Below are 57,671 nucleotides of genomic sequence, written 5' to 3' on the forward strand. Positions count from 1 at the left end.
TTTTCCTTGCTGCCAAGTAATGCCTATCTCAAATCGCACTGGCTGGCTCTGTATCAATCTATTTCAAGGGCTAATCAGGTACTTACAGGTATCGAAAACGTAACCTTTGCAGATAACAACGTAAAGGAGGGGTATAAGGCAGAGGCGAAATTTATCCGTGCGCTTATCTACTTTCACCTGGTTCGTAAATGGGGTGATGTACCTCTGGTTACCAAACAGCTGATTACTCCGGCCGAGATAACCGCGGCGACATTCCGGGAAAAACAGGATGTTGTTTACCAGCAGATCATAGCTGATCTGAAAGATGTGGTTGCCAGTCCGCTTCCTAATTTACAGAATGCCGCTAACAAGGGACGTGTATCCAAGGCGGCGGGAAATGCGCTGTTGGGCCAGGTATACCTTACCATGGCTACCACCCTGGATGCGACAAACCGTACGGCTAATCTGAACGAGGCAAAAACATACCTCACCGCAGCCTATAACATGCGGACCTTCGGGCTGTTAAAGGAAATACCTTATGCTGATGTATTTGATGTCGCCAAAAAAACAACCTGTCCTGAGCTGATTTTCCAGATTGTGAACAAACAGGGAGATATTAACTATTCTTCGGCCATTGCCAGGAACAACCAGGCAAAGGGTGAAACCATCAATTCATTATTTGCTTCTGCCGGTGCTGGCGGAAATGTAAAGCAGGATCTGGTGAAAGATTATGAGACCGGTGACAGCAGAATGACCTTTTCTGTCAAGTATGCCAATGATCCTATTGTTAAGGATTATTTCATTACCAAATACCGCGACAACAGCGCTGCTGCTACTACCAATGGCTACGGAGGAAACGACTGGATATTAATTCGTTATGCGGATGTGATCCTGATGCTGGCCGAAGTAAATATGTATTTGGGGGACGATGCTGCGGCCATTGGTTTTCTGAATCAGGTACGTGAAAGGGCAGGTTTGCCAACTTATGAGGTATCTCGGGCTAATGCTGATTATGCAGCAAAGTATCCCACGCTGAAACTGGCTATTCTGCATGAACGACGTGTGGAGCTGGCTTTTGAAAATCAAAGATGGTTTGACCTGATCCGGTCTTTCACCGTTGACGAACTGATCGCGTACTTCAAAGCGAAACCACAGGCCGATTACGGTATTGCCAAAATATCAAACTTTGGACGTAAAGACCGGTTTTACCCGATTCCTTTTGATGAGTACAAACTAAATCCTGAAAAAATGTACCAGAATGAGGGTTACTAGTGTGTCGGGTTCACCGTGGGCAGTTAACGGTAGGCGGTAAGCAGTAGGCAGTTTGACCGGCTTTTAGGGATTTAAATAAATGTGATCCCATACTGTATCTACCTACATAAATTAAAACGATCGTGGCTTCTATCCAATCTGATAGAAGCCACGATCGTTTATAAAGGATACGAAGGTTACGCCAGTTGGTTTCCGTCATGATATATTGTGACGATGGTCATATTAGCCCGTGCTGATAATGTCCAATTTTACGTTTAACAGAATGGATTACTTTTTTTAACATAAACGATAGGTATGAAAATGCTTGAAGGAAAAACGGCAATCGTCACAGGAGGTGGATCGGGTATTGGACGCAGTGTGGCTTTAATATATGCATCGGAAGGAGCGAATGTTGTGGTTGCAGATATTCATGAAACCGAAGGGCAGGAAACAGTATCGCTCATCGAAAAAGAAGGAGGCAAAGCTTTTTTTGTCAAAGCAGACTCCTCTTCTGCTGCTGACAACGAAAGACTGGTAACTGAGACGGTTGCGAAGTATGGCGGATTGCATATTGCCTGTAACAATGCAGGGATCGGCGGCCCGGCCGCACCCACGGGAGAATACCCGGTGGAGGGTTGGGATAAAGTTATAGCGGTGAATTTGTCAGGGGTGTTTTATGGTGCAAGGTATCAGATTCCTGCCATGCTCAAATCCGGCGGAGGAGCAATCGTGAACATGGCATCCATTCTGGGGCAGGTTGGTTTTGCCAATAGCCCGGCTTATGTGGCAGCCAAACATGGTGTGGTGGGATTAACCAAAAACATAGCACTGGAGTACGCTTCACAGGGTATTCGTGCTAATGTGGTAGGTCCGGCATTCATTAAAACTCCGCTCTTAAAAGATTTTGACGAAGCAACTTTCAAGTGGCTGGAATCCAAACATCCTATTGGCCGCCTGGGAGAGCCGGACGAAGTTGCCGAGTTGGTACTTTGGCTAAGCAGCGACAAAGCTTCTTTCGTAAACGGCGCCTACTACGCAGTGGACGGGGGATATCTGGCCCAGTAGTATCTGGTGCGAAGTTTTGTATTAGCGGGCATGCCGGTTTAACAGCCGGCATGTTTTGTTTATCAGGTGGACTGGGATTGAAGTATAACAAAACCTGCATCAGAATCCCGGTTTAAATCTATTACTTCTACCTTTGTGTGGAAAACAAGTACCTGCTGTAAATGAAATTGCCAACCGGAAAAAAGCCCCGTTATCTGTTACTGATTCTTTTTTTATTTATAGAAAAAAGCTGCCTTCTCGCTCAAAACCAGAGGTATACCTATGAAAAAGGGATGATGGGGTCACCGTTTGTACTTACTTTTTATGCTCCGGACGATGCCCGGGCGAAAAAAGCCGCAGACAGTACCTTTAGCAGAATACAGCAATTAAACGATTCGCTGAGTGATTATCGGGACGGGAGTGAGATCAACAAACTTTCTGCTACTTCCGGAAGCGGAAGATGGGTTCCGGTGGGGAAGGATCTTTATAACATACTTGCGGTATCACAGGATTTCAGCAAAAAAACCAAGGGCAGTTTTGATGCTACGCTAGGGCCGGTGGTACAGGTATGGCGCCGGGCGGTCAGAAAAGGGTATCTGCCTGATGAAAAGGAAATTAAAGAAGCCATGGCCCGGACGGGGTATCAAAAACTAAGGCTTGATCCAAAAACACAGCGCGTGCTGCTTACACAAAAAGGCATGAGGCTGGATATAGGCGGGCTCGGGAAAGGTTTTGCTGCAGACGAGGCCCTCAAGGTGATGCGTAGCTTCGGGATTACGGCTGTACTTATTGATGCAGGCGGAAAATTGGCGATTGCTGATCCGCCACCCGGAGAAAAGGGCTGGAAAATCAAAGTCTCATCGGGAAGAGATTCTGTAGGAACAATAGAACTCGCACATGTGGGGGTGGCCACTTCCGGCCCCACCTACAGGTATCTGGAATTTGAAGGGAAAAAATACTCTCATATTGTGGATCCTAAAACCGGAACCGGCCTGCTGTTCCATGTAAGAACTACGGTGATATCTCCGAATGCTACAGATGCTGATGTACTGGCAACAGCCTTTAGTGTTACCGGAATTAAAAGGGGGAAAAGGTATCTCAGAAAATACTTTTCGTCATCAAAAGTATGGCTTGTAGAGACAAAGGGAGGAAAGGAAAGGGTATGGAAAACGATTCGATAGAAATTGTAAAAGCAAGTGCCCCTTTTGCGGAAAGAGACGCTTGCTTCGCTCCTTCTCAATGCTGGCCCAACCATTCCAAGATATAATCAGCATCTTCTTTCCAGGTTGGCAGGCCGAGAACAAAGTGGTTTCGCCCTGCAAATTCCTTGTAGTCTGTTACCGACCCGTTCTTTTTATAAGCTTTAAAATTCCTTAGATTCAGAGAAGCTGGTATGATATGGTCTTTGTCGCCGGATGTGAGCAGCAATGGGGCATGTTCTTTACTGAAATCAACTTTTGCAGCCGAAGTAAGTCCGTCGCGAACCACCGTTTTAGATTCAGGAATCGTGTTTTCTTCGTAAGATTTCTTTTGCTCTTCCAGCGACATACCATTTGTAAAAGCATATTGCCAGTCGGCCAGCGACATCAGATATGTTTTTTTGACCGATGTGAAAAAGCCCAGTGCTTTATATCCTGCTTTCAGGAATGAAAATTCATAAGGTATAATACCCTGAGGAGGAACGGAGTGGATGGCTACTCCACCCGCTGCCAGGCCGCGGTTCACCAAAATCTGCGTAATAAGTCCCCCCAGGGAATGGCCGATGAGGATTGGTTTTTCGGGAAGGCTCGTCACGATGTTTGCATAATGATCAACCAGTTCACTTAGATGCAGGCCGGCAAGTTGGATGTCATTAGGCTGACGGTTTCTGAGCACCGCCGCAGGAGCGTCCTTAAAGGGCCACGCAGGGGCAATTGTTTTATAACCTTTGCTTTCAAAATAGGATTGCCATTCTCTCCATCCACTGTTGCTTACGAAAGCTCCGGTAATAAACACCACGGTTTTTGTTTCACTCGTTTTCATGATTTTGTATCTTTAGAAAGTGTTAAGAAACTGTTTGTCAACTGTTTTTTTTAATTTGAACATGACAAAATTCGGCATGGAAAACGGCAATAATTTTAACCCAGGTTAAAATCGTTATTTCATAATCATTCTTTTTCTGATACGGCTGAGTGATGGTCCCTGAATACCAAGATAGGATGCAATGTGGTAAAGCGGCACGTTGTTGAAAATGTCGGGATGCTGTTCAAGCAGATCCAGATAACGCTGTTCGGGTGACAGAAAAAGGAAATCCTCCGCCCGTGTCATGGCAATATTGAAAGCCTTTTCTGCAACCAGCCGCCCGAACTTCTCCCATTGGTGAGATTCCGCGTACAGTTTCGTAAGATTGTTGATGTGGATGTAAAGAATGGATGAGTCGGTCATCGACTCTGTGTAATAGTTACAGGGCGTCTGATTTACAAAACTTTTGTAGGAAACAACGATCTGATTTTTAGAGAAAAAGAAAACATTTTTTTCTTCTGTTGTCTCATCGTTAATGTAGTAGGTGCGAAAAACACCATCCAGAATGAAACCAAGATGTTTACAAACATTCTTGTATTCATTGTAAAATTCACCTTTCCCGTATTGTTTCGTTTGCCAGTAGGAAAGGGATAAGTCGAAGTTTGGCCTGTCCATACCGCAAAAGGAATGTAGTGCATGGCCTAAAAGGTCGATTTCGGTCATAAAATGGTGTTTTTTCAGCGGTACGATGACTTCGTGTTAAGTTCAAAACGGGTTAACAGATTTTGCTAGTTTAAACGAATGCTTCTGCGCGAAAGCTGATTCGGCCTGATCAATCAGATAGCCAATTAACCAGGAAAAGGATACCTCTGGAACAAGCCAGTGTTTTATATTTTTACGATGCTTACCTGCAGTTAGCGTCCGTTCAGGGGCATTCGCCCAGAACGGTATATTCAAAAGAACCAAGGAGATAAATACCCTTTCGGGAATCCAATCGTTAAAATACAGTATTGTCAAGCACTGTGATTTTTACCTGTAATATCGTATTTCGCTGTTTTTTGAGTATGGTAAATTCGTAATTTTTGGTTTTGAGGCTCTCGCCCACGGCTGGAATTTTCCCGAATTTCCAGATCAGGTAACCTGCAATGGTTTCGTACTCGCCCTTTTTGATATCATGAGGTAATTTGTCGTTCACATCCGTAATGGATGCTGAGCCGATAACCAGATAGGTATTGTCACTTTCATTTTTAACAATTGGCGCCTCGTTATCGTATTCGTCCTGAATCTCGCCAACCAGTTCTTCAAGGATATCCTCCATCGTCACAATTCCCTCCGTACTGCCATATTCATTCACAATCACCGCCATTTGCTGGTGGTTCACCTGGAAATCCCGCAGGATGTCACCAATAGGTTTGGATTCGTGGACTGTGAGGACAGGTCTGGTCAATTGCGAGATATTGATTGGTTCTCCTTTCCTCATTTTTATCAGCAGATCCTTCAGATGCAGAACGCCTACGACCTGATCCAGGCTATCCTCGTAAACCGGAATTCTTGAATACCCTTCTTCCAGGATTTTTTCCAGTTTTGTCTCATCGTAGTCATGCACATTTAACCCAAAAACCTGTGGGCGGGGGATCATAACCTGTCGCGCCAGTCGTTTCGAAAAATTAAAGGCGTTTTTAATCAGGTCGTAATCAGCTGCTTCAATGATACCGCTCTCTTTCTGTTGCTGCACCAGGTAACGCAATTCGTCGCTGCTGTGGACTTCGCTGCCGTGGCTCGGGGTGATACCGATGCCTTTCAGAATCACATTCGCGATCCCATTCAAAAGCCATACCACCGGCCTGAAAATCAGGTAAAAGCCATGGAGCGGGTAAGACAAAAACAGCGTAGTGGCTTCTGCCCGTTGTATGGCGATGGACTTGGGTGCAAGTTCACCGAAAACAATATGTAAAATCGTTATAATGGCAAAAGCGGCAGGGAGTGCAATCTGATGAGCCAGTTCGGGATCCAGATGAATGCCTATCAGCTCCATTCCGCCGATTAAAATCTTGGATACTACCGGCTCTCCGATCCACCCCAAACCCAGGCTGGCCAGCGTAATGCCAAATTGAGTTGCTGCCAGATAACCGTCCAGATTGGCCACAATCTTTTTGGATAATATCGCCATGGCATTTCCTTCCTGAGCTTTTTGTTCCAGCTGCGAAGCCCTTATTTTGACAATGGCGAATTCGGCGGCAACAAAAAAACCATTTAGAAAAACCAGGACCAGCGTAATAATAACCTGAAGGAGCATGTAGTTGGGGAAAAGTCTTAAAATAAACCGTTAAAAACAGATTGTAGCACATCCAAAGATATAGATAAAGAAAGGATCGTAAAAACGGCAAAACTCTAATGTACCTCAGGCTGTAAATTTTTAGTAACTTACAGGTATGAAAACGGGTCATGCGGATTTGCCGCTTCATTACGGAAAGGTACCTGCCTGGCTTGCTCAGCGCATGAGTCAGTTGGGTGGTGCCATTGTGGAAGCCGTGGTGGTGGAATATGGCCGTGGTATGTTGTTACAAAAAATGAGCGATCCGTTCTGGTTCCAGTCCCTGGGATGCGTACTGGGTATGGACTGGCATTCTTCCGGGATTACCACTTCGGTAATGGGTGCTCTCAAACATGCGGTTAACAAAAAATCCGGGGAATTGGGTATCTATATATGCGGGGGCCGGGGAAAACATTCACGCCAGACTCCCGCAGAGTTATTAGCCATTGCTGACAAAACCGGATTGGACGGCGCTTTGCTGGTTCATAACAGCAGACTTTCGGCAAAAGTTGACAATACGGCCATTCAGGATGGTTTTCAGTTATACCTGCATTCGTTTGTTCTTTCCAAAGAAGGGCAATGGGCGGTGATCCAGCAAGGAATGAATCCTGATGAACGTATGGCCCGCAGATATCATTGGCATTCTCCCGGTGTAACATCTTTTCTGGAGGAACCGCATTCTTTCATTTACGGGCAAAATCAGGGAAAAATTCTTAACCTGACCGCCAAAGAGGCTGCCCCAGCCAAAGCGGCAATACTATCCCTTACTGCCGAAAACCCTGACAGGGTCATGCGGGAGGTAAGCAGGCTGTTTATGCCGGGGCATCATGACGTGCGTGCAGGGGATGTAAACCTGAAACGCCTGGGCGCGGTGCTTGCCCTTGCTCACGACTATGCTGTTCCTGATATGGAATCCCTGTTATTACTGGAAGGCGTGGGACCCAGGACCATTCAGTCGCTCACTTTAGTAAGTGAAATTATTCATGGCACCCCCTCCAGATTTTCCGATCCTGCTCGGTTCTCATTTGCTCATGGAGGAAAGGACGGGCATCCTTTCCCGGTCCCGTTGAAGATATATGATGAATCCATCCGCGTTTTAGATAAAGCGGTGCATAGTGCCCGGCTGGGCGAGAAAGATAAGTCAGATGCGCTGAAAAATCTGTCCAAAGCCGCCCGGCAGCTTGAAGAGGGATTTGAACCTAATAACCGATTTGACGATATCATCCGTGAAGAACGTGAGAACGCCTGGAAGTACGAAGGACGCACGGTAAAAGGGAAAGCAAAAAAACCGGACAGTTGGAACGGCCAGCTGGAATTGTTTTAAGATACCCGGATTGGTTCGTCTTGCGGGGAATTGCAAAAGTTGGCCCCACTTTGGCACATAGTAAAATACCTTCCATTGCCGCTCTTAACATTTTCCTGTTTACTTTTAATCCCGTTTGAAAAGAGATTTGCTAAAAAGTAATTATTCAATGACCCGTAAAACAAATTTCCGTAAGCCGCTTGCGGGTGCAACTCTGGTTGCGCTGGCTGTGGTATCCTGTATGAAAATGGCTCCTTCCGATTCCTCAAAGATACCGAAAGACGCCTTGGTGGTGAGAGAAGATGCCGCAACGGCTAAAACCAGAGCCAGGGAAATACGTGACAAAGTTTCAATAAAACTTGCTGACGGCCTAAAGCTTGACTTGTGGGCTTCGGACTCCCTCGCTCCCGATCCTGTGGCAATAGATGTGGACGCCCTGGGAAGGGTATACCTCAACAGGACCAATCGTCAGAAAAACTCGGAATTTGATATCCGCGGACACCGCAACTGGATGACGCCGTCCATTGCCCTGTCTACCGTAGAAGACCGCCGTACTTTCCTGCACAGCACTTTTGACCCTGCTTTAAGTAAAGAAAATTCCTGGCTTAAGGATGTTAACGGAGATGGCAGCCACGACTGGAAGGACCTCGCAGTAGAGAAGGATGAAGTATGGCGGCTCGAAGATACCGATCATGACGGGATCGCGGATGTATCGCTGCGTGTGATCAATGATTTTTTTGATGAGATCACAGACGTTGCCGGAGGTATCCTCATCCGCGCAAAAGATGCATTTGTAACCATTGCTCCGGATGTCTGGCGTATGACCGATACCAACAATGATGGGATATATGATCAGAAAACGTCCATCAGCCACGGATATGGTGTTCATATCGGTTTCAGCGGGCACGGAATGTCAAATCCTGTGGAAGGTCCTGACGGGAAAATTTACTGGAATATAGGGGATATCGGGGCCAACATAACAACCAAGGAAGGCGTGAATCACAACCGTTCCAATGAGGGGATCATTGCGCGGGCCAATCCGGATGGGAGTGATTTCGAAATATTTGCCGGAGGCTTGAGGAATACCCACGAATTTGTTTTTGACGAATACGGGAATCTGATCAGCTCAGATAATGATGGTGACCATCCGGGCGAAAGCGAACGTCTGGTACACGTGGTGGAAGGCTCGGATGCCGGCTGGCGGTCCAACTGGCAATACGGGAAATATACCGACCCTAAAAATAACAGTTATAAGGTGTGGATGGACGAGAAGTTATATGTGCCCCGCTGGGAAGGACAAGCGGCCTATATTATCCCGCCAATCAAAAATTTCCACAATGGGCCAACCGGTATGCAGTACAATCCGGGAACAGCGTTGGGAGCAGCCTGGAAAAATAAGTTTTTCCTTGTGGAATTCGTAGGTAATCCTGCACGCTCACCAATATGGTCGTTTGGACTTAAGCCAAAAGGCGCATCTTTTGAACTGGACGGAGAACAGAATATCCTCAACGGGATTCTTCCGACAGGGATCCGGTTTGGTCCGGACGGAGCTCTTTACATTGCCGACTGGATTAATGGGTGGGATACCAAGAACTATGGCCGGGTATGGAAATTAGATGTCACAGAGGATAAAAATGACCTGAAAGCTCTTCGTGCGGAAACGAAGCGTTTGATGCAACTGAACTACGGAGCCCAAAAAGAGGAAATACTCCTGGAGCTGTTGTCCAATCAGGATATGCGTATCCGTTTGAAAGCGCAATTTGAACTCGCCGGCCGCGGTGCCAAAGGTGCGGAGGAGTTTAAAAAAGCAGTTGCGCAAACCGGAAACCGGCTCGCACGGGTACATGGAATATGGGGGTTGGGACAACTGGCGCGTCAGGACAAGTCCTATGCCAATGCGCTTTTACCATTGTTGAAAGATTCCGATTCGGAAATTACCGCCCAGGCGGCTAAGGTACTGGGTGACGCCAAGATAGCTGAAGCTGGCCCTCTTTTGATTCCATTACTGACCAGCTCCGATCCCCGTGCAAAGTTTTTTGGAGCACAGGCACTGGGGCGTATAGCAGACAAATCGGCAATTCAGCCTTTGCTGGCGATGATCAAAGCTAATAATGACCAGGATGTATACCTCAGGCATGCAGCAGTGCTGGCACTTTCACGTATAGGAGAGGTAGCCCCGATGGTTGCCCTTGCTGACAGTCCCGACAGATCATTAAGGATTGCTGCGGTGCTGGTGCTGCGCAGGCTGGCAAGTGAAAAGGTAAGTTTGTTTTTAAAAGATAAGGACGAATATATCGTCACTGAGGCAGCCAGAGCTATCAACGACGATTACTCTATCCCCGCTGCCCTGCCCGCACTTGCCGACCTATTGAAAGAAACCCGGTTTACTTCGGAGCCTTTGCTGCGCCGCGCTGTTAATGCGGCGCAGAGAGTGGGTGGTGAACAGCAGCTGGATGCTGTCATTACTTTTGCCGGGAGGAAGGAGGCTGACAAGGAGTTGAGAGCTGAGGCACTGGCTGCCATTGGTACTTGGGCTAATCCTTCGGTGCTGGACCGTGTTGATGGACGTTACCGTGGCTCTTTTACGAGAAGTGCCGCAATGGTGAGTAATAAAATCAAACCTTATGTTTCAGCTCTGCTGCGGGATAAAAATCCTGCAGTGCTGGTAGCGTCTTCCCAGATGCTTGCAGACCTTGGTATTGCCGACAACAACGCGGCGCTGGCGCAAATCATGGCCGAAAGTGACGCTCCCGAGGTCCGTGCCGCGGTACTAACCGCGCTTAGCCGGTTGAATTATGCAGATATGGAGACGATCATGAAGAAAGGCATGAACGACGAAAATGCGGATGTGCGCGCAGCAGCGCTGGGTATGGTAAGCAGCTTAACCATGTCCGCGGCAGCGCTTTCGGATATTTCCAAAGTAGTTTTTGACAAAGGCTCGGTGAAAGAACAGCAGCAAATGCTGAGGGTACTTGGAGGCCTCCCGATTACTAAAACGGAATCTATTTTTAATGATCTGATCAACAAAATGTCCGCGAAGCAGTTATCTCCCAGCCTTGCGCTGGATCTGAACGAAGCGGTGGATTCTACCAGATCGGCTGCTTTGATAGCTAAACTGGCTCCACTTCGTTCTCAGGGGAATACCGTGGCCGACTATCAGGATGCGCTCTATGGGGGTAATGCACAGGCAGGGAGGCGATATTTCCTTACCAGTTCGGCGGCAGAATGTGTCAGATGCCACTCCATTGGCGGCCAGGGTGGTGAAGTGGGTCCCAAACTTACCACCATTGGAAGCACATTGAGCAGAGAGCAGATTCTTCAGGCTTTGATTGAACCCAGCGCGAGGCTTTCCCCGGGGTTTGGTATGGTCATTCTGACGTTAAAGGACGGACAAACGGCAAGCGGGATTCTTGCTGAGGAAAATGACCACGAACTCATCCTGAAAACTTCCGAAGCCGAGCCATTAAAAATTCCGATAGCAAGGATTGCTAAACGAGAAAACGTTCCTTCCAGCATGCCGCCAATGGGAAATATTATGTCCAAAAGAGAAATCAGGGATGTAGTTGAATTTTTATCGGGGCTGAAAAAGTAATCTGTTTTTGTGCCGGGAAAGGGGAGTCAGTTTTGGCCTGGCTTCCTTTTTTTATATCTGCTCGTCGAAATTACCTTTGACCGTTTTTGCCGTATTACCTTATGAATTGATGATTATTTTGCCGGTTGTCCTGTTTACACCTATCTTCCATAACTCATCAGAAAAATGAAGCTCGATAAAAAAGAAGAGGCCGTCGTTCACAAAGTGATCCGCTTCTGGCAGGATAGCGGGAGAATTTCTCCGCAATTGGCCGAGGAGTTAAAGGGTAGTTATGAAGTAAGTAATTCCAGTGTAGATGCTATAGCATTATACGCACTTATTTCTGCTGTTTCCTGCGGACTGCTTGCTTTTGGGGCACTTGTGATTGACGAAAAATGGATCGAATTATTGAGACAAAAGTGGGGCTTTTCGGAAACTATCGTCGCGGTTGGTTTTACCTTGCTGTCTGTTGTTTTTATTTATATTGCCGGTAGAAGAAAGATAAAAGCACCGGATGCCCGGACCAGCAACGAAACTTATAACCTCACCATTGTACTCGCCGTAGGAATTGCAATTACCTATTGGACACGCAGTTTCTCTAATTTTGACGGGAATTACGCTATACCGCTCCTGATTGCCGCATTTTTCTATGGGCTCATAGCTGCGTACCTCCGGTCCAAAATGCTGTGGATGGTGATGCTGGTCACCCTCTCGGGGTGGTGGGGAGCTCAGACGCATTTTTGGGCTGGCGGAAAATACCGGTTTGCGGGTATGAACTATCCCTTGCGTATGACAATTTTCGGATTGGCCATCTGGATATCTTCCTGGTTTTTGGGCAGATTTCATTCCACCCGGTTTTTTGAAAAGGTTACCTATAACATGGGTTTGTTTCTCTTTCTGCTTGCCGCCTGGACCTTATCCATTTTTGGTAATTATGAAGAGCTGGAAGGCTGGGCCGCAATCAGGCAGGGGCATTTCTGGTATTGGGCACTCGGATTCACCCTCGTTCTGGCAGGATTAACTGCGTGGGCGATGAAACAGGGGAACGATATATTAAGAGATACGAGCCTCGCATTTTTTCTTTTGAATATCTATACCCGATATTTTGAATATTTTTGGGACCGCACCAACAAAGGTATTTTCTTTGCAATCCTCGCACTTTCATTCTGGTTTGTAGCTAGGAAAGCGGAGCAGTGGCGAAATAAGGAAAGTAAGATATTGGAATAAATTGAACTGGAAATGAAGCAACTCAGGGAGATTCGAGAAAATGAAAAGATCCTGATTCAATATCTGTTACAGCTGCTGGAACTGGATGTTCAAAATTATCCGTTGCCCGAAATGGTAGACGAATACGAGGGAGGGAAAATGGGAAGTATCAGCCTGGGTGGAGATGTTGACGCTTACGCAGGTGATCTGATTCAGGTTGAGTACATTGACAGCGACCAAACGCCGGTTGTGATTACGCTCACCAGAGATAGCCATGGGAAGCTGCTGGATCTTGATTTCTGGAAAACAGATTTTTCCAGGCTGATCACTTACCCGACACCCGACCGCCTGATCCTGAATAAAACTTTATAAAACGGAGATATCCGTCTTCCCGGATACCTCCGCAATTATCACTTATTTCCAGGCAATAAAAGGAGCCTGCCTGACATAAGCATCATCCGTCAGTTGGGCGATCATAAAGCGGGCTATCTCCCCGGCACTGATCTTGTCGCCCGGCGAATCTTCCAGGCTGATACCTGTTTCCTGCACTAAGTCAGCGTATTCGATCATCGGAAGCCTTACCAGCGTCCATTCCACGTCGCTTTCCCTGAGTAATTCATACGTTTTCTGCCGGTCCGCAGTTATTTCAGGATAATTGGTTTTCATCCAGTCGGTAGCCATTTGCGTTTTAGTACCTTTTTTATCAAAAGGCGTATCAACATTTAATCCTGCAACCAGCATATACCGTCGGATTTTCAAAGCCGTCATTGCGGCAAGTACACTAACAGTAGCAACACTATTCACCAGCGGCTCCCCCGGGCGTTGGCCAAGGGTACTCATGACGGCGTCACACCCCCGAAGCAGTGTATAAATGACCTGCGGATTGATGGCATCTCCTTGAATAATCTCAATTTCAGAGTCGGAGGAAAGTAGTTCTTCCGTGAAATCAGCGGGGTGCCGCAGCAGTAGTTTTACCGAAAATCCATGGGTTAATAAACTTTTAACCAGGAACTTGCCGGTTTTTCCACCTCCGCCGATGACGGCTATTTTTTTATATGATCTCATTGTTTCTTATTATAAAATATCAGAAAAAATTATTCCTTCCGCCGATGTTGAAAGAACTCCGGCGAGGCCGAAACAAGCGTTTCGGAATGGTTGATATTTTATAATCAGATTTGAATAAGACAAAGGTAAACCACTATCACTGAAAATGAACGACCGGCATCATAAATTTTCGTCGATCAGCTGGGCAAGTTTGGCGTGGTCAAAAGCACCCGAATAAATTACTTTTTTGTTCTTATCAATTAAAACAACCGTTGGGTAGGCCCAAACGCCATAATCCTTTGTGATTTTTTCACCGGCATAGAGCAGATCATATTCCGGTTTCAGCTTCATTTTATTCTTAAAACTCGCAATGACATCTTTGGGGTCGTGGCTGTTAACGGCCAGTAATCGGAAATCCTTGCCGCGGTAATGGCTGTTGATCTCATTTAATTTGGGTATGGCTGCAATGCAATAGCCACAATTTTTTATCCAGAATTCCACCAGTACGACCTTACCTTCCAGCTGCTGGAGCGAGATACTGTCAGACGTATCAAAAACAGGCAGTTTCCATTCCGGGGCTTCTTTTCCCGCCGCGATTAATGCGCTTCCCGCTTCCGCACCATTTTCAAGGGCATATTTGTTTGAATAACTCGAGTAAAACCAGGAGGACTCCGCAGGTGCCGGAGGATTTTCAAACATCTGACTAAAACTTACCCGGGTAAAGTCGGAGTTTACGTTATTGGATTCCAGTATCTGAAGGGGAAGAAAGGATTTTTTGTCAATAATCAAGCGATAGATTACCTTTCGTACCGAGGTGATTTTACGCAAATTTCCCAGATAGCCGATCGATTGCTGATCGAGGCTGATTTTTAACAGGTTGTATCTGGTATTTCCCAATAATGTATCAGACACCGATTTTTCAATGGCAGGGTCGCCGGTGAGCTTTGGCAGGATAGACCTGAAGGTAATCAGAGAGTTATAGAAAAAGGAAAAACCAGCAAAATCCTGACGTTTTACATCACTGCTGACTTTCATTTTTTTTAATTTCGGATTAAAGTCTACTTTTTCCGAACCATTATAAATTCCCATATAGTCAGGCGAGACAACCTGGTATCTCAGCCCTAAAACTTCATCTTCCTGAGTAAAATCCAGAAAACAGTTTCCGCTCATTTCATGATGTATGTCTTCGGAAGCATAATGGAGCTCACGTTTGTAGTCGTAGCGAACGGATTTTATTTCATTCAGTTTACGGGAAACCTGATTGAACAAGTCCAGGTCAGATGGGGAAAGGCAAAAGGAAGTTTTCGCTCCCGCAGCAAGTGCAGGAAGGAAAACAGCCAGTAAAATGAGCTGTTTCATGGTATCAAATGTTTGTTTAATTTATTGTTTTGCGTTGGAGCCAGGCGCGGCCAGCGCCAGTACTTTCATGTTTTCTATCTTCTGATTATTAAATTTAACGTAGAGGTCCATGCCTACTCCTTGCGTGTTTTTGGTAAAAAGAATAATCTCCGTCAGAGGCGCCTTATTGGATTTTATGGTTTTAAGCTGCATTTTATGAAGCATGGCCAGGGTGCCAGGAATGGTGTCAAGCTGGAAATGCCGTTCATTGGTCTTCCGAGAATTTAAAGATGCCAGATTTCTCTCTCCGTTGGTTGCAGAGAAAGCAGCAGCATAAATTTTGAAAGAAATCAGTGCGGTTAATACTACCGGTATAATCATATACGCAAAAGAAGATATACCCGGAGAGTTTGCTTTATTGATCCTGGCAATCCGTTCTTTAAGCGGCGGTGCACCGAATGCATGGGTAAAGGCCTTTTCATATCCGTTAACCCTTAACAACAGGTATTGGTATGCTTTGCGGTTAATCCCATCGTCTAAAATCCGGCGATCCACTATAAATTCATGATTTTTCTTTACCGCCTCTGATAAAAGCCAGCTGGCCGGATTAAACCAGCAAATCATCCGGAGGAGCTCGGCTAGCAGGACATCGAGTGTATGTAACTGATGGACATGGAACCATTCATGTCTGAGAATGATTGCCAGTTCGGTTTTTCCATAATTTTGGGGGTTCACATATATCGTTCGCCAGAATGAAAATGGGGCGGTGGCACCATCAGTAGCCATAAAATTGATTTCCTGGTCATGAGCTTGTTGTGCGTGCCTGAAAATCTGGCGAAGTGACATCAGTTGCATCCATAAACGGATGGCTCTTAGTGTCACTCCGCCCAGGAAAATCCATGTCAGAGGAAGCCAGTAATCTGGGGCACCGTGATGAGCGGACATTATCTGAACCATTCTGACGTGAGCGGGAGAGCCGAGTTGACGTACGAAATGTCCGGTAACCGGAACCGAAAAATCGATCAGCGGGTAGGCTATGGAAAACAAAATGGCGAACAGCAGAAAAAAGCGGTTGACATGATAAAAGGTAAGATTGCTTAAGAGGAATCTGTAAGCCGGATAAAATACCAGCAGGGCCAGGTTAACCTCCAGAACATACATCATCAATGCCTGCATATCAGCTCGATTTTTTATTTTCGATCATATCAATCACCTCCTTCAGTTCCTGCGCGCTGATTTGTTTTTCATTGACAAAAAAAGCTACCATTTCCTTGTAGGAGTTGCGGAAATAGTCACTCACAAAACCACTCATGAACCTTTTGGCGTAATCCTGCTCTTCGATCACGGCATCATAACGATACGTATTTCCCAGTTTTTCACTCCGCACGTATCCCTTGCGTTCCAGATTTTTCACGATCGAAGCAACGGTGGTATAGGGGCTCGGCTCGGGCAGCAGATCGAGGAAATCTTTTACAAATCCCCCATTGACCTTCCAAATTATCCTCATGGTTTCTTCTTCTTGTGCCGTTAGCTTCTGCATGTTTTACGAACTTTTCGTAAATCTACGAAAAGTTCGTAAATTGATTCACTTTGAGAAGGAAATATTTTTTGAGCGCGTTATACTCCCGCCGGAATAGTGATCAAACCACAGTTTTAGTTTTTCTGCCGGGGCACCAAGCCAAATAGCTGAGTGCTGCTCATACATTCCAGCTGTGGCTACCCAATTTTCCACAGATCACGCTCAGAAGTGTACCAATAGGTCCGATGGGGATACATTTCTGAGAGTATATAAATAGGCTAACTATCAGGTTTTTAAAGAGTAATTTAGCCGGAGCTTGCGCATATTGTGAGGAAAACGGGAAGTGCATGAGAAACGTTGGCACAGTTCTTTAATATCCGGATGACAAATGTGATTCACCAATCTGGTACAACCCAAAACATATACTAAAATGGTAGCATCAATCGGAAACAATGGAATGGAAAACCTTAAACCGGGAGCGGTATTGACAGTTTCAGGCGCCATATCGGAAAGTGAGGCGCAGAATGAAGTAGCAAGTTTTCTTCAGTTAAGCCAGCGGGAGGATCTCGGATATTTTGCTATTTCGAAGGACTACTACCTCCTGTATTTGAAATCGGGCAAGGGAGAAGAAGGCGTAGCATAAATGGATACAACCTTAATTTCGGACAAAATGGTCAAATCGGGTACTTTTAAATTATTTGGGAAAAAGCTGATCAATATTATTATTCATCGCCAGGATGTTGTGAAAATATCCTCCATAAAAAGGGGCAGGGCATGTGTGATATATCTTAGAAATAACGTCCCTTACACCGTCGGTGAAAGTAAAGAAGAGGTTTACAGAAAACTCAGCTGGTCGGCCTAGCTTATCAGTGAGTCATTACCCTTGCCTGACAAGCGTCCCGGGAGATACCGGGACGCTTTTTTGTGGGTCAGCATTTTTATTTCCAGCCGGTAACTACTGGATCTTCACGACGCGTTCTCTGATTATTTCGGAAACTTCGAAAGACTTAGTTTGTTTTTCGTTTTTGATGATCACATCAATCTGATATTTACCGGCTTCCAATGCTTCAATGTTCAGGACACGTCCGAATTTCACATTAGATCTCGGTACGGTTTCCCGGTAAACAACAGTCCCGCGGGCGCTCTTTAAAATCAGCGTAGCAGGGGCGTTTGCGTCATTTTTATCCACTAAAATATGGATCTTACCCTCTTTATTGGAATAGATATTGGTACCAAAACCGGCTGATTTTTTTTCTTCGGCCTGTGCACTAAAGGCGGCTGATACGAAAAGAACAATCGCTGCGAAACTTTTTAAGGAATTTTTCATGGCTATTAAGATTAAATATGAATGATTTGTTTGTCATTTAAGAACAAGACAAATGTAGTTTAAAGCAAGGTACTATGTATTGCATAGTACATGGATGGCATTATGCTTGTGATGAATGGTAACTTTTACCAGAAATTTTTGAAAGAGGAATGAAAAATATATAAATCCCCAATTCCCTATGTGATTTTATAATCCGTGGTCACAGCAATTTTTAAGATAAACCGGGATTTGGCAAAACCGGGAGCTAGAACAGTGAGGGTGTTTTGATGATTTCATTCAGCCAAAAGTGCCACCCCGAACAAATGGTTGTATTGCTGGCAGTGAATCAGTACATACTTGTATTTGACAAAATCGGGCATTGCTGTGATGGGATATACCTGCGTGCCACTCACTGATTTCAGTAATCCCAGGTCGATAAAATCTTTTGGTGTAGGATCCTTAGACAAATAAACATGGAGATCCGGGCCGTTGTTGGTTTTGAAATCATCCAGAACGAGGCTGTAATTTCCGCCGCTGGATAAGATCTTGGCCGTTCCCGATACGGATTCTCCGCTTGTTCCCATAAACTTGCCGGACAAGTTGACTGTCGCCAGGCTGTCTACCTTTTCGATGAGGGGCTCCACAGGGGTATTTTCTTCTCTCTGGCAGGCTGCAAAAACAAGAGATACCAATAAAATAAATGCTGGATTTTTCATGATGATGAAGTTAAAGGTGGAAATTAAAATCGGTAAGCAACCCCGAGGCCAAAATTATTTGCCTTGTTTCTGAACCGGTCGATCACGGTTCTGTCCGGGGCGGTTTGTCTTACGGTTCCGGCGGTATATTCGGTGAACAGAAATTGATAAATTGCCCGGACACCCCATTTCTGGTTTAAGTAATATTTCAGGAAGAACTCCGAATTCAGCGAACCTTTGTCGTGATCGCCCGTCAGCAGCAGATTGAAAACCGTGGGCTTGGAATCCGGGTCGGTACGGGTCTGCCCATTGCTTTGAAAAACAGAAGAAGAGTGCCTCCCAAAAGATGCACCGACCAGATCGATATTGAACCCTGCGCTTAATTTCGAATTGAAATCATACCCCAGGTTAATGGTCACATTCAGCGCATTCACGAATGGCCGTTGCACGGTAAGCGTGTCCCAGTTTTCTGTTTTTTGTCCGGCAAAAAAGATGATAAAAGGAGTTGTAAATGTGCGCGTCAGCCGGGCAGGCCCGGCAGTAGTATGAATTAATTTGGCGCCTCCCGCGCTTGTCAGCCGGGCGCCTACACCAGCTTCGATTTTCCTTTTTCTGCCGACACGCCAGTTATGAACATACGATAATGCTCCCGTTCCCTGGGATTTGCCAATGGTTCCGGCCAGATCAACAAATTGGTTCATCTTCGGATTTTCTGTTTGCTGCGCCTGCGCGATGTGCGCGCAGCCTAAAAAGCAAGCCAGAATAATTACACTTGTTTTCATAGGTTTTGGGTTGGTAAGTCTACCATACGATGTTTCCTGGCTATTTATCAGCTTTCAAACCGCTTGCCTGTCAAACTTTGGAGAAAGAGGAGCAGCCGTTTCTTTTCAAAAACGACGAGCAAAAGGCAACAAACAAAAACGATCAGCGCATAGATAAAAAGCTGGCCATGGTCACCCTGTACCTCAATACCCAGTATGGTGAGATGGGAGATCAGCGCGCCCGATATGACGCCTAGCCCAAGCAATGCTCCGAGCCCGGTGGTGGCAGGAATGAGTATCATGACCGCGGCGATTAGTTCAGTAATGCCCGAACCGATCCTTCCCCAAGGTTCCATACCCAGTTTTGAGAAAATGTAGACGGATTCTTCCGCTGCCGAAAATTTGAAGAACAAGGTCTGTAGCAATATGACCGCAGGTACTATACGCAGCACCCAGAAGACGAGTTTATTTGGTTGGTTTGACATGACGATTGTTGAAGTGTTAAGTGTGAAACTGGCTTTTCCTTACGGTTTAAGTCCAAGGGCCAAACGCTGATTCCTGACGGCTTTCAGGGTTTCTCCCTGATCTCCACCCAGTTTTTATCTGCTTTTTCGATGTATCCCGCCTGGTCCTTATTCCAGATTTGCTGTACTTTTTTATTGTAATTGAAATAAAGCTTGTTGTCTTTGATCGTCCAGGTATCGGTCTCGGTAGGAGCTTTGTGCCCGTCCGCTGTTCCGTACGCGCAATATCCGCCATATTGGGGCGCGAATTTTTCAGGCTCGTTTTTGAACATATCCAGATTTTCCTGGTTGGCAAAAAGCCAGTTGGTGTCTTTCCAGCGGTAAGCAAATTTTTCGCTGCCCTTTGTTGCCCTGGCATCCGTGTGAAATGCAACGACGTCGTATCCCCTGATGGCCAGGCCGTCTTTTTCGAATATTTCTGACTTTTGCGCATGAGCAGCCGCTAAACTGAAAAACATAAAAAGGGTAACAAAAACAGATTTTTTCATGATCATGATTGAAAGAAAAATAAAAGGTTTATCGGGTCATTCTGGCCCAGTTGGCGTCGGCCTTCTTTTTTAATTCAGGCTCGTCTTTGTTCCAGGTTTTCAGTGTATTGTTGAAATATTTGTTGTAAAACAGATAGAGCTTACCGTTCAGCACCTTAAAGGTTTCCGGGTCAACCTCCACTTTTTCGCCACTTGCCCCCATGGCATAGGCACACCATCCGCCATACTGCGGTTTGTATTTGGCGGGATCGGCCTTGAACAGATCTCGGTTTTGTGCCGAGACAAAATAATAGGTAACGCCTGCGTCCGTTGCTGAAAATTCTTTTTTCCCCTCCATGGCTTTTCCCGCCGTAAAATACCCGACAGGATCATATCCTTCCATGGCCAGGCCCGACCTGGAAACGTTACCGTGCTTTTTGGTTACGTCCTGGGCAAAAATACCGTATGCGGTGCTCATGATGAGCAGCAGAAACGTTACTGTCTTTTTCATTAAATGCATTATTTCGAATATTAAAAGGGATTAATTCAGGTCAAAATAGGGCTTTACCGTGTCGGGCTTTCCCAGCGTATTGCCACAAACTTCCAGTCTTCAGGGCATTCCAGCGGTGCCTCTGCCAGCCATGAGTATCGGATCATCGTTCAGGCGGTTTGTCTGTGTTTCACGGTGGAATACGCGATCCCGAAATTTTCGGGCAGTGATATATGCCTAAACTCAATTTTTATGGCAATGGCCATAATAGCCATGTGATGCACGGCATGCTCCACATTATAAAGCAGTTCGCGGTAAAAGGTGGTGGTGATCCGTACATCATTCCGGGCGTCGGGACAGTAGGATGCTTCCAGTTTCAGCACCATATCCTCTTTCATCACACGCAGGAGCATGATGAGTTCTTTCATTTTGGAGACTGCCTTACCTGGGTCATTTTCGAGGGTCAGATTACGTTCGCGTTTATCGTAATTCAATTGGCCGGTATTGCCCGCCCGAACGGCCAGGTCATAAAACTCGAGAATATGCCGCAAGTGCCGCCCCACCGAATTTGCTGAAAGCAAGTCGAGCGATCTGGTATATTCATCCTTTGAAAATTGTTCGGCCACGTCAATGAGCTGACTTAAAATTTCTATGGAAACATCCTGTAATTTCATAGCTTCAAGTAGGTTTTTAGCTGGTGTTCATTTGGTAAGGGTGTCTCAAAGGATGTGCCATGGGCACAAATAAGGTTAAAATGCCTTTTACACGTTTCCAGTGCATGATTTGTCCAATATTTACAAGGTGTGCCAGAAAGCTTTACTCACGATATTTCGTAACCTTTCTGTTTTTTCGTGAAAAGCCGTAGTTGCCTTTCCAGGCAGTCGGTTGTCTTTTTAATATAAAAAGGGAGTTATAAGGCTGCAATCGCCCAAAACTTCATAGGTTGGATTTTCGGAAAAAGAAGGAACAGGAATTGAAGAAATCCTGGATAACTAGCGTAGTATTTCAAATCGAGCGGGTTATGAAAATATTTTTAAAGTGGTTTTTTGCCTGTTTTTTCTATATAACAGGCATCGGTTTGGAAGTTACAGCGCAGGGCGTGGGGACGCCGCTGATCCAGCATTTTAGTCCCAGGGAGTATCAGGCACATCCTGAAAACTGGGGTATTGTGCAAGATCAGCGCGGGATTCTTTACATAGGAAATCAAAATGGGTTACTGGAATACGACGGCAGTACCTGGAAGCTGATCGAAGTGCCCGGAACAGCGGCCAAATCCCTGGCGGTCGGCACGGGAGGAAGGGTATATGTTGGTACGCCCACCGATTTTGGCTACCTGCTTTCACGCCCGGGAGGGCAGCTTCAGTATGTGTCGCTGAAAAGGTTGTTACCGCAATCCGAACAAGTTATTTTGCCTGTAAACCGTATTTTCAGTGATGCTGGGGGTGTTTATTTTTGTACCTCGAAAAAAATCTATCGATATCAGGGAAAAAATAAATTGCAGATATGGACGGCAAATGACTCGTTTCTGTCAGCCAATTTCATTGGCAATACGCTCTATGTGCAGCAGGTATCCGGGCAACTGATGTGGCTAAAGAGCGGCGGATTAAAACCCGCACCCTGTGGGGATCAGTTTGGAGGCATGAGATTAAGGGCGCTGCTTGAATTTTCTGAGAATCGTCTGGTAGCGGTAACAGAAAAAAACGGCTTGTTTGTGTATGCTCCATCCGGGCTTTCGGAGAAATTAAAGCCTTTGAAGACGGCGTCGGACAACTGGTTTCAAACTGCCGGAATAACTGGCGCGATATGCTCGTATAACCCGAAATCTAAGTCTTATCTGTTTTTTATTTCCAGTCAGCTCGGTGGAATCCGTATCTTGAATGAGCAGGGTGTTGAACAAATGCGGCTGGACGCCGGTACCGGTTTTAACCAGAACAGCATCGCATCCTTGTATCTGGACAAGCAGCTTTCGCTGTGGGCGATGACTGGGAGCGGAATATGCCAGATCGGATATAATCTGCCGGTAAGCCGGTTTGGAACCAGCCAGAATATCAATTCGACCGTTTGGAGTATCACCCGCCATGCAGGTCGTCTGTATGTGGGCACCGGGATAGGCCTTTTGGGGTGGAATGCTCAGAAAAATACTTTTGAGCCGGTGAGGGCTATCCGGTCGGCGACCCGGACGCTGCTTTCAGACGGGAAGGACCTCTATGCAGGTACATCCGAGGATATTTTCAGGATCAGGGAAGATAAAATCGTGCAGGTATTACACACCGGCGGCGAGTCCGTTTATGCTTTACTAAGGCCGAAGGCACATCCGGAACTATTATTTGCCGCACTTTCCAACGGTGTGTTTTTGTATGAGTTGAGAAATAATTTATGGACAGCCATCGGAAGGGTCAAAGAACTGAATGCCGATTGTCGTTCCCTGGCAGAGGATATGCGGGGGACGGTTTGGGTGGGAACCGCTAAAAATGGTTTTTACAAACTGGATTTAAACGACGGAGTGAAGCCCGGCCTCCCGCACCAGCAGGTCGGAGCGGGACTTAAAGACTTCTCCTGGAACTATGTTTTCCCTACCGCCCGCGAACCCCGGTTTACTTCCAAAAACCATGTGTACGAATTTAACCGGGAAAAAGGTGCCTTTGTAGAAATAGCAGGACTCAGAAATGTGTTACGGGATTCGGCAAACAGTGCGCCTTATTTCGTGGAAGACAGTGCCAGAAACTGGTGGTTTGCGAACCCTCTGGGGATCCTAAGGCAAATGCCCAATGGAAATACGGAATGGGATAGCCTTAGCCTGATGCCGATTCAGCGGAAGGGTTACAGCATTTATCCTGAAAAAACCGGGATTGTCTGGGTTGGAAATGACGAAGGCCTGTACCGTTACGATGGTATCCAAATGGCCATGCACCCTTCTTATCCGGTACTGATCCGCGAGGTCAGATTGTTGTTAAATGATTCATTATTGAATATTTCGAGTCCGTATGCAAGTCAGTCTGTTGTGTTAAAAACACCTCTGGATTACAATTTACGGGATATCTCCTTTCGTTTTGCGGCAACGAGTTATGTGGGAGAAACCGGCAACGAATTTCGTTACAAACTGATTGGAGATGAGGTTATGGCCACAGACCTGGAATGGTCGCGCTGGTCGAAGGAGAGCTGGAAGGACTATACCAATCTGCCGGCAGGGCACTATGTTTTTCATGTTATGGCGCGGAATCCTTACCGTGAGCTGAGCCAGGAAAGTAGCTGTACCTTTGATATTCTGGCGCCATGGTATCGAACCTGGTGGGCCTATTCTCTCTTCGGACTAGCGGCATTTCTGGTAGTTTGCCTAGTGATTTGGCTTTATACACGCCGTTTAAAAAATGAGAAGGACAAGCTTGAAAATCTGGTGGAAAGCCGGACCGCCGAGGTGGTTGTGCAGAAGGAAGAGCTTGTGGAGCAGGCAGCGCGTTTGCAGCTTGCCAAGGAAACTGCCGAAAAGGCCAACCATGCCAAAAGCGAATTTCTGGCCAATATGAGCCATGAATTGCGGACGCCCCTGAACGGGATTCTGGGCTTTGCTCAGGTCCTCCAGCGTGAACCAGCGCTCACAACCAGCCAGGAAAAAGGACTGACCGTAATTCGCAAAAGCGGCGAACACTTACTGAACCTGATCAACGAGGTACTGGACATATCCAAAATTGAGGCGCAGCGGCTGGAAATTCAGAATACAGCTTTTAACCTGCATGGGCTCCTGGATGATACCACCAGCCTTTTCCAATCCCGGGCCGAAGAGAAAGGACTTGCTTTTTATGTGATAAAGGATGACAATGTACCTGCTGTGGTAGTCGGCGATCATAAACGTATTGTGCAGGTAATCAATAATTTGTTGAGTAACGCCATTAAGTTCACTGAAAACGGAACGGTTACTTTCAGGGTTAACTGCGAGGTAATGCATGGCGGATTTTACAAAGTGTTGTTTGAGGTTACGGATACCGGCATTGGCATTTCGGAAGAATTTCTGAGTGAGATTTTTCTTCCCTTTCACCAGGTAAAGGACCGCCGTTTATTTACGGAGGGTACCGGACTCGGACTGGCCATTGCGAACAATCTGGTACGGCTGATGAACGGGACCCTGGCCGTGAAAAGTGAGGTGGGACAGGGGAGTGTATTTACAATGGAACTGGTACTACGGCAGGTTGACGGGGAGTCGGATGCCGATTTGTCGGAAAGGCGGATAGCAGGATATACAGGCACAAGGAAGACGGTGCTGGTGGCAGACGATCATGCTGAAAATCGTCAGATTGTGAATGAATTGCTGACTTCCCTGGGTTTTCTGGTCATGGAAGCCTCTGACGGAAAAGCAGCCGTTGAACTGGCAGCAACCGCCATTCCCGACCTGGTGATCATGGATCTGGTAATGCCTAACCTGAATGGTTTTGAGGCAGTGGCCAGAATGAGGGAAAACCTGGCGCTTGTGGATACAAAGATGATCGCTTTCTCGGCCAATGTTTTTGAACAAAACCAACAACGGACCCTGAACGAGGGTTTTGATGAATTTATATCCAAACCCGTTGATGTGTCAGCCTTGTTATGTTCAATCGGGAACTTGCTGAACCTGGAATGGATCTATACCAGCCCGTTTGATGCGAGCGATGCCCTTGAAAAATCTTCGGATACCTCCAACGTATTACCGCCGGTTGCCGAGTTGGAAATCTTACGGGAATATGTTTTGAAAGGAGACATTCAGGGAATTCTGGATGCACTGGATCAGATAGAACTTCAATATCCGGAGTCGACGGGCTTTGTAAAACAAATGAGGAAATGGGCCGGGGAATTTGATATGGGGCGGATGAGGGGGTGGCTGGATGGGGAGCATCATGTTATAACTTTTATTTCTATCTTTGTTTTTAACGTCTTGGTTATAATATGATTAAAGCGAACATCATTAGTATAGGTAATAGCCAGGGAATAATCATTCCTGCAAGCCTTTTACGGAAATTGAATTTATCATTCAAATCTACCGTGCAGGTGGAAATAGATAATGGCGCCATCGTAATCAAACCAGAACCCAGGCCGGGATGGGCGGAGGCGGCTCAACAAATGCACGAAGGGAAAGACGACGAACTGTTAATGGACGACACTCCTTCCGAATTTGAAAAGGAAGAGTGGACATGGTGAAAGATGTTTTGCAATATGATGTCTACTGGATATCCCTGGATCCCACTTTGGGAAGTGAAATTGCAAAAACCCGTCCATGCGTGGTTGTAAGCCCGGATGAGTTGAATAAATTCTTACGAACGGTAATTATCGTCCCCATTACTTCGACTTTAAAGAATTACCCTTGGCGCGTCCAATGCACGGATGCAGGCCGTAAGGGCTCCATGGCTACAGACCAGCTAAAGGTGGTTGACAAAGTGCGAATAGGTTCCAGAATCAGCACTTTGTCGAAGGCCGAAATTATTGTGCTCTGAAAGACATCATGCGCCGAATGCTGGTTGATTAGTGGGCTGTCTTAGCAAGTTGTTCCACCAAGGCAGCGTCTTTCCTACCACGATTTGATGACCATATTTACTTATAAAAATCAGCCGGATACGTTCCCGCCAAAATAAATTGTATGTATGCAACATACTTGTTTTCTGGTTTGCAGCCAAGCAACATATACATATGTTTCAATCACGCCCAAATCGAAACAAACTGGCAAACTGCAAGAAAAATGAAAAGCAATCCGATGATCCGGTCCATCCGGTGCTGATGGGCAGCCACCCAGCGGGTCAGGAAACGACTGCCGTAGATAAAGGGCAGCAGCCCGCCTAGGGTTCCCAGAGAGATTCCACACACATATATCAGAATCGATCCGTTTTCAGAAATGCCAATAAGTCCCTTTCCCTGCAATAGTGTCGTATACAATATCCAGAAAGGAAACGCAACCACATTGAGAATGCTCAGCAAGGTTCCCAGATAAAATGAAGAAACACTTTTTTGCCGGCTGCCGGCCATGCTGTTTTGCTTGCGGATGTAGTGGATTCCCATACCCAGCAAAGTGGTGGTGGCAACTGCTTCCGTAATGTGCCTGAGAGCCGGAAAATCAATGATGGACCGGGTCAATTGCACCGAAATGTAACTGTAAACAAATTCAACCATCGCACAGGCCAGGGCAAAACGTATCGCCGAGTGGATCCCTTTTTTGAGCGAAACGTCCATCACCGTGATGTTAAGTACGCCCAAAGGAAGCGTACCCAAAAAACTTACGACCAGTCCAATGAAAAAATTAAGGTATAAGGTGGGCATGGCTAATTGGATTGTTTGCCTGCTTTGGTGCGTTTCCAAATAACGCGGGCCTCTTTGAATGTCAGATAAGGAGTTCCCTTTTCGTTATTGAACCTGCTGATTTTATACAATATGTGCCAATGGCGAAGCAATACCTTCCAAGCTTCAAGTATGGAGAAGCCCGACTGATAAATGTGCGCTGGTTCTGCGCCCGCGCCATTCAGTTCCATAATTTTTATGTTTTTTCCTTGATACAGATCTTCCAGACCCGTGCATCGCAGGTCGTATCTTCCGAAGTAAAAGCCTTGAACCGACAGGCTGATCCGGTCGAAAACGGCCGTCAATGCCGGGGTGATCAGATGGTTGGCGTTCAGGAATTTGGTACCCAGGCAGTGATTTCCGATGGAAACCAATGTGATCTTTTCATGCATTCCCGGCACTGTTGTTAAAGATGTGGCATATTTAACTTTAAGACGCTCCCATTGCAAAACGGCCCGGTCGTTGGCCAGAATGAGTTCTGCAAGATTGTCCCGGCCATTTCCTGTGACGCTCAGAAATTCTTTTTGCACCATGGAAGATACCGTCCCACCTGGCTGATCGGGCATGCGGTAATAAAAAACGCCCAATTCGAGCGGGTAGTGGATGTATTCCTGGATCAGGTAATCAACCGGAGTTTTGCTATGATATTGTTCCAAAGCATTTAAATCGGCGATTTTCTCAACGCCCCAGCCGCGTTCGCCAGCGTTCGGTTTGGCAATCACCGGGAAATTCAAACCTGCAAAACGCAGTTTTTCCGGTAGGTCACGGCGGTCCGTTTTACGATTTATGAAAAGCGTCAACGGCTTGTATTCGTCACTAATCAGGTCAAGAATATCGATTTTCGATTCACCCAGCATCCCGCCTGACTCGATCGATGGATTGGAAGCGGAGAAAAACAAGAATGATCGGGCCTTGATCGAAAGCCAGAGCCAGTAGATAAAAACCGGGATATAAACCACGGCGAAAGGCCAGTATTCCCAGCTTCTCAAACGAATCAGACGAGCACTTCTGGAGGGCTTTAATTCTTTTGTTTCAGTGGCTGCATTCTCCCTGGTTTTAGTTGCAGGTTCCAGCTGTTCAGTTGGATACATACGTTTGATTTAGTTTTCTAAACGTTAATTCGCTTCGAATGAGGTCTTCATAAATCATTTCCGTTTGTTCGTCGGACCGTACAACGCTCGTCAGGCTGACGGTTGCGAACTGGTTGCCCCTTCTCATACAAACGGCATTTTCGGGATCGGCCTCACCAGCCGTTTTGTGAAAGGCGCGGATACCTTCCAGACATTGTCCCGATGCTGAATGGAGCCATTGCGAAAACCATAATTCCCGCCGGGTTATGATTTCGGGCGTGTAAAGTGTTGCCGATGACCATATACGTGGCCGGGAAGCATCCTTTTCTGTTTTAAAAAGCTGATCTCCTGTCCAGCGTAGCGTAAGCAGTTGGCCGTCTTCAATCAGTAGCAGTGTAAACGGCTCCAATCCTCCGAAATCATATTCGGAGGCAAAATGGTGTATCGTGAAATAGTCAAAGGCATGCAAAACAACCAGTCCCCGGCTGTGCCGGTAAGGCGGCTTGGGGTTGTGCGCTGTAAAAGCACCATTGAGCAGGCACACGGTACGTGTTTTTGAAGTGGCTATCCAGCTCCCCTGGCCCAGCGGATCCCTCGGAAATGTTATTTCCTGATCATGGTAGAGGACCGGATCCGATAGTTTTGCAGGCGGGCGGGTAAGTTTCTCGTCCCTGCTGGATGTCAGGATAAAACCGTCTTGAAATGGAAGATAACTAACCGTACACATATTGATATACCTTTTTAAGAGGTATATCAAATCCCGTTCCAAATAAGAATTGTAATATAATTAATTGATAATCAAAATTTTATTGGGATAGGTTAGTCGCTGCCCACTTCCGGAGCTTTCCGATATTTCGTAAAAGTCCTTTTAAACCGTAAACTGGTCCGGCCTTTTAATACCAAGTTTGCGCATTCTGGAATCCAGTGTGGTGGGAATCATGTCCAGGATTTCGGCCGCTCCATTTTTCCCGCTCACTTTCCAACGTGTTTTTTCAAGTACAAAAAGAATATGCTCCCGCTCACATTCTTCCATGGTCATCATATTTCCTTTTGTTCCAGCGGCAGGTTTGCGCGGAGACCAGTCGTCCAGCACCAGTGTCCTTCCGGGCGACATGATGACCGAGCGCTCCACCACGTTTTCCAGCTCACGAATATTGCCCGGCCAGTGGTAGGCCGTCAGGGTATCAATCAGGTTCTGAGGGATCTGGTCGATCGACTTACCCTGTTCAGCACCATGCTTCTGGCAGAAGTGCCTTACCAGCAGCGGAATATCTTCCTTTCTTTCACGCAGCGGGATACTGAAAACAGGGAATACATTCAGGCGATAATACAGATCCTCACGAAAACGCTGTTCCGTAATCTCCTTTTCCAGGTCACGGTTGGTAGCAGCAATGACCCGGACATTTACTTTTAAGGTTTTGGTACTTCCTACGCGTTCAAATTCACCTTCCTGCAACACACGCAGTAACTTTGGCTGCAGATCCAGAGGCATTTCCCCAATTTCGTCCAGAAATATAGTCCCACCGTCGGCCAGTTCAAACCGCCCTTGTTTTTGTGCCGTTGCGCCTGTGAACGCACCTTTCTCATGACCAAATAATTCGCTTTCGATCAGACTGGCGGGTAGCGCCGCGCAGTTCACTTTGATCAGCGGACGGTTTTTACGGTTACTCAGGTTATGTACTGCCCTGGCGAGCAGCTCTTTCCCGGTGCCGGATTCGCCCGTGATGAGGACAGTACTGTTGGTAGGCGCAACCTGCCCGATTTTGGTCAGTACTTTTTCAAAAACCTTACTCTGGCTGATGATATCATCCGGGTTTTTGGACTGCTTTATTTCTTCCTTCAGATAAACATTTTCGGCCTGCAGCTGATCTTTGAGCTTTTCAACTTCCGTCAGCGCCTTATTCAGATCGGCGGTACGGTCGGCGACGAGATTTTCCAGTTTTTGTCGAAGATTGGCAAGCGCCAGATGTGTTCCAATGCGCGACTGCACTTCGTGGATTTCAAAAGGTTTGGTAATGTAATCCACCGCTCCCATATTGAAACCGTTCACCTTATTGATGGTTTCGGTAAGAGCCGTCATGAAAATAACCGGTATGGCCTCCGTCGCCGCATGGCTTTTTAGTTGCCGGCAGGTTTCAAATCCGCTCATGCCGGGCATCATCACATCCAGCAAAATAAGGTCGGGCAAGGCATATCTGGCCTGTTCAACCGCACTTTTCCCATCAGTAGCAACCAGTACTTTGTACCCGGCTTTTGATAGTACGTCAAACAAAATACTGATGTTGTTTGGTGTGTCGTCTACAATCAGGATGGTATTCTTTGTGTGGTAAGGTGTGTTGGTTTTCATGTTTTGCCGAAAAAGATTAAAATATTTCCCCGTTTTGGTTCAGCTATTCAGGAGCCGTTGTACCGATCGTGCTGGTACCAGTCAGAAGGTATTAAGCTACAAGCATAAACTCAAATTTATAGATATTTCAGAATACTTAGGGAATCGGGAGTACGGGAGCATGTTGAGAGGTGGTAGAACATAGCCCTTTCTCAGAAACAGGCAGACTTAGGTTAAACAAAAAAACAGCCCCGCGGGGGAATCGCAGGGCTGATGGATATATAGTCGTCTAACAGGCTTGTAGCAAGAAGGAGCCTTACCTTTTTTCTACAAAATTCATATCTTTTGTAAAGGTTTCTTCGAGGAAGTACAGTGAGAATAATGCTACCGCACTGGTAGCTAATCCGATTAGCAGCCCGCTCTGAATCACACCAAGGTCTGGCTTGAACTGCACAAACAGCGCCGCAAGCGGAATGGTGGCGCCACGAACAAAATTGGGAACGGTGGTGGCTACAGTGGCTCTCAGATTGGTACCAAAAAGTTCGGCGGCAATGGTGATAAACAAGGTCCAGTAACCATTACAAAAACCGAGCAGGGCACATATCAGGTAGAAAGAGAACAGATCCTCCATAGGGAACATCAGGTAGGCGATCATCATCAGCAGCGAAAGGGAAATGAATATTCCGATTACCTTTTTTCTGCTTTTCAAATACTGGCTGAGCAGACCGCTCCCGATGTCTCCGAAAACCTGGCCCGAAAAAGCCAGCATGACGGCTTTCCCAGCATTGATTCCTTCCAAACCCTTAGCTGCACCGAATTCAGGAGAAAATGTAATGAGGATACCCACCACAAACCAGATCGGTAACCCAACCAGAATGGCCAGGAGGTACTTGGTGAAACGTTTGCCGTTGGTAAGGATCATCAGAATATTCCCCCGGTCAACCGTATGTTCCTTCACTTTCTGGAACATACCTGATTCAAATACGTTGAAGCGAAGAATGAGCAAAAGAAGGCCCATGCCGCCGCCCACAAAATAAGATACTCTCCAGGCAAAAAGATCAGCGACGAAGTAAGCCAGTATAGCACCGAGTACACCGAGCGTAGCCACCAGTGTAGTACCATAACCCCTTATTTCTTTCGGGAGTACCTCGGTTACCAAAGTGATACCAGCTCCCAGTTCTCCGGCCAAGCCAACACCGGCAACAAACCGGAGGATGGCGTATTGATCCAGCGTGGTGACGAAACCGTTTCCGATATTAGCCAGGGAATACATGATGATGGATCCAAAAAGCACAGAAAGCCGCCCTTTTTTATCTGCAATGATACCCCATAACACTCCGCCGATCAGCATACCGGCCATTTGGCTGTTCAGTAAAGTAATACCTTCGGTAAGGAGCTGATCCTGAGTAACACCGAGGGCTTTGAGGCTGGGGACACGTACAACGCTGAAAAGAAAAAGATCATACATATCAACCAGATATCCCAGTGCGGCAACAATTACCGGAACCTGCATGAGCTGTGAAAGCAAAGATGGACGCGATTCGTTGGATAAAGACATGGTCGGGCTTGGGTTTAAAATGTTTTTGCCAATGGCTGTGATCGGATGTACAACTGGTACTGGCAAAAACTTAGGAATTTATTTACATCACTTCTTACAATCTGTCGATCAGCATCCCTCCGTCGACTCCGATCACCTGGCCGGTTGAGTAAGGGAAATCTCCGCGTGTGAGCGAGGCTACTGCTTTTCCTACATCCTCCGGCGTTCCCCAGCGAGGCTGCAGTGCTATTCCGCCCTGGAATAAATTATCGTATTTCTCCTGTACTTTGGAGGTCATGTCCGTAGCAATAATGCCTGGCCGTATCTCAAAAACCGGGATGCCGTATTCCGCCATCCGGACAGCAAAAAGCATGTTGGTCATGGCCAGTCCGGCTTTGGAAATACAATATTCTCCGCGGTTGATGGAGGCAACCGTTGCCGAAATGGACGTCACGAAGATGATCGTAGCTTCAAATGCCTCGTGAACCTGTTTGGCCTGAGCCATTTTTTTTGCAATGCTTTGGGTAAAGAAAAATGGCCCTTCCAGGTTAGTCTGCATCACCTCCCTATAATTCTCGGGCGAAGTTTCCAGGATATCCAGTCGCTGTTTCGGCGCAATTCCTGCATTATTGACCAGCACGTTAATATGGCCCAGAGCGGCGTATGCAGTTTCAATAATTTGTTCGCGATCTTCTGCCTGTGCGATATTACCCTGGCAGTATGCCACCGTGGCACCTGATGCACGCAGTTCGTTAAGCGCATCCTGTGCATTTTCTTCGGGGCGCACGCCGTTAATGGCAAGATCGTAACCTTCCCGGGCCAGCGCTTTGGCAATTCCAAAGCCAATACCACGGCTTCCGCCGGTGATCAATGCTGTTTTTTTCATAGCAATTCGTTCAAAACTTTCCGGGGATTTGATCCCCGGAAAGTTTGGGTTAATGAAAATCTTACAGGGCCTCAATATTTACCCACTGGCGTTTTTCCCAGCTTTCAATACCTTTTTCAGCCAATTGTACACCGCGAGCTCCCGCTTTCAGATCCCAGGGGAACGGCGTATCTTTTACAATATGCTTGAGAAACAACTCCCATTGGGCCTTAAATGCATTGTCAAAAGCCTCTTGCTCGGGTACTTTTGACCAGCCTTCGAAGAAAGGGATGGGTTGTGGAATATCCGGGTTCCACACGGGCTTAGGCGTATTGCCATAGTGCTGAATGTAACACTCACGAAGGCCAGCTACAGCAGAGCCTTTGGTTCCGTCTACCTGTAAGGTCAGCAGGTCGTCACGCCTTACGCGTACTGTCCAGGAGGAGTTGAATTGTGCGATTACGTTTCCTTCCAGCTCGAAAGTTGCATAACATGCGTCATCAGCGGTACACTTGTAAGGCTTTCCGTTTTCATCAATACGCTCCGGAATATGCGTTGCTCCGAGGCAGGAAACCGCTTTCACATTTCCGAAAAGGTTGTCCAGTACATATCTCCAGTGGCAAAGCATATCCACAATGATGCCGCCGTCATCCTCCTTACGATAATTCCATGAAGGGCGTTGTGCCGGAATACTGTGACCTTCAAATACCCAGTACCCAAATTCACCGCGTACGGAAAGTATCTCTCCGAAAAAGCCGTTTTCCATAAGGCGTTTGAGTTTCAGTAAACCAGGGAGCCACAGTTTATCTTGCACCACACCATTTTTCAGCCCTGCTTTTGTAGCCAGGTCATACAGTTCCAATGCTTCTTCTGTGGTAGTACCGGTTGGTTTTTCACAGTAAATATGCTTACCTGCCAGTATTGCTTTTCTTACTGCTGCTGCGCGCCGTCCGGTTACCTGTGCGTCAAAATAGATCTGGTAATGCGGGTCGGCCAGCACCGAGTCCAGGTCAGTGGTGTACTTCTGAACACCCGACTGCTTGCAAAGAGCTTCCAGTTTGGCCACGTTTCTTCCCACCAGGATAGGGTCGGGCATGATCACTTCTTCAGCCGATATCTTTACACCCCCTTGTTCAATAATTGCTTTGATAGAACGCATCAAATGCTGGTTTGTACCCATACGGCCCGTAACGCCGTTCATGATAATACCGATGGTATGTGTTGTCATTTTGATAGATTTTTTTGATGATGGCTTGAAACTTGTGCCTCACGCCCGTTATGATTTGATACGATTCTTAAACTTTTTCTATGAAAGCGCCGGTTACCTCTTTCAAAAACTGATGCTGATCTTTTGCCCAATGGATATCAGAGAATATTTCTACCTCACAGTAACCGTCAAAACCAGCTGATTCGACCCAGCTCCGGATTTTTTTCAGATTAATACAGCCTTCCCCCATCAGTCCGCGGTCATTGAGCATATCCACGGTTTTCACTTTCCAGTCGCATACATGATATGCCAGCAGGTTTCCATTGGCCCCGCAACGGGCAATTTCCTTTTCCAGGTCACCGTCCCACCACAGGTGATACACATCTACTGCCACGCCAACATAAGATGATTGGAATATTTCAGCCATATCATTGGCCTGTCCAAGCGTATTGATCGCCGACCGGTCGGCCGCATACATGGGATGCAGTGGCTCAATAGCCAGTTTCACATTTAATTTTTCGGCCAGCGGAAGTATTGCTTCAATACCCTCCCTGATCTGTTCCCGGGATGTTTCAAGTGACTGGTCAGGAGATGCTCCGCAAACCAGTACGATCAGCGGAGCTCCCAGTGCCGCTGCTTCTTCCAGCAATTTTTTATTGTGATCAATCGCCTGTGCACGTCCGGCACTGCTGGTGTGAGGGAAGAAACCTCCTCTTACATAAGATACTACGTCAAGCCCTGCCTGGCGTATGAGCTCTCCTGCCCTGTGGGGGCCGATCCCCTCAATGGCATTTTGCCAGACACTTATTCCTTTCACGCCAGCGGCTGCATAGTTCTCAACAGCCTCCGGTAAAGTCCATGGACGGGTGGTGATGGTATGTATGCAGCACCTGTCTAATGTTATGTGATCCATTTTTCTCTATCAGCAGATTTTTGTTCCTAAAACGGGTACCTGGTTAAAATCAAGCTCCCTTTACGCTTCCCAGGTAGGAATAGTAAGGCAGGTTTTTGTTGATCCGGTGCAGGTACAAAGCAACTTCCCGTGCATGATAGTCGCCCCACATGCTGGACTCGCCATTGGGGATTTTATGGCCATCAGGAATATGATCCCATCCATTCGGACGGTGGTAAATACTGTGGAGTATCAGCCCCTGGTGGCTGGGGTCGGTGGAGAGATAGGGCTCTTCGAAGAGAGAATCAACAGCGGTAAGCCCTGCCTGCCAATACCTGTTTCCTGCTACCGTTTCGTTTTTGTCGGAAAGATATTTTCCCAACCGGAGCAACCCTTGCGCGCCGATGGCCGCTGCTGAACTGTCAATCGGTTCAAAGTCATTATAGGGGTCGGAGGTGCGCGAAGTATAGTCCCCCAGTTTGTGCATATGCGGCGCACCGGTATCCCAGTGAGGTATTCCGTCCGTCGCAGTGTTTTCGATGTAAAAATCACAGGTTGCTTTGGCTGCTTTCAGATATATCTCTTCCAATACCGTTCTGCCGCCAAGCGGGGCTAACTCTTCGTCAGAGAAATGAGGTAAGGTTTCCAGCTGTTCGGCAAAGCCAACCATGGCCCAGGCAAGTCCGCGGGTCCACGTGGTGAAGCCCGAAAATCCCTGCTGGGAATTAGGGCAACGGTAATTGCCGTCATTGGTATTAAATACACTTTCGTGGGCGGTTCTACCCCAAAGGTCATAGCTGTCACGGCCTTCTCCGTAATAGACTGAATATTTTGCAGTGGCAAGGGAATGTAAGGTGCCTCTTTCGAGCAAACTGGTTTTCAGGTCGTTCTCACCCATGTAGTTATGCCCCAGTAAATGGGATACCATCAGGGCACGTACCGAGCGGATCGTATCCACAAACAATGAATGCCTGCCATTGAACGAGTGGATAAATCCCTGGCCATCCTTCACGGAGGTCCAGCGGTTAGCCTGTACGGCGCCTGATATTTTCAAAGCTACTTCATAAAAATTTCTTTCCCACTCGTTTTCAGGAATCCTGCCCTCGTTCATCAGACGCAGAAGATTACCATAGGTGCTCACGTTGTTAAAACCATGGTCATGTACTCCGAAATGGCTTACGTGCGACGCCATGTTATTCACGGTATTTTTTTTAGCACTTGCCAGGAAGCTGGCATCGTTGGTGGCGTCGTATTGTAAAACCTCAGCTCCGTATTGAAACCCTTGTGTCCATTCGGTCCAGCCTCTGAGGGTATATTTCCCTTTGACAGTGAAAACAGGGGTACCTTTGGTATTATCGTATTCCTTGTTAATGAGGTCAATCTTTTCGGCAGAAAGTTGCCATAACCTGTCGATTTTTGATTGGAGACCAGCAGCAGTCAGATCAGTACGGATTTTCATAAAGTATTGTTTTGATCAGAAATTTAAGTCCTCAAAGTACCAATGCCTTTTTTAATTGAACATCTGAAAGGAAAGTATGGTATTATTAAGTCTTGTTATTTTTGTACAATACAAAGATATTTGCCAGAAAACCGAAGGGCAAGGTACATTTTAGGTATTAAATGGTACTTTTCCGAACAAGTTCACGGTATTCATTGGGTGTGAGTCCGCATTTCTTTTTGAAGATCCTGCCGAAGTAGGAGGGATCATCCATTTGAATGTGATAGGCAATCTCTTTGCTGCTGAGCTGCGTAAAAACCAGCAGTCGTTTTGCCTCCAGTAAAAGTTTGTCAAGAATATATTCCTGCGAAGAAATAGCCAGGTATTTCCGCACAATTTTGCTCAGATAATCCGGAGAAACCGAAAGCTGCTGTGCATATTGCTGTACCTCGTGCCATTGCAGGAAGTTTTTTTCGACCAGTTCCTGGAACCTTCCCACGAGTTCCGGAACGCTTCCTGTGACCGTAGTGTCTTGAAGTGGGCGTAACTGCCTGATCATTCCGCATTTTTGCAAAAGTATCCCAAGGTATTTGCCAATCAGCGACGGGTCGGTATCTGCGGCGAGGTGTTCGGTGACCATGTTTTCCATGATATTATGGAAATAGTGCCTTTCAGTTTCCGATAGGGGAATTACGGACTGTCGTTTAGCGGGTTGAAAAAACGTGAACTTGGTCAGCGACGGAGCCGCAGGGTTATAAAACGAATAGAATTCTTCGGAAAATGCAACTATAAAGCCCTGACAATGAGTATTAAAATGCAGCAGGTGCACCTGCCCTGGTGTGAGAAAATGCAGGCCCGGACCCTGAATGGGCACCGAGTGGAAATCTATTTCATGAAATCCCTGCCCTTCCTCTATGAAAAGGATTTCGTAATAGGTGTGCCTATGCGGCTCGTCGGTAGGCAAGGGTGTGATAGGTAGCGTAACAGGCGATTCTTTCTGGATTCCCAGGCTATTTTTGAAACGATAAATTTTTAATGCCGGTATGATATACTGGGATTTTGGAAGTGTATGAACCGGTATATTGCCCGACATGCTGCAGGGGTTTGCTGTTTGAATATTGTATACTTTTTAATAAGTAGGGAAATGAGAAAAACTACCATTATCCTGCTCGGGAGTGAAAAAAAGACAGAGAAGCCCGGGCTGCCGTACGTAATATTCTCCCCGAAAAGCCAGGGCTAATCACGGGAAATGGACAGATATTCCGAAATATCATTTTTACCTGCTGATTTACGTTTAATTTTGGAGGTTGGGTAAAAAAGAATTGTTACCTGTTTGGTGATAAATTTTACCTTTTCAATGTTAGTTCAGGATACTGCGGGCGGAATGTGAAATCCCGCGTCAAAGAAGGAATCATTACAAATCTTAAGTCTGTTGCACTGTGAATCAGGAAACTAAAAGTGGTAAAATATTTGATCTTCCAACCCTGAGGCGTCTTTATACGTTCGTTCATCCTTACCAGAAGCAGTTTTATTTACTCATCTTTATCATTTTCCTGAACGCGATTCTGGCTCCGCTTACGCCGCTCCTGATCAAATATACCATTGATACCCCCATTGCAGGAGGCGATTACCAGCAGCTGACGGTCATGCTGGTGATGATGATTGTGGTCATCATGATGCAGGGTGTTGTCCAGTTCTGCAATACCTACATGTCGGGCTGGTTGGGGCAGCATATCATCCGGGATATCCGCGTGCAGCTGTACGAGAAGATAATTGGCCTCAGGTTGAAATTCTTTGACAATACACCCATCGGACGGCTGGTGACGCGCACCATCTCGGATGTTGAAACGCTCTCCAACGTTTTCAGTGACGGTATGGCAGCCATTGCTGGAGATATACTACAGCTGGTGCTGATCATCGGTGTCATGTTCTATACCGACTGGAAGCTGTCGGTGATCAGCCTTTCCATGATTCCCCTGATGTTATTCTGTACCTATGTTTTCAAGGAAAAAATCAAGGATTCTTTCAACGAGGTAAGAGCGGCCGTTTCCAATCTCAACTCCTTCGTACAGGAACATATCACGGGAATGAGTATTGTGCAGATATTCAGCAGTGAAGATACCGAGTATCGTAAGTTTCAGGAGATTAACCGGGTACACCGTGACGCCAACATCCGTTCCATACTTTACTATTCTGTGTATTACCCGGTTGCAGATGTGATCGCAGCAGCCGGAACTGGCCTTGTGGTCTGGTACGGAAGCAAGCAGATGCTGGACGCCGAAGTTTCTTTCGGTACCGTTACTGCTTTTGTCATGTTTATCAATCTATTTTTCAGGCCGATCCGGCAGCTGGCCGACAGGTTTAATACCCTGCAAATGGGTATTGTAAGTACCGACAGAATACTCAAACTGCTGGACAGTGATGAATTTACAACCAACGAAGGTACGTTTGCACCGGCTACAATCAGGGGAAATGTGGAATTCCGGAACGTGTGGTTTGCCTATAATGAGGAGGAATATGTGCTGAAAGATATCACTTTTAAGGTGGAAGAAGGGAAAACCATCGCTTTTGTAGGTGCTACGGGAGCAGGGAAGTCATCGATTATCAACCTGTTAAGCCGGTTTTACGACATCAACCGAGGGCAGATACTTATAGATGGAGTAGAGGTGCACGATTACGAACTGAGTGCTTTACGAAAACACATCGGAGTGGTTTTACAGGATGTTTTTCTGTTTTCCGATACCATTGAAAATAACATCCGCCTGGGGGATGATACCATCACGCACGATAAAATAGTGGAGGCAGCCAAGCTTGTCGGCGTTCATGATTTTATTGAGCGTTTGCCTGGGGGATATACCTACAATGTGATGGAACGTGGGGCAACGTTGTCGGTGGGGCAGCGGCAGCTGATATCGTTTGTGAGGGCGATGGTGCATGAACCCAAAATCATTGTACTGGACGAGGCGACCTCATCCGTAGATAGCGAAACGGAAGAACTTATTCAGAAAGCAATTGAGAAACTAATGAAAGGCAGAACGGCCATTGTGATTGCCCACAGGCTTTCTACCATACAAGAAGCCAACAAAATCATTGTGGTGGATAAAGGGCTGATCATGGAAGAGGGGACCCATGAACAATTACTAGAGCAACAGGGATTCTATGCCCGGTTGTATCAAATGCAATATAAAGAGGTGTTGAAAGTTTAGGAATGCTGGAAACCTAAGCCCGATTTTTCAGATACCCTTTACAAAACAAAAGGCAATGCGAAATCCGCATTGCCTTTTGTTTTGTAAACCTAACGGTTAGGATCTACTTCTTTTTCGCTCCAGCAAGGCTAGGCTCTTTGGAAAGCTGAATGAGGTCAACTAACATCCGGCCGGTTTCAGTCAGGTAAATATCTTTTTTCTTTTTGTCCGACTTGGGTGCTTCAACTGCCTTGCCATCCAGGGTGTCCTCTTCATCTTCAGAGTCTTCCCCAAGCTGTTTCATGGCAAGCCGTTTTTTCTCGGCTTCATCACGCTCCACTTTTCGTTTGGCTTCCTGTAGAGAAACAATTTTGTTCTCCCGGGCTTTTTTGAATTCATCAAGCGTTTTTACCAAGGTTTTCAGCTCTTCGTCCGTATTCAGGCGATGTTTGTATTTGTCTTTGAGCTGACCCAGAATTTTATCTGTGATCATGTTGGTAGACTCAAAACGCGCGGTAGCAATCTGATCCCACGGTAATGCGCTGGCCTGCGAACCCTCGCCATACTCGTTTGTTTTAAATGCGGTTGGCAGGTCAAGGTCGGGCGTCACACCTTTAAGTTGCGTGCTGCTACCATTGATGCGGTAGAATTTGGCTACGGTCAGTTTCACCTGGCCCAGCTGATCCGTCTCTTTGGGGACCCACTGGTTCAGATCTATCAGAGTTTGCACGGTTCCTTTACCGTAGGTCTGTTCCCCTACAATAATACCTCTTTTATAATCCTGAATAGCCGCCGCGAAAATTTCAGAGGCCGATGCGCTAAACCGGTTCACCATTACTGCCATAGGGCCGTTGTAGGCTATGGCTGGATCGGTGTCAGGCTGTACTTCTATGTCGCCCGTTTGGCCTTCCTTCACTTGCACCACAGGTCCTTTGTTGATAAAAAGGCCGGTAAGGGAAACGGCTTCGGTTAGCGAGCCGCCGCCGTTGTTGCGGAGGTCAATCACAATACCATCTACATTTTCCTGCTGCAATTCGGTGATCAGTTTCTGTACATCGCGGGTAGTGCTGGAGAATTCCTTTTCCTTTTGCTGTGCACCCTCAAAGTCCCGGTAGAACAAAGGAATATCAATTACCCCAACTTTGTAGGTTTTGTTGGAAGCACTTACCGAAACCACTTCTTTCTTGGCACGTTGTTCTTCGAGTTTTATTTTTTCACGAACCAGACGGTATTCTTTCGGCGGAGTTCCCGGTAAAGCATCGGCTGACAGGATCTGAAGGCGTACCACAGTTCCTTTAGGGCCTTTGATGAGTTTCACGGCGTCGTCTACAAACCAGCCGACAATATCCACCATTTTGCCTTCATCACCCTGTGCTACTGCCAGTATCTTGTCTTCTTTTTTAAGCTGTTTCCCTTTGAAAGCCGGTCCTCCCGGAATAACCTCCACAATTTTGATATAGTTGTCTTCCTCTCTCAAAAGCGCACCGATACCTTCCAGCGACTGGCTCATTTCCTGTTTGAAACGGTCAGCCGAAGTAGGAGCCATGTAACTCGTGTGCGGATCCAGTGATTCGGCATAAGCATTCATAAACATCTGGAATACCTGCTCCGTACGGATGCGGCCCAGTGCACGGTCTCTGTTTTTGTAACGATCGCGCAAAGTGGTTACGACTGACGTATCTGCTTTGCCTGAAAGTTTCAGATCCAGCGCTTCACTTTTCAGGTACTTTCTCCAGGTATCATTGAGTTCATCGGTGCTTTTGGCCCAGGGCGCTTTTTCGCGGTCGGTATTGATGGACTCGTCAACAGAAAAATCAAAAGGAGCAGGTTCTTTCAGCAGCGCCTGTATATACTCGCTACGTTCTTTGTATCGTTTTCTGAAAACATTGTAGATATCAAAAGGTACAGCCAGCTCTTTGTTCTGAAGATAGTCATCAAATGAAAGACGGTATTTTTCAAAGTCTTCCAGATCGGACGCCAGGTAATATAAGCGGCTATGGTCAATGCCGTCGATATACCGGTCAAAGATAGCTGACGACAGGGAGTCGTTCAGTTTTATTTTTCTGTAATGATAATTAGATAAGATACGTGTGGTGAGCTCCTCTGCTCTGTGCTGGGCGGCAACCGGTTTAATGTCGTCCTGCAGAGAAGATTCTGTGGGAATCAATACACGATTTTCCTGAACAGGGCCGCGCTGCCAACCAAGCAGTACCACAGGAATGAGCGTTATCAGATACTTTTTCATCTGTCTTAAATTAAATTTAAAAGGTCAGCAGTGCGACTCCACAATATAACTTGCAACGAGTATAACAACATTTAAATCATTTAGTATCCCTGAAATGTTCCGGCTTTCTCAAGTGGATCATTGCCTGAAGATAACGTATGATCTCAATTTCTTAACCGGAAATTTTTGTATTCCGATTGATAGTCGTCCCCACAAATCGAATCGTCACCTAATTTATTTAACTATCTCGAGTAATTCCACTTCAAACACCAGCGCGGAGTATCCCGGGATCTGGGGGCCGGCGGCACGTTCGCCGTATGCCAGCTGGTAAGGAATGAATAGTTTCCATTTGGACCCTACGGGCATTAGCTGAAGTGCTTCTGTCCATCCTTTGATTACACCATTGACAGGAAATTCAACGGGTTCGCCTCTCTGTACGGAGCTGTCAAAAATCGTTCCATTGGTCAGCGTGCCATGGTAGTGAGTCTTCACTTTATCCGTGGCAGCAGGCTTTGGACCTTCGCCCATTTTGATCACCTGATACTGCAAGCCGCTTTCTGTGGTTACGACACCCTCTTTCTTCTTGTTTTCTTCCAAAAACTTTTCACCTTCAATTCTTACGGTCGCTCCTTTTTCTTCCATCATCTTTTGAAAATATTCTCCTATGAACTTATTGGCCTCTTCAGGTCCGAAGGCTGTTTTCTCACCTTTCAAGGCCGCCTTAACGGTTTGCGTCAGTACATCGGCATTGATATTATCGATTCCCTGGGAGCTTAGTGAATTTGAAAAGCTCACACCAATTGCTGCGGATAAAGAATCCATTTTATTTTTGAGTACATTCGGTGCGGATGCCGCTTTTGCAGGAACTGCCGCTGTTTTTTTTACCGGCGCCGCGGGTGCTTTTGTTTTTTTTGCGGTTTGAGCGAAACTCTGGGAGGCTGCTATCGAAATCAGGAGGATGGCGGCAATACTCGTTTTCTTTAATTTGTACATTCTGGTTTAAAACGGTCTGTAAGTAATTTTGAATTATTAAGATTGGTAAACGAATACAATTACAACAAAAACACAATTACTACCTAAAAAAGTTTTAAAAACCTTACAAACGATTGGTAAACGGCCATTTTCCGGTATAAAAGCCTGTAGCGATGGCACCCTTGGAAAAGTCTAATTTTTATCCACAATGTTTTGATGGATTAATATTTATTTTCAAGAAATAAAACCCTACCTTTGCGGCTGATTTCAAAATCTTACTACTATACTCTAAATTAGTCAATTATACTATGGTATCTGTTAGACCGGACGAAGTTTCGGCAATCCTGCGCGAACAACTGGCAGGCGCTAAATCTGAGGCAGAACTCGAAGAAGTTGGAACAGTGCTTCAGATCGGTGACGGTGTGGCCCGTATTTATGGCCTTTCTCAGGTGCAGGCGGGTGAGCTGCTTGTTTTTGAAAACGGCCTCAAAGCGCTTGCACTAAACCTTGAAGAAGATAATGTCGGAGCTGTTTTGCTGGGTGATTCCAGCGATATTAGCGAAGGAGCAACAGTAAAACGTACAAAAGAAATCGCTTCGGTAAAAGTTGGAGAAGGGATTATCGGCCGTGTTGTGAATACGCTTGCTGAACCGATTGATGGCAACGGTCCTCTTCAGGGAGAGCTTTTTGAAATGCCTATCGAGCGAAAAGCGCCGGGGGTAATTTACCGGCAGCCGGTTACGGAACCTCTTCAGACAGGTATCAAAGCAATTGACGCGATGATCCCTATCGGGCGTGGCCAGCGTGAGTTGATCATCGGTGACCGCCAGACAGGTAAAACAGCCGTTGCGATTGATACAATCATCAATCAGAAAGAATATTATGACAAAGGTGAACCCGTATTCTGTATTTACGTTGCCTGCGGACAGAAAGCTTCTACCATAAAAGGTATTGAAGCAACCCTTCGCCGCTACGGAGCAATGGATTACACGGTGATCGTGGCAGCCGGTGCTTCGGATCCTTCACCTATGCAGTTTTATGCTCCTTTTACGGGTGCTGCCATTGGGGAATATTTCAGAGATACGGGCCGTCCGGCATTGGTGGTTTATGATGACCTTTCTAAACAAGCCGTGGCATACCGTGAGGTATCTTTGCTGCTTCGCCGCCCTCCGGGACGTGAAGCATATCCTGGAGACGTATTTTACCTGCACAGCCGTTTGCTGGAGCGTGCAGCGAAGATCATCGCAGATGATACAATCGCTGAAACCATGAATGACCTTCCGCCTTCACTCGTAGGCAAGGTGAAAGGTGGCGGTTCCCTTACGGCTCTTCCCATTATTGAAACACAGGCAGGTGACGTTTCTGCTTATATCCCAACCAACGTAATTTCTATTACGGACGGTCAGATATTCCTTGAATCAAACTTGTTCAACTCAGGTATCCGTCCTGCTATTAACGTGGGTATTTCGGTATCCCGTGTGGGAGGTAATGCGCAGATCAAGTCAATGAAAAAGGTATCAGGTACCTTAAAGCTGGATCAGGCGCAGTTCCGTGAACTTGAAGCCTTTGCTAAATTCGGATCGGATCTGGATGCAGCCACCAAGCTGGCTATTGACAGGGGACGTCGCAACCAGGAAGTTTTGAAACAACCACAGTATGCGCCGGTATCTGTTGAAAATCAGGTAGCAATGGTATATGCTTCTACAAAAGGCTTATTGGATAAGGTGGACGTGACGCAGGTGAAAGCGTTTGAAAAGGACTTCCTGAACGTACTGGGTTCACAATACAGCGATGCGCTGGCGGGACTCCGTGCAGGAAAACTGGATAACAGCATTACCGATGTTCTGGAAAAAGTAGCCAAAGAAGTAGCTGCTAAATATTAAGCATATTAAATAGTGTTATACTTTATTCGGGTGATATCGGATAAAGTATAACTTTTAACTTACCAAAAATGGCAAGCTTAAAAGAAGTACGTAACCGGATCGTATCGGTCAACTCTACACAGCAGATTACCAAGGCCATGAAAATGGTTGCGGCGGCAAAGCTTCGCAGGGCACAGGATAATATTCTGCAGATGCGCCCCTACGCGCAGAAGCTTAATGAAATGCTTTCAACAGTATCTGCAGGTTCGGAAAGTTCGGTGGAAACACCTCTGAAAGCAGTACGTGCTGCGGAAAAAATACTGATTGTTGTTGTAACTTCCGACCGTGGGTTGTGTGGGGCATTTAACACCAATGTTGTGAAAGCAACACTGCTGCTCATTGAAGAAAAATATGCTGTACAGGCTGCAAAAGGTAACGTGGAAATATTTGCGATCGGTAAAAAAGGAGCGGAGTCATTTACCCGGAAAGGCTACAAAGTGAATACTGCCTTTGTAGATACTTTTAGCAGACTGAATTTTGTGACTGTAAAAAGTGCTGCTGAGCAGATTATGACAGCCTTTGCAGAAGGGCAGTATGATGTGGTGGACCTTGTTTTTAACGAATTTAAAAACGTTGCAACACAGATCATCCACACAGATCCTTATCTGCCGATCGTGTCTGAAGATACAAGCAAGAAAAGTAAAAAAACGGAGGTAAATTATATTTTCGAGCCGACGGAAGAAGAGATTATGGCTGAGCTGATACCAAAATCGCTCAAAATCCAGCTCTACCGCGCTGTTCTGGAATCAAATGCATCTGAACAGGGTGCAAGGATGACCGCCATGGACAAAGCAACTGAGAATGCACAGGAACTTCTGAAAGAGCTGAAACTGATTTACAACCGGACGCGGCAGGCGGCCATCACAACGGAGATCCTCGAAATTGTGGGTGGTGCGGAAGCGCTCAAAAATTCATAGAGATCTGTAAGATTGCAAAAAAGCGGACAGGAAACTGGCCGCTTTTTTTGTGCCGTATCTGTGGTAGATTTTTCGGTTTGTTGTATTCGAAACAATATTAGCTTTATCTTTCCGGTTCTTACATCATTATACCCGGTACACTTTTATGAACAGCAGATTCATTTTCAAGGCAGTTATAGCATTATTACTGTCAGGCGGTGCGGTAGCGGCGCAGACAGTTGACGAAATTGTGAACAAACATGTGGATGCTATGGGAGGTGCAGCAAAGCTGGCCCAGCTCAAAAGTGTCAGGATAGCTGCAGACATGGAGGTAATGAATATGCAGGTGCCGGTAACCACCACCATCGTTCAGGACAAGGGTTTCCGGAGCGAGACCACCGTGCAGGGAATGACAATCATACAATCGGTGAATGGTAATACCGGATGGGCCATGAACCCCATGAGCGGAGATACCAAAGCCGTTGCTTTACCCGAAGAAGCAGTGAAGGCTTTGTCGGCCGAAACAGATCTCACCGGTTTGTATAACTATAAGCAAAAAGGATATGTCCTGACCCTGGAAGGTGAAGACGAAGTGCAGGGAGCAAAGGTTTACAAGGTATCCATGACGGTGAAAGGAGGGATCAAACGTATCAACTACATTTCAAAAGATACTTTTTATATTCTCAAGATAGTGTCTGCGGGCAACATGGGCGGGCAGGAAATTACCACTGAAAATGTACAGTCGAATTTTAAACAGATAGATGGTATCACCTTTGCTTTTACCTCGGAGGTGAAAAATTCTATGATGCCGGGGGCAACCATGCTGGCGAAAATCAAGTCGGTGGAGGTCAATTCCAAGATTGATGAAAGCATATTCCAGATGCCAAAGTGAGTGTCGGAAGTACTTGTTTCAGAACGAAAAAAATCTCAGCAAAAAAAGTTGAGATTTTTTTCGTGTAAAGGAACTCTTTGAAACTAATACATGTATATACATTAAATGTAAATACACTTAAAAATATAAAATACAATGGCTACTAAAACAACATGGGTAATTGACCCAACGCATTCAGAAGTACAGTTTAAGGTAAAACACCTTGTAATTTCAACTGTAACAGGTTCATTTAAGTCTTTTGAAGGATCGGTTGAAACCGAATCTGAAGATTTTGACGGCGCAACAGTAAGTTTTTCAGCGGATACTGCAAGTATTGATACTAACATGGAACAACGCGACGGACACCTGAAATCAGCTGATTTTTTTGATGCCGAGAACTATCCTAAACTAACCTTTACAGGAATTTTGGTTAAAACCGGTGATGATACTTTTTCATTGAAGGGAGATCTTACCGTGAAAAACATTACCAAACCATTCGAACTAAAAGCAGAATATGGTGGTAACATGACGGACTTTTACGGCAACAACAAATCGGGTTTCGAGCTGTCGGGTAAAATCAACCGTAAGGAATTCGGTCTGGAATGGAGCGCTGTAACCGAAGCAGGTGGCGTGGTAGTAGGTGATGAGGTGAAACTGATTGCTAACGTTCAGGTCGTTAAGCAATAACGGAAGAGACAGCTTAACCGTTAGGATGATAATGATTCACAGTGGGTACGGAATAATTTCTGTGCTGGCTGTGAATTCTTATTTTATAACCGTCAACTATTCTTTTTCAATTTCGGGGAGAAAATGAAGGGTATCGTCTTTATGTTATTACTTTTGACGAAAAAAGAACTTTACCTTGATCATTGAAACACGAGCCTATGCCCGGGCCGGGCTTTTGGGCAATCCTTCTGACGGCTTTTTTGGAAAGACCATTTCCATTTCAGTTAGAAATTTCGGTGCTTCTATTTCCCTTTATGAATCTCCTGAATTGCATATTGAACCTGAACCACAGGATGGCAGCACGTTCCGGAGCATTTACCACTTGCGGGATTCCGTAAGTATGTTGGGTTATAATGGAGGCATTCCGCTCATCAAAGCGGGTATCAAAAAGTTTGGAGATTACTGTGAGGAGCATAACATCAAGCTGCACAACAGGAATTTTACGGTCCGTTACCGGTCTTCCATCCCAAGGCAGGTGGGTATGTCAGGTTCCAGTGCCATAGTGGTAGCCCTTTTCAGGGCGCTGATGCAGTTTTATAAAGTTGAAATTCCGCTGGAAATTCTGCCGCAACTGGTGATGGTTACCGAGACCGAGGAACTTGGAATTACGGCTGGCCTTCAGGACCGGGTGATCCAGTGTTATGAAGGATGCGTTTATATGGATTTTGATAAAAATCTGATCCAGAAACAGGGCTATGGGAAATATGAACGAATAGACCCGGCGCTGCTCCCCAAGCTGTATGTGGCCTACAATACTAATTTGAGTAAAGTTTCGGGGAAAGTACACAGTGACGTCCGGACCAGATATGACCGGGGGGAAGAAGAGGTTATTGATGTACTGGGGCAAATTGCCGATAAAGCCAGGCAGGGTCACCAGGCATTACTGGAGGGGCGGCCTCATGACCTGCACCAGTTGATGAACGAAAACTTTGATCTCCGGTGTAAAATATATAATGTGCCGGATTCCAACAAAAAGCTGATAAACGCTGCGCGGGCCTGCGGTGCATCAGCAAAATTTGCCGGCTCAGGAGGGACGATCATTGGTATCTATCATGATGATGACATGCTGAATCAGTTATTTGTACAGCTTAAAAAATTCAATGCGAGGGTTATCAAGCCATTTGTGGTTTAAGTGGTTTCAACTGTTGGCGATTGGCCATTAGCAAACGTCCGCGAACAGGCATTTGATAATATAAAAATTCACATATAGTTAAAGAATTCATCCAGTTTCGTGCTAATGGCTAACTGCTAAAAGCCAAAACCTATACTTATGATTCGTAAAGCCGTAATACCAGCAGCCGGACTCGGAACCCGGTTTTTGCCTGCAACCAAGTCAATGCCCAAAGAGATGCTGCCGATCATTGATATTCCTACCATTCAGTATGTGGTACAGGAGGCGGTGGACTCTGGAATTGAGGATATCCTGATCATTTCAGGTAAAGGAAAACGTGCCATTGAAGATCATTTTGACCGGAATGTGGAGCTTGAAAGCCGTTTGGAGGAAAAAGAAGATCTGCTGTGGTTCAATGAAATGCGGAGGCTGGCTGATATGGCCAACGTGCATTTTGTTCGTCAGAAAGAAGCCAATGGTTTGGGTGACGCCATATACTACGCCCGACATCATGTTGGTAATGAACCTTTTGCAGTTTTACTGGGAGATACCATCATGGATTCGGTGATCCCTGTTACACAGCAGTTAATGGATACCTATGAGCAGTATGGAGGTTCGGTAATAGCTGTGGAACAGGTACCGGCCAATAAGGTGAATAGGTATGGTATAGTAGGCGGCAATGCGCTGAGTGATAAAATTTTAGAACTTACTACCCTGATTGAAAAACCTGCCATTGACATGGCGCCTTCTAATCTGGCCATCGCGGGGAGGTACGTACTCAGTCCTGAGATTTTTTCTGCCATCGAGCAAACGCCGAAGGGGAAAAACAATGAAATTCAGCTGACCGATTCCCTTTTGTTGCTTTTGAAACGCGAAAATATTTTTGCACATCATATAGAGGGCAAACGCCATGACATAGGAGATAAGCTCGACTATCTGAAAACCACGGTAGAATTTGCCTTGAAAAGGAAAGAATTTGCCGAGCCTTTCCGTAAATTTTTGGTTAGGATATTGGAAGAAAACTAATATTGAAAGGGCCGTATGCCATGGATTTTTGCCATTGCATACGGCCCTGTTTATTAATCTGCTTAGTTTGCCATCCATATTGGTGGTCCGCAAATCATTAATTTTTGCAGTGATATACCAATTAGCACTAAGACTATAAATGGTCGAAAATTTTAAGTTTTCGTTCCATATTTAAACGTCCAAACAAACCTAAACGGATTCAAGCGCCTGGTTCGAGTGAATTTTAATAAAACCTTGAAAGGTGTATTATCTGTGCCGCCGCCAAAGAAAGACAAGTAGGATCTACACGAAAATCATTGTAGAGAATTCGATCAAACATATAATAAGATGGAGAGCAAAATATAGTATTTTTAGAGTTAAACTATTGATAATAAATAATTTATAAAATAATAGGAATTGGTTTATTTGGCTTTTACCTTGCTCACATTATTCAATTTAAACAGAAAAACAATGTGGACAAAAGTTTATTCAATAGAAGATTGGCCTAAGGAAGAAGTAAGTGTTGCCTTTTGTTTGAAAGATTCAGAGCAGGTGATAATGGGCAAAGTCATATCAGATTGTGTTGTCTTAAAAGACGGAATGCAGCTTTCAGGAACAGTGTATCAATTTGATCAAGTTGATCAATATCAAATCAAAGATTTTACAATTATTAGTGGTTAATCAAAAGGGCCAGTTGCTCAACTGGCCTTACTTTTTGTCTGCTTAGTGTAAATTGGTATATAATTGCCTTAATTTTTGCCGCTTCCCTTCATAACACCTGCCAGTCCGTTTTTCCAATACTTCGTTGCTGCTGGTATTGTTTTGCATAATCACTTAGAAATTCTTAATTAAAACAAGAAAATATTTCAGCCCATCTGCCAAACGGCTTGTGCCTTCCCCGTGGTCAGGATTTTGGATGAAAAGGATCTTAGCTTTTGTAGGTGATAAACTTCCCAAAGCGTGCCATTTTCAATCAGATTGCCTTAACTTAGCCACCAGGAAACAAACTAAAAAATGGCCGGTATATTTTCTACAGCTAAAAAGGCAGGGCTTGACGGCTTTCTTCTTGCTTTGCTAGGGATGATCGTACTGGCGTATTTATGGCCTTCTCCGGGAATGAAATCCAGTCCGGTACCTCTTTCCGAAATATCGACTTACGGTGTTTCCGTTATCTTCTTTTTCTATGGTTTAAGGCTGAACCGGGAGAAGTTAAGTGCAGGCCTCAGCAACTGGAAACTGCATGCCATGGTGCATTTGTCCACGTTTGTGTTGTTTCCAGTACTGGCTTTTGTATTTCGCCCGCTGTTTCACAGTACCGACGCCCGGACCCTCTGGCTGGCTATCTTCTTTTTAACAGCTTTGCCGTCCACCGTATCTTCTTCTGTGGTAATGGTATCCATTGCCCGGGGTAATGTGCCGGCGGCCATATTCAATGCCAGTATATCCAGTCTTTTAGGCGTTTTTCTTACACCTTTCTGGATGAGCCTGGTACTGGAAAATTCCTCAGGCAATAATGATCTGCTCTCAGTAGTCGGAAAGTTGTCTTTGCAAGTATTACTTCCGGTTGCGGCGGGAATGTTCCTGAACAGCCGGTGGGGTAACTGGGCGGAGAAGAACAAAAAGTATATCCGGTATCTGGATCAGTCTTCCATTTTACTGATCGTATATACCTCATTTTGTGAGTCATTTGGAGAGCATTTATTTCGTAGTTTTGATTTAAAAGATATCCTGTTTTTAGGGCTAGGAATGCTGGCCATGTTTTTCGCTATTTATTTCCTGCTGACTTTCATCAGCCGATTATTGCGGTTCAGTCATGAGGATGAAATCACAGCGGTTTTCTGCGGTTCGAAAAAATCGTTGGTGCAGGGAGCGGTCATGTCAAAGGTATTGTTTGCAGGCCCGCAGGCCGGTGTTATGTTATTGCCCATTATGGTATACCATGCGTTGCAGCTTATCGTTGCAAGTATAATCGCTCAGCGTATGGCTGCAAAAATTGAAATGCAAAATAAACGTAACGCCCGCTTTGTATGAGACTGATTTCTTGGTTACTGCGTTTGGTCGTACTGATTGTCCTGATCATGGGAATTCGCAGTATGTTTGATAATTTCAGGTCGGGTAGCTGGTTTCCTGCCTGGCTCACGGGGAAAGAGGAGACAGAAACCGTGCATACGGTTGTCCTGCAGGAGATAACGGCAATGGGTAAGCTGGAACTTGTGAAGTACAATTTTAAGGATGTGGTGGAACAGGAGGTTGTGAAAACATGGCTGCCCAATGCCAAAGCGGTGCTGATTGTTCAGGGAGAAGCGATAGGTTGTGTAGACCTGACCAAAGTAGTGATTGCCGATATTACTACTGAACAGGAAATGCTGGTGGTTAACCTGCCCGACCCTGAGTTGTGCGTATTTAAAATTGACCATAGCAAATCAAAAGTTTATAATACGGAGTATGCGTTCCTGGAAGAAGCCAAATTGGTGGAGGACGCCTACCGGCAAGCTGAAAAGCAGATACAGAAGTCGGCGTTGGATATGGGAATTTTAGACCAGACCAGAGAGAATGCAAGAAAAATTCTCACACCACTGCTTGAAAAAGCTTCGGGTAAAAAAGTATTGCTGAAATTTCCGATGAATACCAAAATTGATAAATTAAGATAAATCTGACACCGAGTCCTTAAAAAAACAGGCTATGCTTACCCTTGAAAAATTTGAACAACTGGTAACAGAGGATTTGCTCGAAACAGTTGTAGTTGCTTTTACGGATCACTATGGAAGGATGATGGGCAAGCGGGTGGATGCAGAGTATTTTCTGGATAGTGTTGCCAGAGGCGGAACACACGGCTGTGATTATCTGCTCACAACGGATATGGAAATGGAACCTGTGCCGGGTTATTCCTACGCAAGCTGGGAGCTGGGGTACGGCGATTTCCACATGGTTCCTGACCTGGAAACACTACGCCTTGCCGACTGGCTGGAAAAAACGGCCATTGTGATGTGTGATCTGCATAATGATAAAACCCACGTGCTGGAGAGTGTTGCTCCGCGTTCCATTCTGAAGAAACAGCTGGAAGTGATCGACAAAGACGGGTTGAAATGTTTTGCTGCTTCTGAACTTGAATATTACCTGCTTGAAAACAGTTACAAGGAAGCTTTCCAGAAAAATTACCAGGATCTTACCCCGGCTGGTTATTATCTGGAAGATTATCATATTCTGCAAGGTACCCGAAATGAGAAGTTTACCTCGGTAGTACGCAGGCATCTGAAAAAATCGGGGATACCCGTGGAAACTTCTAAGGGAGAATGGGGGCTGGGCCAGCATGAGCTGAATGTAAGGTACTCGGAAGTACTGCCCATGGCCGACAACCATATCATCTACAAACAGTGTATGAAAGAAGTGGCCGATGCAATGGGGCTGTCGGTTACTTTTATGGCGAAGTTTGCTACCGACCAGGCCGGATCCAGCAGTCATATCCATATGAGCTTATGGAAAGACGGAAAAAATGCCTTTGCCGGAGATCAGCAATTTGGACCCGTAAAAGGCTCTGACCTTTTCAGATGGTTTCTGGGCGGATGGATTAAATATGTACCCGATGTAATGCCCTTCTATGCACCGACTGTCAATTCGTATAAACGATTTGTGGACGGGTCGTGGGCGCCCACCAGGCTGGCCTGGAGTTATGATAACCGTACCGCCGGATTCCGTGTGGTGGGCAGCGGCCCGAGTTTACGTATCGAATGCCGGATTCCGGGTGCAGACTGTAATCCCTATCTTGCTTTTGCGGCATCACTGGCGTCAGGGCTGGCCGGGATTGAAAATAAAATTGAGCCGCCTGAAATCTTTGTCGGTGATATTTATGCGGCCGCTCATTTGCCAAGGGTCCCTTATACCCTGGCTGAGGCCACCACAATGTTTGAAAACAGTGAATTTGCCAAACAAACCTTCGGGCCAGAGGTAGTTGCCCATTATGCTCACTTTTTCAGAACAGAACAAAGTGCCTATGACAAAACGGTAACAGACTGGGAAAGAAAGCGATACTTTGAAAGAATTTAAGGGCCGGTTAATTGGATAAATCCTGAAACGAGGCCTGTAAAAAATATGTGGCCGGCCAGGCTATGAGTTCTGGTTGGACCATTTGGGTAGCACTATTTTAGCCCTGTGGAATAGGTCTTAATACTTGTGATATTTAAATGAGAATATCAGGATTTTTTGAAGAAATTTGATGTTTCGTCAGACAGGGTATATCTGTCGGCTTTTTTGATTAAACTTGAAATAAAATATATATACGTTAACACCAATCGAAAATGCGTTTAGAAAATAAAGTAGCCCTGATCACGGGTGGTAGTGGCGGAATAGGCCGGGAAACTGCTCTTTTGTTTGCGAAAGAAGGAGCCAAAATAGTTGTCACGGATGTAAATGATACCGCTGGACAGGAAACAGCAGATCTTATTACTGCGGCAGGCGGTGAAGCTTTTTTTGTTCATGCCGATGTTTCCAAAGCCGCTGACTGTGAGGCAATGGTTGTTTTTACAGAGGAGAAATTCGGTAAGCTGAACATCGTTTTCAACAATGCAGGTATCATGCACAGTGATGACGACAACGCCGTAACTACTGAGGAGGCCATCTGGGACCTTACCATGAATATCAACGCCAAAGGTGTTTTCCTCGGTTGTAAATACGCTATTCCGGCTTTGAAACGTGCAGGTGGCGGTTCTATCATCAATACGGCATCATTTGTTGCCATTCTGGGCGCGGCTACTCCGCAGGTGGCCTACACAGCCAGTAAGGGTGCTGTGCTGGCCTTGACGCGCGAGCTTGCCGTTATCCATGCACGTGAAGGCATACGGGTAAATGCCCTATGCCCTGGCCCGCTGCGTACCGAATTGCTTATGAAATTTTTAAATACAGAAGAAAAGAAACAGCGGCGTTTGGTACACATTCCTATGGGACGTTTTGGTGAGGCTAAGGAAATGGCCTATGCCGCGTTGTTCCTGGCATCGGACGAGTCGTCCTATGTTACCGGTACCGATTTCCTTGTGGATGGAGGTATTACATCCGCTTATGTTACACCACTTTAATTAACGGAGGAAAGGGAAGAGAAAGGTACCTTTCAGGCCTTCCTCTTCCCCCTCATTTTTCAAGATGTCTATACAAAAAACAATAAGCCCTATTGACGGCTCTGTGTATGTCGAAAGGGAACTTGCAAGTGATGCGGCTGTGGAAACGGCACTCGCAAAAGCGGTTGCGGCACAAAAGGAATGGAAGCAAACCAGTCTGGCAGAAAGAGAACGTTTTTGCAGGAAGGCTGTGGAGTACTTTCTCAACAACGCTGACGAAATAGGCCTGGAACTTACCTGGCAGATGGGACGCCCGATCAGATATACTGCCAATGAAATCCGGAAAGGCTTTAAAGACAGGGCCAACTACATGATTTCCATTGCCGGAACAGCCCTTGCAGATGTGCAGGTAGCGGAAATGCCAGGTTTTAAACGTTTCATTCGACGTGATCCGCTAGGAGTTGTTTTTGTGGTAGCCCCCTGGAATTATCCCTACCTCACCTCGGTGAATTCTGTTATCCCATCCATCATGGCAGGAAACACGGTGATACTCAAGCATGCACAACAGACGCCGTTATGCGCAGAACGTTATGCCGCTGCTTTTGAATATGCAGGCTTGCCCGAAGGTGTTTTTCAATACCTCCACCTGAGCCATGGACAAGTAGCCAACGTGATCGGTGATGCACGGGTGGACTATGTAGCCTTCACGGGTTCGGTGGAAGGAGGGCATGCAGTACAGAAAGCGATTAATGAGAGGTTTATTGTCGGAGGTCTGGAGCTGGGAGGTAAGGATCCTGCGTATGTACGTCCCGATGCCAACCTTTCAGACGCCATCGAAAATCTGGTAGACGGTTCTTTTTTTAATTCGGGACAATCATGCTGCGGTATAGAGCGTATTTATGTCCACCAGGATGTGTATGATAAATTTGTTGCCGGATTTGTAGAACTCACCAAAACCTACACGCTGGGTGATCCTTTGAAAGAAGATACTACCTTAGGGCCGATGGTAAGGACAGCCGCTGCTACCTTTGCACAAAAACAGATAGATGAGGCAGTGAATAGCGGAGCCAAAGCCCTGATAGACCCGGATCTTTTTCCGGCCAATCAGCCAGGCACGCCGTATCTGGCACCACAGGTTTTGGTAGGTGTGGATCATTCCATGGATATCATGACGGAGGAAACATTTGCCCCCGTTGTAGGTATTATGCCTGTGAAGGATGACCAGGAGGCTGTTCGGCTGATGAACGACAGCCAGTATGGCCTTACGGCTTCGATATGGACCAGCGACGTGGATGCTGCACTGGCAATTGGAGAACAGGTGGAAACCGGTACCTGGTTTATGAACCGCTGTGACTACCTGGATCCCGAGCTTGCCTGGACGGGCGTGAAAAATTCAGGCCGGGGTTGTACGCTTTCCAAAGTGGGATACGAAGCCCTGACCCGGCCCAAATCCTACCACTTGAAAATAAACAGCTAGTATTCGTTGACAGGGTAGAAGTTCAAAGTAGGCAGAGGATTTTCTCCGACTTTCATAAAATGAAATACAAGTCAAGGTACCCAATTAGATTTAACTTAACACTGGCTGCGTATGAAAATCGGGCTTTTGGAGTGTGACCATGTCAGGGAAGAATTCCTGGACATTGCCGGAGACTATCGCCAGATGTTTCCGGCTTTGTTTCTGCAGGTTGCTCCGCACTGGCAATTCAGATTTTACGATGTCTGCAATGGAGATTTTCCGGCATCGGTGAACGACTGTGATGTGTATATCTGCACAGGTTCGCGTTTTTCGGTTTACGACGACGAACCGTGGATACAAGAACTGAAACAGCTGGTGAGGCAAATTTCCCTGGCCGGTAAGATTTACATCGGTATTTGTTTTGGTCATCAGATGCTTGGCGAGGCACTGGGCGGGAAAGTGAACAAGTCAGAAAAAGGTTGGTGCGTTGGCGTTCATACTTTTGAAGTACTTAAAATGGAAAGCTGGATGTTACCGTTCCGGAATTCGTTTAATTTGCTGATGATGTGCCAGGATCAGGTGCTCACCTTACCCGAAAACAGCCAGCTTCTGGCACAAAGCCAGGACTGCCCCCATGCTATGTTCCGGGTGGGCGAACGAATGCTGGGAATACAGGCACATCCTGAATTTCCCAAAGATTACGACAAAGCATTGATGGAATTACGGGTGGAGCGGATAGGTCAGACAAAGGTAAATTTGGGAGTAGCGAGCCTCGAACTCCCTACCCATGAACTGACCTTTGCTAACTGGATTAAGAATTTTGTTGCGTCCCTGTCCTGAAATAAATCATACACTCATCTTTAACAATTTGTAAATCATTACCGGAAATGGGCGGGATTGCTTAATTTCGATTTGAGATTAACACAGATTAACATTTATGAGTACAAACGGAAATATATCCGGACGCCAGATACTTACCTCCATTCAGACAGGACAAAAAATTCGGCGTATCGCGTTTGAAATATACGAGCAGAATTTCCAGGAGGAGGGGGTTATCCTGGCGGGCATTGCGGGAGAAGGGTATACCTTTGCCCGGAGGCTGGCCACAGAGCTAGCTGATATATCCCCATTGAAAGTCAAGCTGATAGAGCTAAAATTTGATAAAAATATTCACTTTCAAAGTCCCATACTATTTGATAACGATGGTATTGATGTTGAAAATCAGGTAGTGGTGGTGACGGATGATGTACTGAATACCGGACGTACGCTGGCATTTGCATTGGAACCTTTTCTGAAGGTAAGGATGAAAAAGGTACAGGTTGCAGTGATTGTAGACCGAAGCCATCATCTCTTTCCTGTGCATGCAGATTATGTGGGGTACTCTTTGAGCACGACTATCAGTGAGCACGTGGAGGTGGTATTAAGCAATCCGGCCACGGAAGGGGTTTATCTTACCTAGCGAAAGGCAATTCTGAGGCTAACAAAAAAACTCCGGGATGGATCGCTCCGGAGTTTTTTTGTTAGCCTTTTCAGGGCAGGATTAATTACTGTAAACCCTTTTCAGTTTTATATTTTCCACCGGACGGATGATCAGCGGTACTTTCTCAATTTTTACGGAGCTGCTGTCGAGGCCAAACCATTTGTCTTCCGGTGTGGTGAAATCCTTTACAAAGAAGTATGTTTTCATTACGAGCTGCTCCACCAGCGGCAGATCGTTTTCAAATGACAGAAAGCGTTCGAGTACCACAAAACGGAAATCACCCGTGATATTCTGACGGTTCAGCGATTCATACCGGCTGGTGATATCAACTTC

At 46.0% G+C, this 57,671-nt stretch carries 54 protein-coding genes (2 of these 54 running past the window's edge); 27 read left to right on the forward strand and 27 right to left on the reverse strand.

Translation table 11 applies throughout. From position 1 onward, the window contains the following. The 3 genes from KOE27_RS02705 to KOE27_RS02715 all read left to right on the forward strand — a co-directional run. Positions 1–1,251, forward strand: the 3' portion of a protein-coding gene (locus KOE27_RS02705; protein WP_215237312.1) for a RagB/SusD family nutrient uptake outer membrane protein. 291 nt of this gene lie to the left of the window's left edge; the window shows 1,251 of its 1,542 coding nt (coding positions 292–1,542); its start codon lies beyond the left edge, outside the window; it ends in the stop codon at positions 1,249–1,251. A 294-nt stretch (positions 1,252–1,545) separates the two neighbouring features. Then, on the forward strand, positions 1,546–2,295 hold the full coding sequence (locus KOE27_RS02710) for an SDR family NAD(P)-dependent oxidoreductase (RefSeq protein WP_215237313.1): 750 nt from the start codon (positions 1,546–1,548) through the stop codon (positions 2,293–2,295). Positions 2,296–2,456: 161 nt separating this feature from the next. Then, positions 2,457–3,455 carry an FAD:protein FMN transferase gene (locus KOE27_RS02715; protein ID WP_215237314.1) on the forward strand — a complete coding sequence of 333 codons (999 nt, stop codon included), beginning with the start codon at positions 2,457–2,459 and terminating at the stop codon, positions 3,453–3,455. Positions 3,456–3,510: 55 nt separating this feature from the next. Here the strand turns inward: KOE27_RS02715 and KOE27_RS02720 are convergent, their stop codons facing one another. The 3 genes from KOE27_RS02720 to KOE27_RS02730 all read right to left on the reverse strand — a co-directional run bounded on the left by KOE27_RS02720 (position 3,511) and on the right by KOE27_RS02730 (position 6,571). Beyond that, positions 3,511–4,296 carry an alpha/beta hydrolase gene (locus KOE27_RS02720; RefSeq protein ID WP_215237315.1) on the reverse strand — a complete coding sequence of 262 codons (786 nt, stop codon included), beginning with the start codon at positions 4,294–4,296 and terminating at the stop codon, positions 3,511–3,513. A gap of 114 nt (positions 4,297–4,410) precedes the next feature. Next, a complete protein-coding gene (locus tag KOE27_RS02725) occupies positions 4,411–4,998 on the reverse strand; it encodes a Crp/Fnr family transcriptional regulator (RefSeq protein ID WP_215237316.1) in 588 nt (195 codons plus the stop codon). Positions 4,999–5,272: 274 nt separating this feature from the next. Beyond that, the gene (locus KOE27_RS02730; RefSeq protein ID WP_215237317.1) at positions 5,273–6,571 is read right to left on the reverse strand and encodes a hemolysin family protein; all 1,299 of its coding nucleotides are present in this window, start codon (positions 6,569–6,571) and stop codon (positions 5,273–5,275) included. Between the two features lie 136 nt (positions 6,572–6,707). On the opposite strand from KOE27_RS02730, the gene KOE27_RS02735 reads away from it, so the two are divergent. The 4 genes from KOE27_RS02735 (at position 6,708) to KOE27_RS02750 (ending at position 13,041) form a co-directional block, all read left to right on the forward strand. Further along, a complete protein-coding gene (locus tag KOE27_RS02735; protein ID WP_215237318.1) occupies positions 6,708–7,913 on the forward strand; it encodes a DUF763 domain-containing protein in 1,206 nt (401 codons plus the stop codon). A gap of 148 nt (positions 7,914–8,061) precedes the next feature. Next, a complete protein-coding gene (locus KOE27_RS02740) occupies positions 8,062–11,484 on the forward strand; it encodes a DUF7133 domain-containing protein (protein WP_215237319.1) in 3,423 nt (1,140 codons plus the stop codon). 165 nt (positions 11,485–11,649) lie between these two features. Beyond that, positions 11,650–12,690: a hypothetical protein gene (locus KOE27_RS02745; RefSeq protein ID WP_215237320.1), complete on the forward strand. Its 1,041-nt coding sequence runs from the start codon at positions 11,650–11,652 to the stop codon at positions 12,688–12,690. A gap of 12 nt (positions 12,691–12,702) precedes the next feature. Further along, complete coding sequence (locus tag KOE27_RS02750) at positions 12,703–13,041, forward strand: DUF6984 family protein (protein ID WP_215237321.1); 339 nt, start codon at positions 12,703–12,705, stop codon at positions 13,039–13,041. A 42-nt stretch (positions 13,042–13,083) separates the two neighbouring features. Here the strand turns inward: KOE27_RS02750 and KOE27_RS02755 are convergent, their stop codons facing one another. The 4 genes from KOE27_RS02755 to KOE27_RS02770 all read right to left on the reverse strand — a co-directional run bounded on the left by KOE27_RS02755 (position 13,084) and on the right by KOE27_RS02770 (position 16,591). Next, positions 13,084–13,734 (reverse strand): NAD(P)-dependent oxidoreductase, encoded by a 651-nt coding sequence (locus tag KOE27_RS02755; RefSeq protein ID WP_215237322.1) that lies wholly within the window; start codon positions 13,732–13,734, stop codon positions 13,084–13,086. Positions 13,735–13,893: 159 nt separating this feature from the next. Continuing rightward, positions 13,894–15,072, reverse strand: coding sequence for a TlpA disulfide reductase family protein (locus KOE27_RS02760; protein WP_215237323.1), 1,179 nt, complete (start codon positions 15,070–15,072; stop codon positions 13,894–13,896). Between the two features lie 21 nt (positions 15,073–15,093). Continuing rightward, positions 15,094–16,227: a M56 family metallopeptidase gene (locus KOE27_RS02765; protein ID WP_215237324.1), complete on the reverse strand. Its 1,134-nt coding sequence runs from the start codon at positions 16,225–16,227 to the stop codon at positions 15,094–15,096. 1 nt (position 16,228) lies between these two features. After that, entirely contained in the window at positions 16,229–16,591 is a 363-nt protein-coding gene (locus KOE27_RS02770; protein ID WP_215237325.1) for a BlaI/MecI/CopY family transcriptional regulator, read from the reverse strand. Positions 16,592–17,000: 409 nt separating this feature from the next. Between KOE27_RS02770 and KOE27_RS02775 the strand changes: the two genes are divergently transcribed. Continuing rightward, positions 17,001–17,213: a hypothetical protein gene (locus KOE27_RS02775; RefSeq protein WP_215237326.1), complete on the forward strand. Its 213-nt coding sequence runs from the start codon at positions 17,001–17,003 to the stop codon at positions 17,211–17,213. Then, the gene (locus tag KOE27_RS02780; RefSeq protein WP_229252606.1) at positions 17,214–17,432 is read left to right on the forward strand and encodes a hypothetical protein; all 219 of its coding nucleotides are present in this window, start codon (positions 17,214–17,216) and stop codon (positions 17,430–17,432) included. It begins immediately after the preceding gene. A 93-nt stretch (positions 17,433–17,525) separates the two neighbouring features. On the opposite strand, the gene KOE27_RS02785 is transcribed toward KOE27_RS02780, so the two are convergent. From KOE27_RS02785 to KOE27_RS02815, 7 genes are all read right to left on the reverse strand, one after another. Continuing rightward, the gene (locus KOE27_RS02785) at positions 17,526–17,897 is read right to left on the reverse strand and encodes a DUF3324 domain-containing protein (RefSeq protein WP_215237327.1); all 372 of its coding nucleotides are present in this window, start codon (positions 17,895–17,897) and stop codon (positions 17,526–17,528) included. A 272-nt stretch (positions 17,898–18,169) separates the two neighbouring features. Beyond that, positions 18,170–18,592: a DM13 domain-containing protein gene (locus KOE27_RS02790; protein WP_215237328.1), complete on the reverse strand. Its 423-nt coding sequence runs from the start codon at positions 18,590–18,592 to the stop codon at positions 18,170–18,172. Positions 18,593–18,615: 23 nt separating this feature from the next. After that, on the reverse strand, positions 18,616–19,353 hold the full coding sequence (locus tag KOE27_RS02795; protein ID WP_215237329.1) for a hypothetical protein: 738 nt from the start codon (positions 19,351–19,353) through the stop codon (positions 18,616–18,618). Positions 19,354–19,400: 47 nt separating this feature from the next. After that, positions 19,401–19,817, reverse strand: coding sequence for a DoxX family protein (locus KOE27_RS02800; protein WP_215237330.1), 417 nt, complete (start codon positions 19,815–19,817; stop codon positions 19,401–19,403). Positions 19,818–19,900: 83 nt separating this feature from the next. Then, positions 19,901–20,344 carry a YHS domain-containing (seleno)protein gene (locus KOE27_RS02805; RefSeq protein ID WP_229252607.1) on the reverse strand — a complete coding sequence of 148 codons (444 nt, stop codon included), beginning with the start codon at positions 20,342–20,344 and terminating at the stop codon, positions 19,901–19,903. Positions 20,345–20,372: 28 nt separating this feature from the next. Next, positions 20,373–20,834, reverse strand: coding sequence for a YHS domain-containing (seleno)protein (locus KOE27_RS02810; protein ID WP_215237331.1), 462 nt, complete (start codon positions 20,832–20,834; stop codon positions 20,373–20,375). A gap of 149 nt (positions 20,835–20,983) precedes the next feature. Next, complete coding sequence (locus KOE27_RS02815; protein WP_215237332.1) at positions 20,984–21,487, reverse strand: DinB family protein; 504 nt, start codon at positions 21,485–21,487, stop codon at positions 20,984–20,986. A 347-nt stretch (positions 21,488–21,834) separates the two neighbouring features. On the opposite strand from KOE27_RS02815, the gene KOE27_RS02820 reads away from it, so the two are divergent. From KOE27_RS02820 to KOE27_RS02830, 3 genes are read left to right on the forward strand one after another with little or no spacing between them, the layout of a single operon-like run. Further along, on the forward strand, positions 21,835–25,731 hold the full coding sequence (locus tag KOE27_RS02820) for a hybrid sensor histidine kinase/response regulator (RefSeq protein ID WP_215237333.1): 3,897 nt from the start codon (positions 21,835–21,837) through the stop codon (positions 25,729–25,731). Beyond that, positions 25,728–25,979, forward strand: a complete 252-nt coding sequence (locus tag KOE27_RS02825; protein WP_229252608.1) for an AbrB/MazE/SpoVT family DNA-binding domain-containing protein — start codon at positions 25,728–25,730, stop codon at positions 25,977–25,979. The genes KOE27_RS02820 and KOE27_RS02825 overlap by 4 nt, the downstream gene beginning before the upstream one ends. Next, on the forward strand, positions 25,973–26,272 hold the full coding sequence (locus KOE27_RS02830) for a type II toxin-antitoxin system PemK/MazF family toxin (protein ID WP_215237334.1): 300 nt from the start codon (positions 25,973–25,975) through the stop codon (positions 26,270–26,272). Before KOE27_RS02825 ends, KOE27_RS02830 begins: the two co-directional genes overlap by 7 nt. A gap of 202 nt (positions 26,273–26,474) precedes the next feature. On the opposite strand, the gene KOE27_RS02835 is transcribed toward KOE27_RS02830, so the two are convergent. The 10 genes from KOE27_RS02835 to KOE27_RS02880 form a co-directional block, all read right to left on the reverse strand. Next, positions 26,475–27,089, reverse strand: a complete 615-nt coding sequence (locus KOE27_RS02835; RefSeq protein ID WP_215237335.1) for a LysE family transporter — start codon at positions 27,087–27,089, stop codon at positions 26,475–26,477. 2 nt (positions 27,090–27,091) lie between these two features. Next, positions 27,092–28,198 carry an ATP-grasp domain-containing protein gene (locus tag KOE27_RS02840; protein ID WP_215237336.1) on the reverse strand — a complete coding sequence of 369 codons (1,107 nt, stop codon included), beginning with the start codon at positions 28,196–28,198 and terminating at the stop codon, positions 27,092–27,094. Further along, positions 28,185–28,904, reverse strand: coding sequence for an NRDE family protein (locus KOE27_RS02845; RefSeq protein WP_215237337.1), 720 nt, complete (start codon positions 28,902–28,904; stop codon positions 28,185–28,187). Before KOE27_RS02845 ends, KOE27_RS02840 begins: the two co-directional genes overlap by 14 nt. A gap of 141 nt (positions 28,905–29,045) precedes the next feature. After that, the gene (locus KOE27_RS02850; RefSeq protein ID WP_215237338.1) at positions 29,046–30,524 is read right to left on the reverse strand and encodes a sigma-54-dependent transcriptional regulator; all 1,479 of its coding nucleotides are present in this window, start codon (positions 30,522–30,524) and stop codon (positions 29,046–29,048) included. Positions 30,525–30,819: 295 nt separating this feature from the next. Next, a complete protein-coding gene (locus tag KOE27_RS02855; protein ID WP_215237339.1) occupies positions 30,820–32,061 on the reverse strand; it encodes an MFS transporter in 1,242 nt (413 codons plus the stop codon). 94 nt (positions 32,062–32,155) lie between these two features. Continuing rightward, positions 32,156–32,926 carry a 3-ketoacyl-ACP reductase gene (locus KOE27_RS02860; RefSeq protein ID WP_215237340.1) on the reverse strand — a complete coding sequence of 257 codons (771 nt, stop codon included), beginning with the start codon at positions 32,924–32,926 and terminating at the stop codon, positions 32,156–32,158. Between the two features lie 61 nt (positions 32,927–32,987). Further along, a complete protein-coding gene (locus KOE27_RS02865; RefSeq protein ID WP_215237341.1) occupies positions 32,988–34,133 on the reverse strand; it encodes a Gfo/Idh/MocA family protein in 1,146 nt (381 codons plus the stop codon). Between the two features lie 67 nt (positions 34,134–34,200). Further along, the gene (locus tag KOE27_RS02870) at positions 34,201–35,025 is read right to left on the reverse strand and encodes a sugar phosphate isomerase/epimerase family protein (RefSeq protein ID WP_215237342.1); all 825 of its coding nucleotides are present in this window, start codon (positions 35,023–35,025) and stop codon (positions 34,201–34,203) included. Positions 35,026–35,074: 49 nt separating this feature from the next. After that, positions 35,075–36,463, reverse strand: coding sequence for a glycoside hydrolase family 88 protein (locus KOE27_RS02875; protein WP_215237343.1), 1,389 nt, complete (start codon positions 36,461–36,463; stop codon positions 35,075–35,077). A gap of 157 nt (positions 36,464–36,620) precedes the next feature. After that, positions 36,621–37,535, reverse strand: coding sequence for a helix-turn-helix domain-containing protein (locus KOE27_RS02880; RefSeq protein ID WP_215237344.1), 915 nt, complete (start codon positions 37,533–37,535; stop codon positions 36,621–36,623). Positions 37,536–37,881: 346 nt separating this feature from the next. Here KOE27_RS02880 and KOE27_RS02885 point away from each other — a divergent pair, with 346 nt between their 5' ends. Next, on the forward strand, positions 37,882–39,648 hold the full coding sequence (locus tag KOE27_RS02885) for an ABC transporter ATP-binding protein (protein ID WP_215237345.1): 1,767 nt from the start codon (positions 37,882–37,884) through the stop codon (positions 39,646–39,648). A 103-nt stretch (positions 39,649–39,751) separates the two neighbouring features. On the opposite strand, the gene KOE27_RS02890 is transcribed toward KOE27_RS02885, so the two are convergent. Both KOE27_RS02890 and KOE27_RS02895 read right to left on the reverse strand, forming a co-directional pair. After that, complete coding sequence (locus KOE27_RS02890; protein WP_215237346.1) at positions 39,752–41,872, reverse strand: carboxy terminal-processing peptidase; 2,121 nt, start codon at positions 41,870–41,872, stop codon at positions 39,752–39,754. 213 nt (positions 41,873–42,085) lie between these two features. Beyond that, positions 42,086–42,844 (reverse strand): FKBP-type peptidyl-prolyl cis-trans isomerase, encoded by a 759-nt coding sequence (locus tag KOE27_RS02895; protein WP_229252609.1) that lies wholly within the window; start codon positions 42,842–42,844, stop codon positions 42,086–42,088. Between the two features lie 287 nt (positions 42,845–43,131). Between KOE27_RS02895 and atpA the strand changes: the two genes are divergently transcribed. From atpA to KOE27_RS02965, 14 genes are all read left to right on the forward strand, one after another. Beyond that, positions 43,132–44,706, forward strand: a complete 1,575-nt coding sequence (atpA, locus tag KOE27_RS02900) for a F0F1 ATP synthase subunit alpha (RefSeq protein WP_215237347.1) — start codon at positions 43,132–43,134, stop codon at positions 44,704–44,706. Positions 44,707–44,774: 68 nt separating this feature from the next. Further along, positions 44,775–45,662: an ATP synthase F1 subunit gamma gene (gene atpG, locus KOE27_RS02905; RefSeq protein WP_215237348.1), complete on the forward strand. Its 888-nt coding sequence runs from the start codon at positions 44,775–44,777 to the stop codon at positions 45,660–45,662. Between the two features lie 145 nt (positions 45,663–45,807). Next, positions 45,808–46,533 (forward strand): outer membrane lipoprotein-sorting protein, encoded by a 726-nt coding sequence (locus tag KOE27_RS02910; RefSeq protein ID WP_215237349.1) that lies wholly within the window; start codon positions 45,808–45,810, stop codon positions 46,531–46,533. A gap of 135 nt (positions 46,534–46,668) precedes the next feature. Next, positions 46,669–47,199: a YceI family protein gene (locus KOE27_RS02915; protein WP_215237350.1), complete on the forward strand. Its 531-nt coding sequence runs from the start codon at positions 46,669–46,671 to the stop codon at positions 47,197–47,199. A 175-nt stretch (positions 47,200–47,374) separates the two neighbouring features. Continuing rightward, complete coding sequence (locus KOE27_RS02920) at positions 47,375–48,370, forward strand: mevalonate kinase family protein (RefSeq protein ID WP_215237351.1); 996 nt, start codon at positions 47,375–47,377, stop codon at positions 48,368–48,370. Between the two features lie 138 nt (positions 48,371–48,508). Further along, on the forward strand, positions 48,509–49,375 hold the full coding sequence (galU, locus tag KOE27_RS02925) for a UTP--glucose-1-phosphate uridylyltransferase GalU (protein WP_215237352.1): 867 nt from the start codon (positions 48,509–48,511) through the stop codon (positions 49,373–49,375). A 450-nt stretch (positions 49,376–49,825) separates the two neighbouring features. Further along, on the forward strand, positions 49,826–50,035 hold the full coding sequence (locus KOE27_RS02930) for a hypothetical protein (RefSeq protein ID WP_215237353.1): 210 nt from the start codon (positions 49,826–49,828) through the stop codon (positions 50,033–50,035). Between the two features lie 333 nt (positions 50,036–50,368). Next, positions 50,369–51,385 carry a bile acid:sodium symporter family protein gene (locus KOE27_RS02935; RefSeq protein WP_215237354.1) on the forward strand — a complete coding sequence of 339 codons (1,017 nt, stop codon included), beginning with the start codon at positions 50,369–50,371 and terminating at the stop codon, positions 51,383–51,385. After that, positions 51,382–52,005, forward strand: a complete 624-nt coding sequence (locus KOE27_RS02940; RefSeq protein WP_215237355.1) for a DUF4230 domain-containing protein — start codon at positions 51,382–51,384, stop codon at positions 52,003–52,005. Before KOE27_RS02935 ends, KOE27_RS02940 begins: the two co-directional genes overlap by 4 nt. Positions 52,006–52,036: 31 nt before the next feature. Further along, positions 52,037–53,398 carry a glutamine synthetase family protein gene (locus KOE27_RS02945; RefSeq protein WP_215237356.1) on the forward strand — a complete coding sequence of 454 codons (1,362 nt, stop codon included), beginning with the start codon at positions 52,037–52,039 and terminating at the stop codon, positions 53,396–53,398. A 251-nt stretch (positions 53,399–53,649) separates the two neighbouring features. Further along, positions 53,650–54,423, forward strand: a complete 774-nt coding sequence (locus KOE27_RS02950) for a glucose 1-dehydrogenase (RefSeq protein ID WP_215237357.1) — start codon at positions 53,650–53,652, stop codon at positions 54,421–54,423. Positions 54,424–54,487: 64 nt separating this feature from the next. Next, positions 54,488–55,879, forward strand: coding sequence for an aldehyde dehydrogenase family protein (locus KOE27_RS02955; protein ID WP_215237358.1), 1,392 nt, complete (start codon positions 54,488–54,490; stop codon positions 55,877–55,879). A 111-nt stretch (positions 55,880–55,990) separates the two neighbouring features. Beyond that, positions 55,991–56,698: a glutamine amidotransferase-related protein gene (locus KOE27_RS02960; protein WP_215237359.1), complete on the forward strand. Its 708-nt coding sequence runs from the start codon at positions 55,991–55,993 to the stop codon at positions 56,696–56,698. Between the two features lie 97 nt (positions 56,699–56,795). Next, entirely contained in the window at positions 56,796–57,317 is a 522-nt protein-coding gene (locus KOE27_RS02965) for a phosphoribosyltransferase family protein (RefSeq protein WP_215237360.1), read from the forward strand. Between the two features lie 81 nt (positions 57,318–57,398). Here the strand turns inward: KOE27_RS02965 and KOE27_RS02970 are convergent, their stop codons facing one another. Continuing rightward, on the reverse strand, positions 57,399–57,671 hold the 3' end of the coding sequence (locus tag KOE27_RS02970) for a KUP/HAK/KT family potassium transporter (RefSeq protein ID WP_215237361.1). The gene runs 1,677 nt beyond the window's last position; 273 of the gene's 1,950 nt are visible here — the last part of the coding sequence; its start codon lies beyond the right edge, outside the window; its stop codon occupies positions 57,399–57,401.

Origin of the sequence: Dyadobacter sp. CECT 9275 (assembly GCF_907164905.1) — a bacterium.
GTDB classification, from domain to species: domain Bacteria; phylum Bacteroidota; class Bacteroidia; order Cytophagales; family Spirosomataceae; genus Dyadobacter; species Dyadobacter helix.

Bases quoted from the DNA above. Each gene is read 5' to 3' on its own strand.
- KOE27_RS02710 (WP_215237313.1), top strand. From the start codon at position 1,546: ATGAAAATGCTTGAAGGAAAAACGGCAATCGTCACAGGAGGTGGATCG.
- KOE27_RS02715 (WP_215237314.1), top strand. From the start codon at position 2,457: ATGAAATTGCCAACCGGAAAAAAGCCCCGTTATCTGTTACTGATTCTT.
- KOE27_RS02720 (WP_215237315.1), bottom strand. From the start codon at position 4,296: ATGAAAACGAGTGAAACAAAAACCGTGGTGTTTATTACCGGAGCTTTC.
- KOE27_RS02725 (WP_215237316.1), bottom strand. From the start codon at position 4,998: ATGACCGAAATCGACCTTTTAGGCCATGCACTACATTCCTTTTGCGGT.
- KOE27_RS02730 (WP_215237317.1), bottom strand. From the start codon at position 6,571: ATGCTCCTTCAGGTTATTATTACGCTGGTCCTGGTTTTTCTAAATGGT.
- KOE27_RS02735 (WP_215237318.1), top strand. From the start codon at position 6,708: ATGAAAACGGGTCATGCGGATTTGCCGCTTCATTACGGAAAGGTACCT.
- KOE27_RS02740 (WP_215237319.1), top strand. From the start codon at position 8,062: ATGACCCGTAAAACAAATTTCCGTAAGCCGCTTGCGGGTGCAACTCTG.
- KOE27_RS02745 (WP_215237320.1), top strand. From the start codon at position 11,650: ATGAAGCTCGATAAAAAAGAAGAGGCCGTCGTTCACAAAGTGATCCGC.
- KOE27_RS02750 (WP_215237321.1), top strand. From the start codon at position 12,703: ATGAAGCAACTCAGGGAGATTCGAGAAAATGAAAAGATCCTGATTCAA.
- KOE27_RS02755 (WP_215237322.1), bottom strand. From the start codon at position 13,734: ATGAGATCATATAAAAAAATAGCCGTCATCGGCGGAGGTGGAAAAACC.
- KOE27_RS02760 (WP_215237323.1), bottom strand. From the start codon at position 15,072: ATGAAACAGCTCATTTTACTGGCTGTTTTCCTTCCTGCACTTGCTGCG.
- KOE27_RS02765 (WP_215237324.1), bottom strand. From the start codon at position 16,227: ATGCAGGCATTGATGATGTATGTTCTGGAGGTTAACCTGGCCCTGCTG.
- KOE27_RS02770 (WP_215237325.1), bottom strand. From the start codon at position 16,591: ATGCAGAAGCTAACGGCACAAGAAGAAGAAACCATGAGGATAATTTGG.
- KOE27_RS02775 (WP_215237326.1), top strand. From the start codon at position 17,001: ATGGTAGCATCAATCGGAAACAATGGAATGGAAAACCTTAAACCGGGA.
- KOE27_RS02780 (WP_229252606.1), top strand. From the start codon at position 17,214: ATGGATACAACCTTAATTTCGGACAAAATGGTCAAATCGGGTACTTTT.
- KOE27_RS02785 (WP_215237327.1), bottom strand. From the start codon at position 17,897: ATGAAAAATTCCTTAAAAAGTTTCGCAGCGATTGTTCTTTTCGTATCA.
- KOE27_RS02790 (WP_215237328.1), bottom strand. From the start codon at position 18,592: ATGAAAAATCCAGCATTTATTTTATTGGTATCTCTTGTTTTTGCAGCC.
- KOE27_RS02795 (WP_215237329.1), bottom strand. From the start codon at position 19,353: ATGAAAACAAGTGTAATTATTCTGGCTTGCTTTTTAGGCTGCGCGCAC.
- KOE27_RS02800 (WP_215237330.1), bottom strand. From the start codon at position 19,817: ATGTCAAACCAACCAAATAAACTCGTCTTCTGGGTGCTGCGTATAGTA.
- KOE27_RS02805 (WP_229252607.1), bottom strand. From the start codon at position 20,344: ATGAAAAAATCTGTTTTTGTTACCCTTTTTATGTTTTTCAGTTTAGCG.
- KOE27_RS02810 (WP_215237331.1), bottom strand. From the start codon at position 20,834: ATGAAAAAGACAGTAACGTTTCTGCTGCTCATCATGAGCACCGCATAC.
- KOE27_RS02815 (WP_215237332.1), bottom strand. From the start codon at position 21,487: ATGAAATTACAGGATGTTTCCATAGAAATTTTAAGTCAGCTCATTGAC.
- KOE27_RS02820 (WP_215237333.1), top strand. From the start codon at position 21,835: ATGAAAATATTTTTAAAGTGGTTTTTTGCCTGTTTTTTCTATATAACA.
- KOE27_RS02825 (WP_229252608.1), top strand. From the start codon at position 25,728: ATGATTAAAGCGAACATCATTAGTATAGGTAATAGCCAGGGAATAATC.
- KOE27_RS02830 (WP_215237334.1), top strand. From the start codon at position 25,973: ATGGTGAAAGATGTTTTGCAATATGATGTCTACTGGATATCCCTGGAT.
- KOE27_RS02835 (WP_215237335.1), bottom strand. From the start codon at position 27,089: ATGCCCACCTTATACCTTAATTTTTTCATTGGACTGGTCGTAAGTTTT.
- KOE27_RS02840 (WP_215237336.1), bottom strand. From the start codon at position 28,198: ATGTATCCAACTGAACAGCTGGAACCTGCAACTAAAACCAGGGAGAAT.
- KOE27_RS02845 (WP_215237337.1), bottom strand. From the start codon at position 28,904: ATGTGTACGGTTAGTTATCTTCCATTTCAAGACGGTTTTATCCTGACA.
- KOE27_RS02850 (WP_215237338.1), bottom strand. From the start codon at position 30,524: ATGAAAACCAACACACCTTACCACACAAAGAATACCATCCTGATTGTA.
- KOE27_RS02855 (WP_215237339.1), bottom strand. From the start codon at position 32,061: ATGTCTTTATCCAACGAATCGCGTCCATCTTTGCTTTCACAGCTCATG.
- KOE27_RS02860 (WP_215237340.1), bottom strand. From the start codon at position 32,926: ATGAAAAAAACAGCATTGATCACCGGCGGAAGCCGTGGTATTGGCTTT.
- KOE27_RS02865 (WP_215237341.1), bottom strand. From the start codon at position 34,133: ATGACAACACATACCATCGGTATTATCATGAACGGCGTTACGGGCCGT.
- KOE27_RS02870 (WP_215237342.1), bottom strand. From the start codon at position 35,025: ATGGATCACATAACATTAGACAGGTGCTGCATACATACCATCACCACC.
- KOE27_RS02875 (WP_215237343.1), bottom strand. From the start codon at position 36,463: ATGAAAATCCGTACTGATCTGACTGCTGCTGGTCTCCAATCAAAAATC.
- KOE27_RS02880 (WP_215237344.1), bottom strand. From the start codon at position 37,535: ATGTCGGGCAATATACCGGTTCATACACTTCCAAAATCCCAGTATATC.
- KOE27_RS02890 (WP_215237346.1), bottom strand. From the start codon at position 41,872: ATGAAAAAGTATCTGATAACGCTCATTCCTGTGGTACTGCTTGGTTGG.
- KOE27_RS02895 (WP_229252609.1), bottom strand. From the start codon at position 42,844: ATGTACAAATTAAAGAAAACGAGTATTGCCGCCATCCTCCTGATTTCG.
- atpA (WP_215237347.1), top strand. From the start codon at position 43,132: ATGGTATCTGTTAGACCGGACGAAGTTTCGGCAATCCTGCGCGAACAA.
- atpG (WP_215237348.1), top strand. From the start codon at position 44,775: ATGGCAAGCTTAAAAGAAGTACGTAACCGGATCGTATCGGTCAACTCT.
- KOE27_RS02910 (WP_215237349.1), top strand. From the start codon at position 45,808: ATGAACAGCAGATTCATTTTCAAGGCAGTTATAGCATTATTACTGTCA.
- KOE27_RS02915 (WP_215237350.1), top strand. From the start codon at position 46,669: ATGGCTACTAAAACAACATGGGTAATTGACCCAACGCATTCAGAAGTA.
- galU (WP_215237352.1), top strand. From the start codon at position 48,509: ATGATTCGTAAAGCCGTAATACCAGCAGCCGGACTCGGAACCCGGTTT.
- KOE27_RS02930 (WP_215237353.1), top strand. From the start codon at position 49,826: ATGTGGACAAAAGTTTATTCAATAGAAGATTGGCCTAAGGAAGAAGTA.
- KOE27_RS02935 (WP_215237354.1), top strand. From the start codon at position 50,369: ATGGCCGGTATATTTTCTACAGCTAAAAAGGCAGGGCTTGACGGCTTT.
- KOE27_RS02940 (WP_215237355.1), top strand. From the start codon at position 51,382: ATGAGACTGATTTCTTGGTTACTGCGTTTGGTCGTACTGATTGTCCTG.
- KOE27_RS02945 (WP_215237356.1), top strand. From the start codon at position 52,037: ATGCTTACCCTTGAAAAATTTGAACAACTGGTAACAGAGGATTTGCTC.
- KOE27_RS02950 (WP_215237357.1), top strand. From the start codon at position 53,650: ATGCGTTTAGAAAATAAAGTAGCCCTGATCACGGGTGGTAGTGGCGGA.
- KOE27_RS02955 (WP_215237358.1), top strand. From the start codon at position 54,488: ATGTCTATACAAAAAACAATAAGCCCTATTGACGGCTCTGTGTATGTC.
- KOE27_RS02960 (WP_215237359.1), top strand. From the start codon at position 55,991: ATGAAAATCGGGCTTTTGGAGTGTGACCATGTCAGGGAAGAATTCCTG.
- KOE27_RS02965 (WP_215237360.1), top strand. From the start codon at position 56,796: ATGAGTACAAACGGAAATATATCCGGACGCCAGATACTTACCTCCATT.